40 protein-coding genes and 1 pseudogene are annotated in these 40,476 nt (G+C 68.0%); 20 read left to right on the top strand and 21 right to left on the bottom strand.

The features are described from left to right. From PO768_RS11505 to PO768_RS11495, 3 genes are all read left to right on the top strand, one after another. A partial coding sequence (locus tag PO768_RS11505; protein ID WP_272646176.1) for a CHAD domain-containing protein occupies window positions 1-533 on the top strand: 533 nt, incomplete at its 5' end. Window positions 534-538: 5 nt separating this feature from the next. Then, window positions 539-1,447, top strand: coding sequence for a LysR family transcriptional regulator (locus PO768_RS11500; RefSeq protein WP_137942843.1), 909 nt, complete (start codon window positions 539-541; stop codon window positions 1,445-1,447). Between the two features lie 214 nt (window positions 1,448-1,661). Next, window positions 1,662-2,123, top strand: a complete 462-nt coding sequence (locus PO768_RS11495) for a hypothetical protein (RefSeq protein ID WP_272646175.1) — start codon at window positions 1,662-1,664, stop codon at window positions 2,121-2,123. A 32-nt stretch (window positions 2,124-2,155) separates the two neighbouring features. Here PO768_RS11495 and PO768_RS11490 read toward each other — a convergent pair whose 3' ends face one another. From PO768_RS11490 to PO768_RS11430, 13 genes are all read right to left on the bottom strand, one after another. After that, window positions 2,156-2,482 (bottom strand): antibiotic biosynthesis monooxygenase family protein, encoded by a 327-nt coding sequence (locus tag PO768_RS11490; RefSeq protein ID WP_269838331.1) that lies wholly within the window; start codon window positions 2,480-2,482, stop codon window positions 2,156-2,158. Between the two features lie 61 nt (window positions 2,483-2,543). Further along, window positions 2,544-2,960, bottom strand: coding sequence for a DUF3224 domain-containing protein (locus PO768_RS11485; protein WP_272646174.1), 417 nt, complete (start codon window positions 2,958-2,960; stop codon window positions 2,544-2,546). Window positions 2,961-3,018: 58 nt separating this feature from the next. Then, a complete protein-coding gene (locus tag PO768_RS11480) occupies window positions 3,019-3,990 on the bottom strand; it encodes an alpha/beta hydrolase (protein ID WP_272646173.1) in 972 nt (323 codons plus the stop codon). A gap of 1 nt (window position 3,991) precedes the next feature. Further along, window positions 3,992-5,695: a flotillin family protein gene (locus PO768_RS11475; protein WP_272646172.1), complete on the bottom strand. Its 1,704-nt coding sequence runs from the start codon at window positions 5,693-5,695 to the stop codon at window positions 3,992-3,994. A gap of 37 nt (window positions 5,696-5,732) precedes the next feature. Then, the gene (locus PO768_RS11470; protein ID WP_272646171.1) at window positions 5,733-6,365 is read right to left on the bottom strand and encodes a YqiJ family protein; all 633 of its coding nucleotides are present in this window, start codon (window positions 6,363-6,365) and stop codon (window positions 5,733-5,735) included. 5 nt (window positions 6,366-6,370) lie between these two features. Then, a complete protein-coding gene (locus PO768_RS11465; RefSeq protein WP_272646170.1) occupies window positions 6,371-7,045 on the bottom strand; it encodes a PspA/IM30 family protein in 675 nt (224 codons plus the stop codon). Further along, window positions 7,038-7,550 carry a hypothetical protein gene (locus tag PO768_RS11460; RefSeq protein WP_272646169.1) on the bottom strand — a complete coding sequence of 171 codons (513 nt, stop codon included), beginning with the start codon at window positions 7,548-7,550 and terminating at the stop codon, window positions 7,038-7,040. Before PO768_RS11460 ends, PO768_RS11465 begins: the two co-directional genes overlap by 8 nt. Window positions 7,551-7,717: 167 nt before the next feature. Further along, window positions 7,718-10,438: a M16 family metallopeptidase gene (locus tag PO768_RS11455; RefSeq protein WP_272646168.1), complete on the bottom strand. Its 2,721-nt coding sequence runs from the start codon at window positions 10,436-10,438 to the stop codon at window positions 7,718-7,720. Window positions 10,439-10,518: 80 nt separating this feature from the next. Next, window positions 10,519-11,247: a DUF4386 domain-containing protein gene (locus PO768_RS11450; protein WP_272646167.1), complete on the bottom strand. Its 729-nt coding sequence runs from the start codon at window positions 11,245-11,247 to the stop codon at window positions 10,519-10,521. Between the two features lie 46 nt (window positions 11,248-11,293). Then, the gene (locus tag PO768_RS11445; protein ID WP_272646166.1) at window positions 11,294-11,644 is read right to left on the bottom strand and encodes a hypothetical protein; all 351 of its coding nucleotides are present in this window, start codon (window positions 11,642-11,644) and stop codon (window positions 11,294-11,296) included. A gap of 59 nt (window positions 11,645-11,703) precedes the next feature. Then, window positions 11,704-12,126, bottom strand: coding sequence for a hypothetical protein (locus PO768_RS11440; protein WP_272646165.1), 423 nt, complete (start codon window positions 12,124-12,126; stop codon window positions 11,704-11,706). A gap of 212 nt (window positions 12,127-12,338) precedes the next feature. Continuing rightward, window positions 12,339-13,343, bottom strand: a complete 1,005-nt coding sequence (locus tag PO768_RS11435) for a tripartite tricarboxylate transporter substrate binding protein (RefSeq protein WP_272646164.1) — start codon at window positions 13,341-13,343, stop codon at window positions 12,339-12,341. Then, entirely contained in the window at window positions 13,336-14,250 is a 915-nt protein-coding gene (locus PO768_RS11430) for a LysR family transcriptional regulator (protein ID WP_272646163.1), read from the bottom strand. Before PO768_RS11430 ends, PO768_RS11435 begins: the two co-directional genes overlap by 8 nt. A gap of 127 nt (window positions 14,251-14,377) precedes the next feature. Here PO768_RS11430 and PO768_RS11425 point away from each other — a divergent pair, with 127 nt between their 5' ends. The 7 genes from PO768_RS11425 (at window position 14,378) to PO768_RS11395 (ending at window position 22,799) form a co-directional block, all read left to right on the top strand. Then, the gene (locus PO768_RS11425; RefSeq protein WP_272646162.1) at window positions 14,378-15,448 is read left to right on the top strand and encodes a porin; all 1,071 of its coding nucleotides are present in this window, start codon (window positions 14,378-14,380) and stop codon (window positions 15,446-15,448) included. A gap of 18 nt (window positions 15,449-15,466) precedes the next feature. After that, complete coding sequence (locus tag PO768_RS11420; RefSeq protein WP_272646161.1) at window positions 15,467-16,687, top strand: PEP-CTERM sorting domain-containing protein; 1,221 nt, start codon at window positions 15,467-15,469, stop codon at window positions 16,685-16,687. Continuing rightward, complete coding sequence (locus tag PO768_RS11415; RefSeq protein WP_272646160.1) at window positions 16,681-18,012, top strand: hypothetical protein; 1,332 nt, start codon at window positions 16,681-16,683, stop codon at window positions 18,010-18,012. Before PO768_RS11420 ends, PO768_RS11415 begins: the two co-directional genes overlap by 7 nt. Before the next feature lie 186 nt (window positions 18,013-18,198). After that, complete coding sequence (locus PO768_RS11410) at window positions 18,199-19,341, top strand: TRAP transporter substrate-binding protein (protein WP_272646159.1); 1,143 nt, start codon at window positions 18,199-18,201, stop codon at window positions 19,339-19,341. A 71-nt stretch (window positions 19,342-19,412) separates the two neighbouring features. Further along, entirely contained in the window at window positions 19,413-20,033 is a 621-nt protein-coding gene (locus PO768_RS11405; protein ID WP_272646158.1) for a TRAP transporter small permease subunit, read from the top strand. Then, window positions 20,030-21,976, top strand: coding sequence for a TRAP transporter large permease (locus tag PO768_RS11400; protein WP_272646157.1), 1,947 nt, complete (start codon window positions 20,030-20,032; stop codon window positions 21,974-21,976). The genes PO768_RS11405 and PO768_RS11400 overlap by 4 nt, the downstream gene beginning before the upstream one ends. A 43-nt stretch (window positions 21,977-22,019) precedes the next feature. After that, window positions 22,020-22,799: a DUF2189 domain-containing protein gene (locus PO768_RS11395; RefSeq protein WP_272646156.1), complete on the top strand. Its 780-nt coding sequence runs from the start codon at window positions 22,020-22,022 to the stop codon at window positions 22,797-22,799. 9 nt (window positions 22,800-22,808) lie between these two features. Here the strand turns inward: PO768_RS11395 and PO768_RS11390 are convergent, their stop codons facing one another. From PO768_RS11390 to PO768_RS11380, 3 genes are all read right to left on the bottom strand, one after another. Next, complete coding sequence (locus PO768_RS11390; protein WP_272646155.1) at window positions 22,809-24,338, bottom strand: methyl-accepting chemotaxis protein; 1,530 nt, start codon at window positions 24,336-24,338, stop codon at window positions 22,809-22,811. Between the two features lie 292 nt (window positions 24,339-24,630). Next, window positions 24,631-25,065 (bottom strand): DUF2846 domain-containing protein, encoded by a 435-nt coding sequence (locus PO768_RS11385; protein ID WP_272646154.1) that lies wholly within the window; start codon window positions 25,063-25,065, stop codon window positions 24,631-24,633. 134 nt (window positions 25,066-25,199) lie between these two features. Then, complete coding sequence (locus PO768_RS11380; RefSeq protein ID WP_272646153.1) at window positions 25,200-25,346, bottom strand: hypothetical protein; 147 nt, start codon at window positions 25,344-25,346, stop codon at window positions 25,200-25,202. A gap of 158 nt (window positions 25,347-25,504) precedes the next feature. Here PO768_RS11380 and PO768_RS11375 point away from each other — a divergent pair, with 158 nt between their 5' ends. The 3 genes from PO768_RS11375 (at window position 25,505) to PO768_RS11365 (ending at window position 27,978) form a co-directional block, all read left to right on the top strand. Continuing rightward, the gene (locus tag PO768_RS11375; protein ID WP_272646152.1) at window positions 25,505-25,840 is read left to right on the top strand and encodes a PadR family transcriptional regulator; all 336 of its coding nucleotides are present in this window, start codon (window positions 25,505-25,507) and stop codon (window positions 25,838-25,840) included. Between the two features lie 23 nt (window positions 25,841-25,863). After that, complete coding sequence (locus PO768_RS11370) at window positions 25,864-26,985, top strand: hypothetical protein (RefSeq protein ID WP_272646151.1); 1,122 nt, start codon at window positions 25,864-25,866, stop codon at window positions 26,983-26,985. Window positions 26,986-27,084: 99 nt separating this feature from the next. Continuing rightward, complete coding sequence (locus PO768_RS11365) at window positions 27,085-27,978, top strand: alpha/beta hydrolase-fold protein (protein WP_272646150.1); 894 nt, start codon at window positions 27,085-27,087, stop codon at window positions 27,976-27,978. 109 nt (window positions 27,979-28,087) lie between these two features. On the opposite strand, the gene PO768_RS11360 is transcribed toward PO768_RS11365, so the two are convergent. Further along, window positions 28,088-31,648: an indolepyruvate ferredoxin oxidoreductase family protein gene (locus tag PO768_RS11360; RefSeq protein WP_272646149.1), complete on the bottom strand. Its 3,561-nt coding sequence runs from the start codon at window positions 31,646-31,648 to the stop codon at window positions 28,088-28,090. A gap of 222 nt (window positions 31,649-31,870) precedes the next feature. Here PO768_RS11360 and PO768_RS11355 point away from each other — a divergent pair, with 222 nt between their 5' ends. Genes PO768_RS11355 through PO768_RS11345 form a run of 3 tightly spaced genes read left to right on the top strand, consistent with a single transcriptional unit; the run spans window position 31,871 to window position 34,462 of the window. Further along, window positions 31,871-32,419 (top strand): Lrp/AsnC family transcriptional regulator, encoded by a 549-nt coding sequence (locus tag PO768_RS11355; RefSeq protein WP_137942938.1) that lies wholly within the window; start codon window positions 31,871-31,873, stop codon window positions 32,417-32,419. Window positions 32,420-32,435: 16 nt separating this feature from the next. Further along, window positions 32,436-33,533 carry a GGDEF domain-containing protein gene (locus PO768_RS11350; RefSeq protein ID WP_137942864.1) on the top strand — a complete coding sequence of 366 codons (1,098 nt, stop codon included), beginning with the start codon at window positions 32,436-32,438 and terminating at the stop codon, window positions 33,531-33,533. Between the two features lie 29 nt (window positions 33,534-33,562). Then, a complete protein-coding gene (locus PO768_RS11345) occupies window positions 33,563-34,462 on the top strand; it encodes an EamA family transporter (RefSeq protein ID WP_272646177.1) in 900 nt (299 codons plus the stop codon). Here PO768_RS11345 and PO768_RS11340 read toward each other — a convergent pair. Continuing rightward, window positions 34,417-35,025 carry a flavin reductase family protein gene (locus PO768_RS11340; RefSeq protein WP_137942866.1) on the bottom strand — a complete coding sequence of 203 codons (609 nt, stop codon included), beginning with the start codon at window positions 35,023-35,025 and terminating at the stop codon, window positions 34,417-34,419. The genes PO768_RS11345 and PO768_RS11340 overlap by 46 nt on opposite strands. A 38-nt stretch (window positions 35,026-35,063) precedes the next feature. Here PO768_RS11340 and PO768_RS11335 point away from each other — a divergent pair, with 38 nt between their 5' ends. Beyond that, entirely contained in the window at window positions 35,064-35,876 is an 813-nt protein-coding gene (locus tag PO768_RS11335) for a class I SAM-dependent methyltransferase (protein ID WP_272646148.1), read from the top strand. A gap of 12 nt (window positions 35,877-35,888) precedes the next feature. Here the strand turns inward: PO768_RS11335 and PO768_RS11330 are convergent, their stop codons facing one another. Beyond that, the gene (locus PO768_RS11330; protein WP_272646147.1) at window positions 35,889-36,197 is read right to left on the bottom strand and encodes an EthD family reductase; all 309 of its coding nucleotides are present in this window, start codon (window positions 36,195-36,197) and stop codon (window positions 35,889-35,891) included. A gap of 46 nt (window positions 36,198-36,243) precedes the next feature. On the opposite strand from PO768_RS11330, the gene PO768_RS11325 reads away from it, so the two are divergent. The 3 genes from PO768_RS11325 (at window position 36,244) to PO768_RS11315 (ending at window position 38,856) form a co-directional block, all read left to right on the top strand. Beyond that, window positions 36,244-36,909: a hypothetical protein gene (locus PO768_RS11325; RefSeq protein WP_269838320.1), complete on the top strand. Its 666-nt coding sequence runs from the start codon at window positions 36,244-36,246 to the stop codon at window positions 36,907-36,909. A 69-nt stretch (window positions 36,910-36,978) separates the two neighbouring features. Continuing rightward, complete coding sequence (locus PO768_RS11320) at window positions 36,979-38,226, top strand: glycoside hydrolase family 18 protein (protein ID WP_272646146.1); 1,248 nt, start codon at window positions 36,979-36,981, stop codon at window positions 38,224-38,226. 45 nt (window positions 38,227-38,271) lie between these two features. Next, a complete protein-coding gene (locus PO768_RS11315) occupies window positions 38,272-38,856 on the top strand; it encodes an NAD(P)H-dependent oxidoreductase (RefSeq protein WP_272646145.1) in 585 nt (194 codons plus the stop codon). Here the strand turns inward: PO768_RS11315 and PO768_RS11310 are convergent. Together PO768_RS11310 and PO768_RS11305 are read right to left on the bottom strand one after the other, a co-directional pair. Beyond that, window positions 38,842-39,399: a GNAT family N-acetyltransferase gene (locus tag PO768_RS11310; protein ID WP_272646144.1), complete on the bottom strand. Its 558-nt coding sequence runs from the start codon at window positions 39,397-39,399 to the stop codon at window positions 38,842-38,844. The two genes, PO768_RS11315 and PO768_RS11310, sit on opposite strands and share 15 nt — an antisense overlap. 17 nt (window positions 39,400-39,416) lie before the next feature. Beyond that, a pseudogene (locus PO768_RS11305) lies at window positions 39,417-40,476 on the bottom strand (gluconolaconase); the annotation flags it as partial.

The following is a 40,476-nucleotide window of genomic DNA, read 5'->3' as shown; positions in this document are numbered from 1 at the left end:
CGGCGGCGCTGCGGGCGCACTGGCCGGAGGCGGCGCCGGCGCTCGCGAGTTCTTCCGCGCCCGCCGAAAGTCCGGCCCTGCTCGTGCGCGGCCGGGACGGCCAGAGGCTGCTGCTGAGCCTGATGGGCCGGATTGCCGAGCTGGCCGCCGCGCCCGAAGGCGAGGCCAAGCTGAGGCCGGTGCTGCGCCGCCGTCTGCAGCGCTGGAGCGAGGCGGTGCGTGCCGATGCGAAACGCTTTGCCGCTTTGGACGAGGCGCAGCGTCACCGCCTGCGCAAGCGCATCAAGCGCCTGCGCTACGGGCTGGAGTTCAGCGCCGGCCTGTTCGAGTCCAAGGAGCTGAAGCGCTGGTCACGCGGTCTGGCCGCCGCGCAGGAGGCACTGGGCGAACTCAACGACTTGGCGCTGGCCTTGCGGCAAGGTGCCGGCGATGACGACCGGAGCTTCTTCGCGCTGGGCTGGTTGCAGGCCCGCCATGATCAGCGCCTGCGCGAGCTAGCCTCGCTGATGCGCAAGCTGGCGAAGCAGGGCTGAGGGCGATGGACCGCTTGCAGGCCATGCAGGTCTTTGTCGAGGTGGTGGACCGCGGCAGCCTGACGGCGGCCGCCGAGGCGCTGGACATCTCGCGGGCCATGGCCTCGCGCCATTTGGAGGCGCTGGAGCAATGGCTGGGCGCGCGGCTGATGCAGCGCAGCACCCGGCGCCTGAGCCTGACCGATGCCGGGCTGGAGGCGCTGCCGCGCTGCCGCCAGATGGTTGAGCTGGCCGAGGAGGCGCGCGAGGTGGCCGGTGCGCGCCACCAAAGCGTCAGCGGCCGGCTGCGCATCACCGCCAGCATGTCCTTCGCCCAGCAGCACCTGGCCCCGGCGGTGGCGGTGTTCCTGCAGCAGCATCCGCAGACCCAGATCGAACTGCTGGCCTCCGAGCATGCGGTCAATCTGGTCGAGGACCGCATCGACTTGGCGCTGCGCATTACCAACCAGCTTGACCCGGCCCTGATCGCGCGGCGCCTTAGCGTGTGCCGCTCGGTGGTCTGCGCAGCGCCGGCCTATCTGGCGCGGCGCGGCACACCGGCGGAGCCGGCCGAGCTGGCCCAGCACGATGTCGCCGGCCATGCCCGCTTTGGCAGCGACGAGTGGCGCCTGCAGCGCGGCGCCGAGCGCGTCAGCCTGGCGCTGCCGCCGCCGCGCTTGCGCGCCAACGAGGCCATGGTCTTGCTGCAGGCGGTGCTGGCCGGCGCTGGCATCGGCCTGCTGCCCACCTATCTGGCCGGCCCGCTGCTGGCCAGCGGCGCGCTGCAGCGCCTGTTGCCCGGCTGGGAGCCTGACGAGCTGGGCATCCACGCGGTCTACACCAGCCGCCGCCACCAGCCGCTGCTGCTGCGGACCTTTGTCGATTTCCTGGCCGGGCAATTCGATGCCCAGCGGCCTTACTGGGATCAGCCCTGAGGGCTCAGGGCGAGGCGCAGGCCTCGATAGGCGCCGAGGCCTGCTGTGCTGCACGAAGACCGCCGCCTCCTCGCGCCCTTGGGTGGCGCAGGATTTCGGTACTGCTTCACGCCCATCCCCCCTCGTGGCGATTGACCGAGGAGCCACCCCACAACTTCAATCAAGGAGGCCGCTCAAGTCGACCACCAGCCTTTCACCAACCACCCCTCCCGCCATGACGACAACCCCGCTTGTTCTGCACGCATCGGTCTTGGTCGCTGCCGCGCTGCTGCCCCTGGCCGATGCCTGGAGCCAGAGCGTCTACAAGTGCACGGTCGACGGCAAGGCGAGCTACCAGACCCTGCCTTGCGCCGGTCAGGGCCAGCCCTTGACCATTGCGCCCGGACCGACCGAACAGGACCAGAAGGAAGCGAAGGCGCGAGCCGATGCCGAGAAGGCTCGCCTGGGCAGCTTCGGCGATGCGTCGACGCGGGGCGGGCAGTGGCAGCCGGTGGGCCAGCAGGCCGACTGCGCCCAGCTCAACAAGGCGCGCGGCGACGCCTTCGGGCAACGCAATGCGGCCGTGCGGAGCAGTCGCCAGAGCAATATCGACAACTCCGGCGCCGTGGGGCGCAGCCATGACCGCATCATCGCCATCGAGAGTCGGATGATGCAAGGCGGTTGCCGCCCCAACTGATGGATTCGTCGGGTCAGCGCGCGGACGGCTGGCTACAAAGACGCGCTCGGCAGCAGGCCGGTCAGTTTGGCGTCGCCATAGCAGCGCAGCACCTGCGAGATCACCACCTGGTAGCCGGCCAGCCACTGCGCCTGCGCGGCCTTGGCCTCCAGATGGCTGGGGTGTTGCATCAGCTGCTGCAAGGCCTCCAGCGTCTCCCAGTAATAGACATTGGAGACCAGACCGGTGTCGGCATTGCTCCAGCTCTCCTCGCCGAGATAGCCGGGGATGGTCTTGGCATGGGCCGCGATCTGCTGGTCCAGACGATGAAAGGCCTCGTCGAACTGCTGGGTCGCGAAGATGAAGGTGGAGGAGTACATCGAGATCCTGCGCCGCCGGTCGTGGGGAAAGGAGCGCGATTATGTGGCCTGCGGGCCGCGCTCAGGGCAGGCGGTAGCTCAGCTCGTAATGGTGGACGCCGCCTTCGATGCGCAGCCGCAGCTCGCCGCTGATGCCGGCCAGCTCGCCCAGGCCCGAACCGGGCACGATGGCGATGCGCAGGTCCTGCCGCTCACCGCTCATCAGGCCCAGATGGGCCAGCGCGAAACTGCCGGCGCGGCCATCCAGCGTGCCGCTGAAGGACTCCAGCGCGGTATAGGCCGCTTCGCCCGCCTGCGGCTGGCCGGCCGCCAGCATCTCGCCCAGCGCCTGGCCCTGCAGCCCGCCCTCGTACTGCTTGTCCAGCGAGCGGCGCGACAGGGGTGCCGCGCCGGGCGGTGCGTTCATCGCTTCGGGCGGGCCGATCTTGACTTTGAATTGGCCGAGGGCGAGTTGGGCCGGGGCGGCGGGTTGGCTCATGTGGGGACTCCGAGAAAGCGCCTGCTGCGGCATTGTTGAATGGCAACGCTGGCTTGTATCAGACGGCGTCCGTCAGGAAAAGCGCCAAGGGCTTGAGCAGTTCCGGCGCCAGCGGCATGGAGGGGTCGCTATAGGAGGCCCTCTGTCTAGATGGATCAGCCGGCACCGCCTTCAGCACATGATTCATGCCCTCGATCAGATGCAGCGCGCTGCCGGGCCGGGCGGCGGCCAGTCGCTTGGCGTCGTCGACCGCGACCTGGATGTCGGTCGTGCCCTGGACCACTGCCACCGGGATGGTCAGCCTGGCGATCTCGCGCGCCGGGTCGACGCGGAACCAGCTGATCAGATAGGGCTGGACCGAAGGCCGGTACAGCGCGGCCAGCGGTGGTGGCACGTCGGCAACCGTGTCGCCGCGCTGCAAGGCCTGCAGGATCTGTTCATTGCGTTCGATCAGCGCTGACGGCAGCTTGCCTTCCAGCTGAGCGCGCAAGGCCTCGGCCGCCGGCCGACCGGGGCCTGCCAGCGAGACATAGGCCTTGGCCTTGCCGCGCTGCGCGGCCAGCAGGCCCAGGGTAGCGCCCTCGCTGTGGCCGATGATGGCCACGCCCGAGAAGCGTGTGTCGCGGGCCAGCAATTCAACCCAGGCGGTCGCGTCATCAGCGTAGTGCTCGAAGCGAAGCTCGGCCTCGGTCGTCATCGCCGCAGCGCTCGCCCCGACGCCACGCTTGTCGTAGCGCAGGCTGGCAATGCCGGCCTGGGCCAGACCCTGGGCCAGCAGCTTCAGGCTGTCGTTCCTGCCAGGCAGACCGGCACTGTTGCCGTCGCGGTCGGTCGGCCCGGAGCCTGCAATGATCAGCGCGACCAGAGGCTTGTGGGCTTGGGCCGGGCGCAGCAGGCTGCCATGCAGGCGCTGTGCACCGCGCTCTAGGGTCAGGTCTTGCTCCAACAGCTCGATAGGTGCTGCACGGGTCGCTATGGCGCCGAGCAGCGCTGGTGCGGCCAGCAAGCCCAGGCAGTGGCGCCGCTGCATCTCAGGCACCCTGCGGCGCTGCCGGCAACGCGGGCGCCTGCGGCTGCAGCATCCCGGCCAGGCTTTGCGCCATGCCGGTGATGCCCTCGTTATTGAGTCCGGCGTCCTTCATCACCGCGTCGACGATGGGCTTGGCGATCTGGTACTGCAGGGCCGAGTTCATGACCTGCTCGGGGAAGGTGGCGCCATTGGCGCTGCCGACTTCGTTGGCTGCACCCGGCATGCCCCCGTTCATGCCATTGACCTGGAAGATCCGGATCGAGTCGATCTTCTCCATCGGCCGCACCGCCTGCTCGATCACCGCCGGCAGCTGCTGCAGCAAGAGGGTGCGCACCTGCAGATCGATCTGCGCGGCCGACAGGGTGTTCAGTGCCTCGTTGATGGCGCGGCGGCCTTCGGCCTCGGCGATGGCGGCGGCCTGCTTGGCCTTGGCCTCGATGGTGATGGCTTCGGCGCGGTCCAGCGCGGCCTCCTTCTCGGCCGAGGCCGAGACCTTGACCGCAATGGCCAGCTGTTCGGCTTCCTTGCTGGCCTCGATCAGCTGGATGCTGCGCTCGCGCTCGGCCACCGCGACCTGGCGGGCGGTGTTGACGCCTTCCTCGGCCTTGACCGCGTCGGCGCGCGCCTGGTTGGCCAGCGCATCGGCGACCGACTGCTCGGTGCTCTTGTTGGCGATGGCGATCTGCATCTCCTGGCGCGCGATCTCGACCTGCTTCTTCTGCTCGGCGCGCAGCATCTCGGTCTTGCGCTCCAGCTCGATCTCGCGGGTTTGCACGACCAGATTCTTCTCGATCTCGGCACTCTTGATCTCACGCTCGGCCTCGATCTTCTTCTGGCCCACCTGGCGCTCGGCTTCGATCTTGGCGGCTTCGGCCTCACGGCTGCGCTCGGCCTGCTGAGTGGCGATCTGGGCCATCTGCTCGGCGCGGGCGGTCTCGACCTGGCGCTGCTGGGTCAGCGTGGCGAACTCCTGGTCCTGCTCGATGGTCAGCTTCTGGCGCTGCGCTTCCAGGTTCTTGGTGCGCACCTGCATCTCGGTTTCCTGCTCGACATCGTTGCGCTGCTTGCGGCGCGCCTCGGTCTGCTCGGTCAGCCGGGTCAGACCCTCGGCGTCGAAGGCATTGTTGGGGTTGAAGAACTGCTTGTCGGTCTGGTCCAGGCTGGTCAGCGAGACGGACTCCAGCTCCAGGCCGTTCTTCTCCAGATCCTCGGCCACCGCGTTCTGCACCGCCTGCACGAAGTCGCGGCGCTTGTCCTGCAGCTCCTGGATGGTCATGGTCGCTGCGGTGGCGCGCAGCGCGTCGACGAACTTGTCCTCGACCAGGCTTTTCAGCGCCTCCGGGGCCAGGGTGCGGGTGCCCAGGGTCTGGGCCGCCGTGCTGACGGCCTCGGCGGTCTGCTGCACGCGCACGAAGAAGGCGGCCGTCACATCCACACGCATGCGGTCCTTGGTGATCAGGCTTTCGCGCTCGCGGCGCATCACCTCGAGCTTGAGCGTGTTCATGTTCACCAGCACGCGCTCATGGAAGACCGGCAGCACGATGGCGCCACCGTCCATGATGACTTTCTGGCCACCCAGGCCGGTGCGCACAAAGGCGGTCTCCTTGGTGGAGCGCTTGTACAGGCGCGCAAACACAATGCCTATGGTCAGCAGACCCAGCAGCGCGACGCCGGCAATCATGCCCATCTCGATCAGGTTGTCCATCTTCTTTCCCTTCCTCCTTGAATGAATGCGTTTGTGTTCAGCGCTCGACCAGGCCTGGATGCGGGTTGCGTATCACCCGGTAGATCGCGCCGCTCTTGCTGACCAGCAGCACCTGGGCGCCTTCCTCGAAGACCTCGTCGGCCAGATCGGGCTCGACCAGCAGATAGTGGTTGCGGCCATGCTCGTCGCGCACCCGGGCCTGGGCCGCCAGGCCCTGCCGGGCATGGCCGGCATAGACGGTGCCGACGCGTCCCAGCAGGGTCTGCGCGCTGACTGCCGTGCTCTCGTCGCGCGGGATGATGTGGGCCACCAGCGCACCCAGGCCGCGCACCGTGGCCAGGCCGGCCGGCACGGCGGCCAGCCCGGCGAGCCAGGCCGGCAGGTAGTGGCCGACCAGGCCACGGCAGACCAGCTGCAGGCTGTAGCCGAACAGCGCATAGCCGGTCAGGAACAGCAGCAGCAAGACCAGCGAGGGCACCCGACCCAGATGCAGCCAGCCCAGCACCCGGTCCAGCGCGCTCTCGTGGCCGGCCTCGGGCAGCCAGTCGTCCAGCCAGTTGCTGGGGCTCAGCGAGATCATCATGCCCAGGCCTTCGAGCAGCGCGATGCCGACGATCAGCGCGAAGGCGATGCCGAAGGGCAGGTTCTCGGGCGTCGTGAACAGGCTCATGACGCTCAGCTGCCTTGTTTGAGCTGGGCCAGGCGGGCCTCGATCTGGGTCTGGCGCACCAGGTCCTCCAGCGACTGCAGCTGGCCGGCCTGCTCCAGCTGCACGGCGCGTGCCGGGCCGGCGAGGCCGGTCTGGCGCTCGTAGACCCGATCGAAGGCGCCGGTGGCGCCGGCGATGCGGGCCTCGATAGCGCCGGCCGGCTTGTTGACGCCGGCCGCTGGCGCTGCGCTGCTGCCGGCACGGCTCTGGCGGAACTGGCCCAGCGCCGCCTCCATCTCGCGCCGCTTGGCCAGCAGGGCGTCGACATAGCCGCGATGCTCGCCTTCCTGGCGGGCCAGCTCGGCAAGGCTTCTCTCCAGCAGCGGCAGCTGGGTCTCGATATCGAGCTGGCGGCCGACGGCGGCACGCGCCAGTTCCTCGCGCTGCTGGCCCAGTGCCAACTCGATCTGGCCCCTCAGCGCCTCATGCTGCTTGTTCAGCTCGGCATGGCGCTGCTGGGCCAGGTGGCGGTTGGCGGCATGCACGCCCAGCTCGTGGCGCACCTCGCCGACGACGCCGTCCAGCTCGCGCAGCGCCTGCTCCATCATCGCCTCGGGCGCGCGGTCCTCGATGCGGTCGAGCAGGGCATGCACGCCGCCGGCCATCACGCGACCGACGCGGTTCTTCAGAGTCTCAGCCATGGTGTTGGGCTCCTTTCAAGAGAGTGATGGCCTGGGCCAGTTGCAAAGTGGTGGGCAGATGCTTGTGCACCACCTGGGGATCGAAGGCGCTGGCCTCGGCCGTCGTGGCCTGGCGCAGCAGGGACTCGGTCAGCGCGAAGCTGCGGCGCAGCAGCGCGTCCTCCAGCTGGGCGGCTGCGGCCGGGTTGTCCGGCTGGGCGCTGATCAAGAGGGCCATCGTGTGGCAGCTGTGGTCCAGCACCTGCTGCAGCACCTCGGAATGGCGGCCCTCGGCCAGCTCCAGCCGCGCCAGCGAGTCGCGCAGCCGCGCCACCAGATCGCGGCACCAGGACAGCGCGGCCACATGGTCAAAGGCGCCGTCATGCTGGCGCTTGAGCTGGCCCAGCAGCACGCGCAGCTTGTCGCTGTTGGTGGTGGCGCCGTCCACCTGCAGCTGGGCCAGCCACAGATACAGATCGCTGGGAATCCGGGCCGACAGCGGCTCCATGCTGGTGCTGGCACTCATGAACTGCCTCTCGGGTTGATGCGTTGAAATCAAATGTATTCGTTTGAATTCGATGCATCCATCACCCCGAAGGGGGAGACGCGGAACACGATTGCGGCACCTCGGCCCGCAAAACGAAAAAACGGCCCTTAGGCCGTTTTTTCGTGAGGCGTTGTCTCGCCTGCGGCTTACTTGAAGTCGCCCGCGAACACGATCTGGAAGTCTTCCAGCTTGAAGTACTTGCGCAGCGCCGCGTTGACCTGGTCCAGGTTCAGCGCGGTGATGGCGTCGTCGACCTGCTGGCTCTTGGCCATGGTGCGGCCCAGATAGAGGTTGCCGGCCAGCGCGCGGGTCAGGCCGGGGTCCTGGGCGCGGCCCAGGCGGCGCTGCGAGAGCATGGCTTTCTTGGCGCTTTCAAGCTCGGCGGCGCTGAAGCCGTCCTTCAAGGCGCGCGCCACTTCCTCGCGCAGCGCGGTCTCGACCTTGGTGCGGTTGCTCGGCGCGAAGATGGCGCCGATATTCCAGGGCGAGGTCAGATCGATCTGGCTCCAGGCCAGGAAGGACCAGACGCCGTAGCTCAGGCCGTCCTTCTCGCGGATGCGGGTCCACAGCCGCGAATCCTGGCCGCCACCGAACAGATAGTTGGCCACCGAGACCGCCGCGTAGTCGGCGTGGTCGTCGTTCAGCGCTAGCGGCATGCGGGCGGCCAGCACGGCGTTTTGCTTGTCGGGCGTGGCCAGCAGCTGCAGCTTGCCGGGCGCGCCGGCGCTGGGCGTCGCGATGCGCTGGTAGGGCGCGGCAGCCTTCCAGTCGCCCAGGGCCTTGGCCAGCGCCGTCTTCAGCGCTGCGGCATCGAAGTCGCCGACCGCGCTGAACTGGGCCTGGGCCGCGCCGTAGAAGCGCTGGTGGAACTCGCGCAGCTGCTCGATCTTGACGGCCTTGGTGTCGGCCTCGATCTCGTCGAAGCTGCGGCTGTGGCGCACATCGCCGCGCGGGTAGGGGTTGATGGCCAGGGCCAGCGCGTTCTCGGCCACCGCCTCGGGCTCGGCGCGCTGCGCCTGCAGGCCCGACAGGGCCTGGGCACGCACCTCCTCCAGCGCTTCCGGTGCCAGCGCCGGGCGGCGCAGCATCTCGGCGATCAGCGCGGCGGCCTCGACCGCATGCTCGCGCTTGGTGACCCAGGCGATGCTGACCGAATCGGCCGCCGGCATCACGCGCAGCTCCACCTTCAGCGCGTCGAGCCGGTCGCGCAGCTGCTGGCGGCTCAGGGTCTGCGTGCCCTTGTCGAGCAGGGCGCCGGTGGCCTCGGCCACCGGGCGCAGGCCCTTCAGGCTGTCGGCGTCGCCCCAGCGCAGCGTGATGCTGGCATTGACGGTGCCGCCGCGCGTGGGCTTGGGTAGCAGGGCCAGCTTCATGCCGTTGGCGAGCTGGTGGGTCTGGGTCAGCTTGTCGATATTGGCCGGGGTCGCATCGAAAGCGGCCACGGCGGCTTCGGCGGCAGCCGGCTTGAAGGCCTTCATCTCGGCGGCCACATCGACCTTGGCCGGGGCCGGTGCGCGCAGCGGCTTGTCGGTCGGGATGTAGTGGGCCAGCGTGCGGTTGGCCTGGATCAGGCGCTCGTTGGCCACCCGCTGCACATCGGCCAGCTGGGCGGCCTTGATGCGGTCGCGCAGCAGGAAGAACAGGCGCCAGTCACCCTGGCTGATGGTTTCGGACAAGGCGGTGCCGACCTGCTCGGGATCGGCAAACTGCTGCTCCCAGCGGTTCAGCCAGCGCTGCTGGGCGCGCTTGAGTTCGTCGGCGCTGATCGGCGTCTTGCCCAGGCCTTCGACGACGGCCAGCATCTCGCGGCTGAGCGCGTCCAGATCGGCGCCCGGGGCCAGGTCGGCGCCAATCATCGTGAAACCCGGCTCGGCCAGCGGCGCGCTGAAGGCGCTGACCGAGGCGGCGGTCTTGCTGCTCTCGACCAGCTGCTTGTGCAGGCGGCCGGCCGGCGGCTCGGTCAGGATCAGGTTCAGCAGCTCGACGGCCGCATAGTCCGGGTGCGGGCCGGGCGGCACATGGTAGGCCACGTTGGCGCTGGCGACGCCGCCGTTGCGGCGCACTATCACCATGCGTTCTCCGTCCTGCACCGGGTCCAGGGTGTAGAGCTTGGGCAGCTGGCGCTTGGGTGCAGGGATCTTGCCGAAGCTGGCCTGCACCCAGGCCAGCACCTGGGCCGGCTCGAACTTGCCGGAGACGATCAGGGTGGCGTTGTCGGGCTGGTAATAGGTACGGTAGAAGCCCTGCAGGCGCGGGATGTCGACGTTCTCGATATCGGCGCGCGCGCCTATGGTGCTCTTGCCATAGTTGTGCCAGGTGTACATCGCGCCCATCAGACGCTCGTAGACGATGTAGCCGGGGTTGTTCTCGCCCATCTCCATCTCGTTGCGCACCACGGTCATCTCGGTGTCCAGGTCCTTGCGGGCGATGAAGCTGTTGACCATCGCATCGGCCTGCCAATCCAGATACCACTTCAGGTTGTCGTTGTTGGCGGCAAAGCTGGCGAAGTAGTTGGTGCGGTCCAGCCAGGTCGAGCCGTTGGCGCGCAGGCCCCGCTTGCTGAACTCGGCCCAGGGCGCGCGGTTCTTCGGCGTGCCCTTGAAGATCAGATGCTCGAGCAGATGGGCCATGCCGGTCTCGCCATAGTTCTCATGCTTGGAGCCGACCCGGTAGGTCACATTGACCGTGGTGCTGGGCTTGGAGTTGTCCGGCGCCAGCAGCACCTGCATGCCATTGGCCAGCCGGTACTCGGCAATGCCTTCGACCGTGGTGACGGCCGCGAGCGGCTTGGTCGCCGCCTGGGCGCCGGCCGTGCCGAAACAAAGAGCCAGGCAGAGCGCCAGACCGAGGGGGCGAACAAGAGTCATGGTGACAAATCCGGTGGATGCAGTTTTGGCGGAAGAGAGAGTAGCAGCCCGTAGCGGGGGTGCCAGAAGTATGGGTGGCCTCAGGCGAGCGCGTCGGCGCGCCGCCGCGCCCATTGCCGCAGGTCCACGCCCTTGACGATCAGCCACAGCGCCAGCGCCAGCTCGCCGACGAAGGCCGGCAGCAGGATGGCGGGAAACATCGCCGCCGCGAGCTTGGGCGCCAGCAGCAGCGCAAAGCTGTTGAGCAGATAGCTGAGGCCCGCGAGCAGCAGCAAGAGGCCCAGGGGCTTGGGCAGGAAGCCGCTGCGGGCGATCAGCCAGCCGCGCAGCAAGCAGGCAATGCCGAAGAAGATCAGGCCGATGCCAAAGCCGTAGCCATGCAGATTGATGGCCAGCGCCGTCAGTGCCTGCAGCTGTGCTGCGCTGAAGGCCTGGCCGATGCCACTGCCCTCCAGCAGCAGGACAGGCAGCAGCAGATTGAGCTTGTTGGCGGCGAGCACGGCGGTCTGGATCAGGTTGAACCAGGTGGCGAGCAGGGCCAGTGGCTTGCTGACCGGCCGCAGCAGGTAGTAGAGCGCCAGGATCACCGGCAGATCGAGCACATGCATCAGCAGATCGCCGGCGATGCCGGCCCGCCACAGCAGCGGCTCGGCGGCGATGCGCGCCGCAGTAGCCGCCGCGTCACCGGCCACGACCAGGCTGCCGCGCACGACCGCCTCACCGAACAGCCCGAGGGCGATGATGGCCAGATACAAGAGGCCGGCGATGCGCAGATAGGGCTGCGGCGAGCGTTCGAGGGATGGGGTCATGGGCAGATTCTGCAGTCTTCGAGCCCGACCGCAGGGCCTGCGCCCGTCACCACGTCATGGCCCAATCGATGCTCACATGGGGCCGGAGCTGCAGCTCGCAGAACTTGACCTGCAGGTCGTTGTAACCGACGCGCAGCAGCTCCCGGGTCGACGTGGTTTCGATCCGCCAGTCGACGGCCAGCACCGATTGAACCCGCAGGCGGCGCACATCACCCTGCCACCATTCGAACGAGAACTCGGCCTCGTCCGGCGCCAGGGTCGCGATGATGCGGTCCTGGCCGCGTGTGGTCTCGAAGCGGACGCCGTAGTACCAGCCCTCGGGATGTACCCAATCGGGCTCGGTCTCGAAGAAGACCACGTAGTCGAGCAATTCGGGTCGGGCGGGAGGGCTATCCATGATCAGGGTTCAACAGTCGATCTGCGGCGCCTGTTCGAAGGCAGCCATTGGCGAGCCGGCTAAGCGCCGAGCGTGGCCATCCGGGCGATGAACCAGATGGCGACCGAAGTGACCAGGGTCGAGATGACCGCCACGACAGCCGAGTGTGCAAACGTGAGCCCCAAAGCCATCCGGAATCCGAGTACGTAAGCACCGTACTGCAGCGCCAGCAACACCAGGCCGCTGCCGCTGTTGAGCAGTTCCCGGGGAGCGCCGACCATGAAGCTGACGGCTGTGAATGCCGCGATGGCGGTAAAGAACAAGGACAGGACAATCGCCTTGAATGCTTCGGTCAGCGACACGCTGACCCTCGACACCACCGAGCTCGTGGCCTGAACGGCCAGCGATGCCAAAAGCAGGGACCCGGAAAAAACCAAGGCGCCCTTGAGTGGCGCCACCACGAACAAAGCCAGAAAGAAGAGAACGACCAAGAGGTACGCCATATGCCCGCTTCGGTGCTTGCCGCAAGGCAAGGTTGACCAGGTCGGCAGTTTAGGGTCGCCTGCATGGGCTTTGTCTCCTACCAAAGGGGGGAGCTATGTTCCGAGGCTTCCCCGCGTCCGGTGATCCGCTTCACGCGGCCGGATGCCTAGAGCGTGCTACCGTCCCACGCCGCCCAGCCCCATCGACACCGCCCGGCCGCGCTCGCGCTCTATCAGCAGCTCGAAGTCCCGCGCGCTGCCGCCGCCCGGCAGATTGCTGCTGGCGGCCAGGCGCTGCTGCAGCTCGGGCTCGGCGAGCACCTCGTTGAGCAGCTCGTTGAGTCGCTGCAGCCGCTGCGATGGCAGGCCCTGCGGCGCGAAGANAGATTGCTGCTGGCGGCCAGGCGCTGCTGCAGCTCGGGCTCGGCGAGCACCTCGTTGAGCAGCTCGTTGAGTCGCTGCAGCCGCTGCGATGGCAGGCCCTGCGGCGCGAAGATGCCGAAGGTGGAGACCAGATTGGCCGTGGGGTAGCCCAGCTCGGCCAAGGTCGGCACCTCGGGCAGCGCGGCCAGGCGCTGCGGCGCGCCGACCGCGATGGCTTTGAGCCGGCCCTGGCGCACATACTGCAATTGCTGGGGCGCGACATTCGAGGACAGCATCTCGAACTGCCCGCTCAGCGCGTCATTGAGCTGCTGGCCGCCGCCCTTGTAGGGCACATGGGTGATGTCGACGCCGGCGGCCAGCTTCAGCTGCTCCAGCACCAGATGGCCTATCGTGGCCTGGCCCGAGCTGGCCCAGCGCACGCGACCCGGCTGGCTGCGCGCCAGGGCCAGCAGCTCGGCCAGGCTGTCGGGCTTGAAGCCGGCGTGGGCCAGCAGCAGCACCGGCGTGTCCATCACCCGCATCACCGGCGCGAAGTCGCGCTGCGCGTCGTAGGCCGGCTTGCCCAGCAGCGGCGCGATCACCAGCGGGCTGATGGCCGAATAGCACAGCGTGTGGCCGTCGGGCGCGGCGCGCGCCAGCGCCTCCATCGCGGCCACACCGCCGGCGCCGGCGCGGTTCTCCACCAGCACCGGCACCTTGAGTCGCTGGCTCATGCCTTGAGCCAACAGCCGCGCGGTCTCGTCGCTGACGCCGCCGGGCGGATAGGCCACCAGCAACCGGATCGCCCGCTCCGGCCAGGCACTGGCGGGCAGGGCGGCCAGCAGCAGGGCCAGCAGCACAGCCAGCCTACACATGCTCTTGCGCGATCTCGCGCGCCAGGTTCAGGAAGCTGGCCATGGTTCCGAGCTGATCCGCCCGACGGTAGACCAGGGTCAGCGGGGCTTGCAGCGCGGCGTTCTTCGGCAAGGGCCGGTAGACGATGGAATGGGCATGGGCGCCGCGCATTGAGGCCGGCACGATGGAGATGCCGGCGCCGGCCGCGACCAGGTTCAGATTGGTCATCATGCGCTCGACCTCGGCGGCGATGCGCGGCTGCACGCCGGAGCGCTCGCACAGGCTCAGCAGATTGGCATAGAGGCCGGCCGCGCCGGGGCGGCGCACCAGGATCAGCGCCTCGCCATGCAACTCGGCCAGCGGCACCGCAGTATGGCGGTTGCGGGCCGTGCCGGCCAGTCGGTGGTCCAGCGGCACAGCCAGCAGGGCCGGCTCGCTGAGGAGGGTTTCGAACACCAGCTCCTCGGGCTGCGTCACCGGCACGCGCACAAAGGCGCAGTGCAGCCGCGCCTTCGCGACCGCCTCGATCAGCGCGGCCGCGTTGTCCTCGCTGAGCGTCAGGGCGATGCCCGGGTGGCGGCTGCGGCAGGCGCGTAGCACCGCCGGTGTGTAGGCATGGGCGGCGGCCGAGCTGGTGAAGCCCACCGACAGCAGGCCCTGCTGGCCGCTGGCCAGGCGCTCCATGCGCTCGCGCATCTCGCCGAAGTCCTGCAGCAGCCGCTTGGCATCAATCAGCAGCAGCCGCCCGCCGTCGGTCAAGCTCACGCCTTTGGGATGGCGCTGCAGCAGCGGCAGGCCCAGTTGCTGCTCCAGCGCCTTGATCTGCTGGCTCAGCGGCGGCTGCTGGATGCCCAGCAGCGCGGCGGCACGCGTCATATGGCCTGTTTCGGCCACGGTGACGAAGTAGCGGAGCTGGCGCAAGTCCATATGCAAAAGGTCTTGAGATCGTGTTGTCAGTATATTTGACGCTAGGTAATGTGGGGCCTAAGGTGTCGTTCATGGCCTGCTGTCGTGCGCTCAGCGGCCATGCATAACAACACTTTGGAGACAAGACTTGACACTGCACCGCCTTCTCGCGGGGATCGCGTTCGCGCCCGCCATTCTTTTCCTCAGCCCGGCCGCTCAGGCCCAGGTCACGGTGTTCGGCCTGCTGGACCTGGGCCTCCGCCGGCTCAGCGCCAGCGGCGCCGAGAGCCAGTCCCTGGTCAACGGCGATGGCAACACCTCCAGCCGCATCGGCTTTCGCGGCAGCGAGGACCTGGGTGGCGGGCTGAAGGCCAACTTCTGGATCGAGTCGGCCATCAATGTCGACAACGGCACCAGCGGCGCTACCAGCACCAATAACAAGGACTCGGTCAGCGGTGGGCTGACCTGGGGCCGGCGCTCTACCGTGGGCCTGCAAGGGAGCTGGGGCGAGTTGCGCCTGGGCCGCGACTATGTGCCCAGCTTCGGCAATCTGACCACCGCAATGCACCCCTTCGGCACCAATGGCGTGGGCAGCTCGGGCCTGCTGTTCTACCCGGTCAACAGTGGCGGCACGACGGTGCGCACCAGCGTGCGCGCGTCCAACTCGATCGGCTACCACCTGCCGGCCAATGCCGCCGGCCTCTATGGCGCATTGATGATCGCCAGCGGCGAGCAGCCCGGCGGCACGGCCACCGCCAAGGACGGCAATCACCAGGGCCTGCGCCTGGGCTGGCGCAGCGGCGGCTGGAACATGGCGGCGGCCACCGGCAGGACCCGCTATGCCAGCGGCGACTACCGGCAGAGCAATATCGGCCTGAACTACAAGCTCGGCGCGGCCAAGCTGATGGCGCTATGGGGCGAGAACAGGGTCGGCGTGACCCGCACCCGCGCGCTGATGCTGGGCACGCAATGGGACGTCAGCGCCCAGGGCGAGTTGCGCATCGCCTACACGACGCTGAAGGCCAGCCGCGTCGCCAGCGATGCGACGCATCTGGCCATCGGCTCTGTGCACGCGCTGTCCCAGCGCAGCGCGCTGTCTGCGACGGCCGCCCGCATCGACCACAAGGGCGCAGGCAGGCGCTTCCATGTCGGTCTGGCGCCGACCACCCCCGGTGGCAGCAGTTCCGGCCTGGACCTGGGTCTGCGTCACAGCTTCTGAGCCAAGGAGACCGTCATCATGAAGAGACTCCCCGTCATCTTGCTGGCCCTGCTGGGCGCCGGCAGCCTGCAGGCCGAACCGATCAGCGTGCTGTTCGTCGGCAACAGCTACACATTTGGCCGGGTCGATCCGGTGATGAGCTACAACAGCGCGAACGTGCGGGACCTGACCGCCGCGATGGCGCTGGCCAACCCGACCGGCAGCAACAGCTTCGAGCCCCATCCCTGGGGCGGGGTGGCCGGCATCTTCAAGCAGTTCACCGTGCAGGCCGGGCTCGACTATGACGTGGCCCTGTCGACCCGCAATGCCGCCTCGCTGCGCGGCCACTTCCTGAACAGCAATCCGGCCGGCTGGGACCTGCGCGGCAATATCGCCTCGCAGAGCTGGAGCAAGCTGGTGCTGCAGGAGCAGAGCGACGAGGCCCTGCCCAAGCAGGCCGGGCTGGCCTCCAATCCGGCCTACTTCAACACCTACGTGGACCTGATCGAGGACTACGCGCACCAGGGCCATGCGCTGTCTTACCGTGAGCGTGATCTGATCGGTGGCAGCAATGCCGAATGCGCGGCCATCACCGGCGCCAGCGCCGGCACCTGCGGCACCCTGCGCAACATTCCCGCCAACACGAACGCCAGCGCGGCTACCGAGCTCTATCTGTACCAGACCTGGGCGCGGCCCAATCTGGTCAACGCGCCGTTCACGACCGTCACCGATCCGATCACCGGGGCGGTCAGCTTCACCAGCACGCCGGCCACCTCCTTCTACGGCTCGCTGGGCGCGATGGCCGCAGACCTGCGCGCCGCCTATCAGACGGCGGCGACCTTGGCCGGCGCCGACGGCAGCGGCGGCATCACCGCGATCGCGCCGGTCGGCGACAGCTTTATGCGCGCGATCACCAGCGGCATCGCGACACCCGATATGTATGCGGCCGATGCCGCCAGCGACGGCCTGATCGACCTCTGGTTCGACGACGGCACCCATGCCAGCACCTACGGCTCCTATCTGGGCGCGCTGACCCTGTTCGGCAGCCTGACCGGCCTGGATCCGGCCTCGCTGGGCGCGGCCGAGATCGCGGCGGCCGACCTGGGCATCAGCAGCGCCGACGCGCTGCGGCTGCAGCGCGTGGCCAGCGAGCAACTGGGCTTCACGACGCCGGTGCCCGAGCCCGCCAGCTATGCGCTGCTGCTGGCCGGCCTCCTGCTGCTGGGCTTGCGCGCGAAAAGGAGCTCGACACCATGCTGATGATCCAAAGACTGGCGCTGGCCCTGATCCTGGCGCTGCTGGCGGCCTGTGCCCACCAGACCCCGCCCGTGGCCGAGACCGCGCCGCAGCCCCGAGCCTGCCCAGCTGGCCTCGGCGCCGAGATCCGCTGCCTGGGCGGGCAAGACAGTGCCGGCGCCTTCTATCTGATTGCCATGCCCGGCGATTGGAACGGCCGATTGCTGCTGCATGCCCATGGCGGCCCCTTCCTCGGCGCGCCGACGATGAAGCGGGTCGAGGAGGACTTGCAGCGTTGGTCCATCATGCCGCGCGCCGGCTATGCCTGGGCGGCGTCCAGCTTCCGCCAGGGTGGCGTCGCGGTGACGGCGGCGGCCGAGGACACCGAGCGCCTGCGCGGCATCTTTGTCCGGCATATGGCCAAGCCGAAGCTGACGATATTGCACGGCCAGTCTTGGGGTGCCGGCGTCGCAGCCAGGGGGGCCGAGCTGTTCACCGCCGGCAAGCCCTATGACGCGGTGCTGCTGACCAACGGCCTGCTGGCCGGCGGCACGCGCTCCTACGATTTCCGGCTCGATCTGCGCGTGGTCTACCAATACCTGTGCAACAACCATCCGCGCCCCGACGAGCCGCAATACCCGCTGTGGATGGGGCTGCCGGCCGGCGCCTCGCTGACCACGGCCGAGCTGGCGCAGCGCACCAGGGACTGCCTGGGCCTGGGCCGGCCGGCCGCCGAGCGCAGCGCCGAGCAGGCCCACCGGCTCAAGACCATTGTCGACGTGATACGTATCCCCGAGCGTAGCGTGCAAAGCCATCTGAACTGGGCCACCTTTCACTTCCAGGACATCGCCACCAAGCGCACGGGCGGCGGCAATGTGTTCGGCAATATCGGCGCGGTCTATCGCGGCTCTTCCGATGACCAGGCCCTGAACGCCGGTGTGCTGCGCTACGCCGCCGACCCGGCCGCCGTGGCCCGTTTCGGCGCCGATGCCGATCCTCGGGGCCGCATCCCGGTGCCGGTGCTGACGCTTCACGGCATCAACGATCCGACCGTCTTCGTCGAGCTGGAATCGGTCTGGGCCGACACCATGGCCAGTGCCGGCCGTGCCGATGGCCTGGTGCAGACCTTCACGGCCGACAGCGATCACAGCTACCTCAGCGACGCCAGCTATGTGGCCGCGCTCGACGCGCTGCAGGCCTGGGTCGAGCAGGGCCGCAAGCCGATGCCGGCTGCGGTGGCCGAAGCTTGTCGCCTGGCCCAGGCCCGCTTCCCGTCGAGCTGCCGTTTCCAGCCCGACTACCGGCCGGCTGCGCTGGAAAGCCGGGTGCCAGCACGGCGCCGGCCTTGACAGCGAGGTGTTCAGAAAATGTCCATATGAGTCGGGGGTCTCACGGGTTTGACCCACTTGCCCGCTCACGGTAAGGCTTTGATATTCAAGCCAGCGCGGCCAGCCTCCGACACAAGAGGCGGTGGCGCGGCGTTGGGGCGGCTGCCCAGGCGCGAGATCTTGACTTCAAAAACCTAGGAGACCGAGATGAGCGTAGAACCCAAAGACCAGGCCCCGGCCGCACGCCGGCGCTTCCTGAAAAAAGCCGCCACCGGCACGGCCGCCGCCGGTGCGCTGGCCGCGCCGATGATCGCGACGGCCCAGACCACCAGCCTGCGCTTTCAGTCGACCTGGCCCTCGAAGGACATCTTCCACGAGTACGCCCAGGACTTCGCGAAGAAGGTCAACGACATGGCCGGCGGGCGCCTGAAGATCGAGGTGCTGCCGGCCGGTTCGGTGGTGCCGGCCTTCCAACTGCTCGACGCCGTGGCCAAAGGCACGCTGGACGGCGGCCATGGCGTGGTGGCCTATCACTACGGCAAGAACTCGGCGTTGGCGCTGTGGGGCTCCGGGCCTTCGTTCGGCATGGACCCGAATATGCTGCTGGCCTGGCATAACTACGGCGGCGGCAAGGCCCTGCTGGAAGAGATCTATGCCTCGCTGAACCTGGACGTGGCCTCCTATCTCTACGGCCCCATGCCCACCCAGCCCTTTGGCTGGTTCAAGAAGCCGATCGCCAAGGCGGCCGATATGAAGGGCGTCAAGTTCCGCACCGTCGGCCTGGCGGTGGATATGTACACCGATATGGGTGCGGCGGTGAACCCGCTGCCCGGCGGCGAGATCGTGCCGGCGCTGGACCGCGGCCTGATCGACGGTGCCGAGTTCAACAACGCCAGCTCTGATAAGTTGCTGGGCTTCCCCGATGTGGTCAAGAACTGCATGCTGCAGAGCTTTCACCAGAGCGGCGAGCAGTTCGAGATCCTGTTCAACAAGACCAAGCTGAATGCACTGCCGGCCGAGCTGAAGGCCATCGTCGACTATGCGGTGCAGGCGGCCAGCGCCGATATGAGCTGGAAGGCCATCGAGCGCAACTCCAAGGACTACGAGGAGCTGAAGAAGGCCGGGGTCAAGTTCTACAAGACGCCCGACGCCATCCTGCGTGCCCAGCTGACCGCCTGGGACAAGATCATGGCGAAGAAGGGCGGCGAGAACGCGATGTTCAAGAAGATCCTGGACAGCCAGCGCGCCTTCGCGGCGCGGGCCGGCCAGTGGCAGGGCGACTACACGGTGGACTTCAAGATGGCCTACAACCATTACTTCGGGCGCAAGGCCCCGGCGAAAAAGGCCTGAACGGCCGGCGCCGAATGAAAGGGGGCGCTGGGCCCCCTTTTTCATGAGATCCGCGTTGGGAAGGATTCGTGATGCAGAACCTGCTGCTGGCGGTGGACCGATTCTCCACCTGGATAGGCAAGGCCTTCGCGTGGTCGGTCGTGCTGCTGACCTTGCTGATCAGCTGGGAGGTGTTCTCCCGCTATGTGCTGAACAAGCCGCATGCCTGGGTGCTGGACGCGCAGATCATGCTCTATGGCACGCTGTTCATGACGGCCGGCGCCTATACGCTGAGCAAGAACGGCCATGTGCGCGGCGATGTGCTCTACGGCTTCTTCCGCCCGCGCACCCAGGCCGCCATCGATCTGCTGCTCTATCTGCTGTTCTTCCTGCCGGGCATCGTCGCACTGACCTGGGCCGGCTGGCAGTATGCCCAGGAGTCGCTGGCGATCCGCGAGCAGACCTTCTCGGCCGACGCGCTGCCGCTCTACCCCTTCAAGTTCGTGATCCCGCTGGCCGGCGGCGTGCTGCTGCTGCAAGGCCTGGTCGAGATCGTGCGCTGCCTGCTGTGCCTGCGCGACGGCCAATGGCCCAGGCGCGATGAGGACGTCGAGGAGGTCGATGTAGAGAAGCTCAAGGAGATGGTGCATGTGAAGGATGCCGACATCGAGGCCCTGGATCAGTACGCCGCCAAGAAAGGCGGTGCGGCATGAAACTGCGCAAGGAACTCTGGTTCGGCTTCATCCTGATGGGACTGATCATCGCGGCCGCGCTGGGCATGCTGATCGCCGTGCCCAAGATCAGCAACGGCCATATCGGCCTGCTGATGCTGTCTCTGGTCGTCGTTGCCATCATGCTGGGCTTCCCCACCGCCTTCACGCTGATGGGCATGGGCATGGTGTTCACCTGGATCGCCTACGAGGAGAACACCACCAAGACCCTGGATCTGATGGTGCAGTCGGCCTACAAGGTGATGGCCAATGATGTGCTGATCTCGATACCGCTGTTCGTCTTCATGGGCTATCTGGTCGAGCGGGCCAATCTGATCGAGAAGCTGTTCCGCAGCCTGCATCTGGCGCTGGCGCGGGTGCCGGGCTCGCTGGCGGTGGCCACCCTGGTGACCTGCGCGGTGTTCGCCACCGCGACCGGTATCGTCGGCGCCGTCGTCACGCTGATGGGCTTGCTGGCCCTGCCGCAGATGCTCAAGGGCGGCTACGACGTGCGCCTGTCGGCCGGCGCGATCACGGCCGGCGGCTGCCTGGGCATCCTGATCCCGCCCTCGGTGCTGCTGATCGTCTACGGCGCCACCGCCGGGGTCTCGGTGGTGCAGCTCTATGCCGGCGCCTTCTTCCCTGGCCTGATGCTGGCGGGGCTCTACATCGTCTACGTCATCATCCTGGCCAAGCTCAAGCCGGCGATGGCGCCTCCCTTGACGGCCGAGCAGCGCTTCGTGCCGCTGCCGCCCGAGCTGCTGAAGGTCGGCGCCACTCAGGCCCGGCGTGCCCTGCCGCTGCTGATCAATGCGCTGAAGGGCTCGCGCAACCATGGCGTGCCGACGGGCTATCTGCTCAAGCAGCTGGGCATCGCGCTGGCGCCGGCCCTGCTTTTTGTGGTCGTGGCCTTGAGCAGCTATGACAGCGTGACCACCATGACGCCTCAGGAGGCGCCGGACAGCGCCCTGGTCGAGATGGGCGCGGGGGGCAGCGCCGGCGGCGAGCCGGCCGAGCAGGGGCTTTCGGAGCCTGGCGAGGGCCTGTCCGAGCCGCCTGCCGAGGCCGACGGCGTGCCGCCGACCGAGGGCGAGGAACTCAAGGAAATGGGGGCCGAGCCGCCTGCTGAGGCGGCGGCCAGCGAGGCGCCGGCCACGCCTCCCGAACTGCTCGAACCGGGCACGCGGCGACCGGCACCGACCGGCTACTGGATCGGCCTGGCGGTCGGTGGGGCGGCCCTGCTGGTCTTCTACGCCATCCTCAGCTTCGCGCGCCTTGAGATCTTCAAGATGCTGCTGACCAGCTTCTTTCCGCTGCTGGTGCTGATCATGTCGGTGCTGGGCTCCATCGTGTTCGGCCTGGCCACGCCCACCGAGGCGGCGGCGGTCGGCGCGTTGGGCGGCTTTCTGCTGGCCGCAGCCTATAGGCAACTGACCTTTACCGTCGTCAAGGAGAGCGTGTTCCTGACCGCCAAGACCAGCGCGATGGTGTGCTGGCTGTTTGTCGGCTCGGCCATTTTCTCGGCGGCCTTCGCGCTGCTGGGCGGGCAGGAACTGGTGGAGCGCTGGGTGCTGAGCATGGACCTGACCCAGACCCAGTTCCTGGTGCTCAGCCAGGTCATCATCTTCATCCTCGGCTGGCCGCTGGAATGGACCGAGATCATCGTGATCTTCATGCCCATCTTCATCCCGCTGCTGGACAACTTCGGTGTCGATCCGCTGTTCTTCGGCCTGCTGGTGGCGCTGAATCTGCAGACCGCCTTCCTGAGCCCGCCGGTGGCGATGAGTGCCTTCTACCTGAAGGGCGTGGCGCCCAAACATGTGACCCTGAACCAGATCTTTGCCGGCATGCTGCCCTTTATGGGCATCCAGGTGGTGGCCATCGTGCTGCTTTATATCTGGCCGCAGATCGGCATGTGGCTGCCGCAAGTGCTGTACGGACGCTGACAGGAGGACTAGCATCGGCGGGCCGTCTGCACAGGAGTTCATCATGAGTCAGCTGCTTGCCGAGTCCGAGTCCTCCGAATCCATCGCTATGCCGCGCGTGCGCCAGGTCGGCATCGACCGGCCCTGGGTCTGGCTGCGCCGCGGCGGCGCCGACCTGCTGCGCACGCCGGCGCAGAGCCTGGGCACCGGCGCCCTGGTCGCGGCCATAGGCCTGGCGCTGGGCGGGGCCGGCTGGCAGGCCTCCTATATGGCGCCGGCCCTGCTGGGCGGCTTCCTGCTGGTAGCGCCCTTCCTGGCCATCGTGCTGTATGCGCTGTCGCGCCAGCTGGAGCAGGGCGGGGTGGTGGACGGCGTCCAGGCATGGCGGGCCTGGCGGGCCAACGCCGGCTCGATTGCGCTGTTCGGCCTGATGCTGGCCCTGGCCTATATCGTCTGGGAGCGGCTGGCGGCCATCGTGTTCGCGCTGTTTTATGAGGGGCAGCCGCTGCAGCTGTCGCGCTGGCCGCTGGAGCTGATGTCGGGCCAGTACACCATGCTGCTGCTGGCCTTTGTCTGTGTCGGCGCGGCGCTGGCGGCCCTGGTGTTCGCGCTGGGCGTGGTCAGCGCGCCGCTGCTGATCGACCGCCCGGTGGACGCGATCACCGCGATGCTGACCAGCCTGCAATGCTGCCGCGTCAACGGCGCCGCGATGCTGCTCTGGGCCGCGCTGATCGCCGGGCTGACGGCGCTGGGTTTTGTCACCCTAATGCTGGGCCTGGTCGTCATCTTCCCGCTGCTGGCCCACGCCAGCTGGCATGCTTACCGCGACCTGGTCGAGCCCTGAAAAAACCGCTCAGGCGGGCTGTGCCTCCAGCCTGAAGGCCTCGACCAGGCCGGCCAGCTGAGCGGCCTGGGTCTGCATGCTGGCAGCGGCCGCCGCACTCTGCTCGACCAGGGCAGAGTTCTGCTGGGTCATCGTGTCCAGATGGGCGACGGCCTGGTTGACCTGGCCGATGGCCTGGCTTTGCTCGCGGCTGGTGGCGCTGACCTCGCCCAGCACATCGGCGACCCGGCGCACGCTGCCGACCACCTCACTCATCGTGCTGCCGGCCTGGTTGACCAGCGATGAGCCGGCATCAACCTCCGATACGCTGGCGCCGATCAGGCCCTTGATCTCCTTGGCCGCCTCGGCGCTGCGCTGCGCCAGCGAGCGCACCTCGGACGCGACCACCGCAAAGCCACGGCCCTGCTCGCCGGCGCGAGCCGCCTCGACGGCCGCATTCAGCGCCAGGATATTGGTTTGGAAGGCGATGCCGTCGATCACGCCGATGATGTCACCGATACGGCCCGAGCTGCTCTGGATGCGGCCCATGCTGGCTACCACCTGACCCACCACATCGCCGCCGCTCTGTGCCACCTGGGCCGCGCTCAGCGCCAGCTGATTGGCGGTGGCGGCCGAGTCGGAAGAGTGGCGCACGGTGGCGGTCAGTTCTTCCATCGTCGAGGCGGTCTGCTGCAGGCTGCTGGCGGCCTCCTCGGTGCGGTGGCTGAGGTCGGCATTGCCCTCGGCGATTTCGCTGGCCGCAGTGCGGATGTTCTCGGCACCGGAGCGCACCGACTGCACGATATCGCGCAGCGACACCACCATGGCGTTGAGCCCGCGCTGCAGATCGCCGATCTCGTCGCTGCGTGCGCCGCTGTCGATTTGCACCGACAGGTCGCCGCTGCCGATGCGCTCGGTGGCATCCAATGCGGCGCGCAGCGGCGGCACGATGGCACGCACCATCAGCCCGGTCGACACCAGCAGCAGCAGCACGACGGCCCCCAGCACGCTGGCGGTGATCGTGATGTCGATGCTGCGCGAGCGCTGGGCCTCGGCGGCCAGCGCGACGGCACGCTGCTGCTGCAGGTCGACAAAGGCTTTCTGCGCATCCAGATAGGTGTTCAGCTCGCCGCGCACCTTGGCGATGCCGGCCTCGCTGGGTTGCTTGGCGGCCTCGTTGCGCGAAGCGATATAGACGCCGCGCGTCTTGGCGATGGCGGCGAGGCTGCTCTTCTCGGCCTCGCTGTCGGCGGCTGCATCGATCTTTTTCTGCAGCTCGGAGATCGCGGCCGAGGTGGCGTCCATCTCGGGTTTGAGCTGGCCGGCCAGCGCCGTGTCCTGGCTCATCAGGCCGGCCATGGTGCGGGCCGCATTGGCCTGGGTCAGGCCGGCCCATTGCAGCGCCATCTCGAGCTTGTCGCGCTGCGCGGTCTGGGCCTGCTGCTCGCTGGCCAGTTCGCTGGAGGTGCGCCAGCTGGAGACCACGGTCACCGCCGTCAGCAGCACGGCGGTCGCGAGCGTGGGGAGCCACAGACGGAAAGAGATGCCCAACTTTTTCATCGCATGTCTCCTGCTGGCCGAGCTCCGGCCTTATGCCGTCGATTGAATGCCGCTGCGCCGCAATAGTCAATGTGGAACAGTCATTGTTTTGGAGCCCAATTCCGAGGCTTGTGCGATGTGCCGACAAAAAGCCCGCAGGCTATGGGCGCTGCGGGCTGCGGATCATGCCGCCGGGGTCAGGCCTTGCGCCACTGCGCCAGCACGCCATGCCGTTTGCCGGCGGCGCGCGTTGCAAGTGTAAAAAAGCCCGCAGCGCGACCGCGCTGCGGGCTTCCGAGCGGAGCTGGATCAGTTACTTGGTCTCGGCCAGCTTCGTTTCGTTGACGCCCTTCTTGCCATCGGCCTCGCTGACGAGGTGCAACTTGGTACGCGCGTACAGCACACCCATCTTCACTTCTTGCCAGATGTAGTAAAGCGCGCCCGGCTTGGCATCGATCTCCACCGTGTCGGTGTTCTCTGCCTTCGAGGTGACCGTGTGCTTGCCCGGCTCTACTTCCTTGCGCAGGAAGGTATTGGCGGCGGTCTGGCCGATGGGCTTGCCGTCGACCTCGACATCCATCTTCACGGCGGCGCCCATCGACTCATTGCGATAGACATAGATGGCGGCCTTGCCGGCCGGGGCGGTAAAGGTCTTGGCGGCAGCATCCTGCTGTGAATTGCCCATATTGACCGACGCGCAGCCGACGAGATTGACGGCGATGGCCGCGACGACGAACAGCTTCTTCATGTGTACTCTCCCTCTTCATTAATGGAATGTGCCGCAGGCTGGTGGCTGCGAGCCGCGGCAGTCTAGTCGAGAACAGCGCCGCTGTATGTGACGCTCATTCCGGCGAAGGGGCGGGGACAATTCGTCGAGAAGGGTCAAGTTTTGCTTTTCGATATCAAGGCTTTGCTCAGTTCCTGATATTGAGATTGGATCTGCATGGCTCCATAGGCCTTCTCCAGCCGCTTGACGGTGAAATGCCCGCGAGCCACGTCTTGATAGAAGTCCGTGAACAGAGCATTCAACGTTGCGCCTGAAACGGCACCGATGACGGGTACGGCCTGGGTACGGGATGCTCAAGAGCAAGACCTGACCCTGCGGCGGTGCGCAGTCCGCTGACCGCCGCGCTTCTTGATGCTTGCAATCACTTGACGTGATAACTCTACATATATAGAGTTGTTGCATGACTCGCACCCGCGCACTCTCCGCCCAGGCCCTTGCGGTGCTGGACATCCTGGCCAACGCCGCTGGCGAATGGCGACACGGCTATGACATCGCAGCGCTGGCAGGCATCAAGTCCGGCACCCTTTACCCCCTGTTGATGCGGCTGGAAGCCCAGGGCCAGCTGGAAGCGGCCTGGCAGGAGTCACCGACGTCGGGGCGGCCGCCGCGCCATGTCTACCGCTTGACCGAGGCCGGCCACGCCCTGGTCGCCTCGCTCGGCGACGCACTGGCGCAGGCCCGCGCCCTGAGAGCGGGCGCAGGCCTCACGCCCGGCCTGGCCGGCAGGTCGTCATGAAAGGCCTGGCGCCCATACGGCGCTTGTCTGCCGTCCTGATCCGGGTGTTGATGCAGGGGGTGGTCTGGCTCCTGCCCGCCGCGCAGTCGGGCTGGGCAAAGGCCATGCGTGCCGAGGTGGCCGAGATGGCCGATGAGGGCGAGGCGCTGAGCTTTGCCTTCGGCTGTCTGAAGGCTGCGTTGCAACTCGCCTGCGAGCGCGCCGGCCAGCGTGGCCTGCAGCGTGTGCAGCGCGTGCGGGTGATGGGCTTGCAAGCGCCATACCTGGGCCTGCTTGGTGCGAGCGCTGCGGTGCTCCTGGGTTGCGGTTTCATGGTCTGGGCCGATGCGCCGCGCCCAATGGCCTGGATGAACGGGCTCTCCCTGGCGTTTGCCTTGGCCAGCCTGGCGCTGTTGCCGCGTCGCAGCTTGCAGCGGGGGCCTCGCCTGCGTTCGATACTGTGCGCGGCGCTGGGTGCCCTCTTGCTGGCCAGCACGGCCTTGGCGCCAATGTCCGGTGTCATCGGACGTTGGCTGCACCTGGGGCCGGTGCATGTGCAGCCGGTCTGGATACTGCTGCCCTGCCTCCTGCTGCTGTCCCGGCCCCGCCGGGGTGTTGAGCGCTCCAGGGGCGACAGCCTGGGGCTGCTGATGGCCGTGGCGGCGCTGGTCCTGCAGGCCGAGCTGATCTGGTTGATGGTGATGAGTCTGGTGTTGTGGCAACGCGGCTGGCAACACCGGGGTGAGCCTGATGCCCCACTGGCTGTATTGGCGATGTTGGGTGCAGCGGCTGTGGCGCAGATCTGGCAGGTTCCGGCGCACACGCCCTTTGTCGATCAGGTGCTGCAATCAGGCTTCGAGCGGCATGCCGGCCTGGGCCTGCTGCTGGGACTGGGCTCGCTCCTGCTGCTGTTGCCCGCCTTGTTCCATCGCAATGCCAGGGAGCATGGCCTGATCTGGGGTGGCCTGAGCCTGGCTGCCTGGATGGGCTGGGTCTCGACGCCACTGCTGGGCCTGGGTGGCAGTGCCATCCTGGGCTATGTGCTGAGCCTGGCAGCCTTGCCGGGACCGGCTGCAGTGGCAGGTTCCGCCCTCTCTGATGAGCTCGATCTCGAACCCAAGCCCACGGGCCGCGGATCACATCTGCCGAAGACCGGCCTGACCTGATTCACCCTAACAGCTTTGACAGCCCGGAGCCAGCGCGGCCCCGGGGCGGGCTGCTGCATGGGCGGCTGCCTATCCCATTCTCAAACAGGAGATTTGTTCATGAAACCCCGGACCTTGCGCATCCTCGCTGCCGGCCTCGCCCTGAGCACAGGACTGGCCTACCTCGGATGGTCGCGATGGGCTCAGCCGATGGGCGAGCAAGCGCTGCAGTTCACGCCGGCCACGCAGCAATGCGGCAGTGAAGGTCGCCTGCGCTACTGTGTCAACCGCGATCCGGGCGGCGTCAATGGCGACGTCGTCTATCACCTGCATGGCCGCAATCTGGATGAAACGATCTGGAACGACGCGACCTACATGACGGCCATGATCCAGGGCGCCTGGCAGCGGATGGGCCTGCGGCCGCCCACGGTGGTGACCCTGTCCTACGGCCCCGTCTGGTTGTTGACGCCCAAAGGGCAGACTGAGGCCAGCGGACTGCTCGACGACATCACACCGCAGATCGACGCGATCGAGGCGCGCATCGGCCTGCCCCTGCGCCGGATCGTGCTGGGTGAATCCATGGGTGGGCTGAACGCCCTGATTCTGGGCTTGAGTCAGCCCGCCCGCTTTGCCAAGGTGGCAGCGCTGTGCCCCGGGGTCTATGTGGATTCGCCGTTTGCGTCCATTGGCCAATTGAAGGCGGGGGCCGAGCGCACCGGGGCCGATCCCAAAATCATCTTCGGCATCGTGCAACTGGCACGCCACTACCTGGCCGACGAACAGGAGTGGCGCCGGGTGTCACCCCTGGCCTTGATTGAGCGCATGCAAAAGAGTGAGCGCGCTCCCGAGCTCTATCTGTCCAACGGGCTGTACGACCGCTATGGCAACTTCGAGGGCAGCCTGCGCCTCGCCGATCGGGCCCAGGCACTCGGTGTGATCACCGAGTGGCATCCGATCTATGGCGGTCATTGCGCCAGTGATATCGCGTCGCTGGCGCGCTTCCTGGTGCAATGACACGATGGCGCGGGCCTGCAGCGCTCGCGCCAGCACCCAAGGACAAGGCCCGCAGCGTGTTTCCACCTTGCGGGCCTCGCTTCAAGCGCCGTTCGACATCAACGGGACGTCAGGCCTGCTGCTGCCACTGTGCCATCAGCCCATCCCACTTGGTCCGCGCGGCCAGCAAATGGCGATGCTTGACATGGCCGTAGCCTCGGATCTCCTCGGGGATGCGGGCGATGTCGACGGCCAGGCTCAGGCGCTCGACCGTCAGGCCTTTTGCGAGGCTCTCGTCGATGCTGGCGCGGTACGCGGTGATCAAGGCTCGCTCCATCGTGCGCTCCTCGGTGCGGCCGAAGATGTCGAAGGCGGTGCCGCGCAGACCCTTGAGCTTGGCCAGCAGGCCGAAGGCCGGGCGAATCCAGCCGCCCATCTGCTGCTTGATCAGCTCGCCCTTGTCGTTCTTCTTGGCCAAGAGCGGCGGGGCCAGATGGTGAACCAGCTTGTAGTCGCCCTCGAACTGCGCGGCGATCTTGTCGGTGAAGCTCTTGTCGGTATGCAGGCGCGCGACCTCGTACTCGTCCTTGTAGGCCATCAGCTTGAACAGATAGCGGGCCACCGCCTCGCTGAGCCTGGTCGAGGACAGCGGCGCCTCGGCGGCGCGCACCTTGTCGACAAAGGTCCGGTAAGTCTGCGCGTAGGCGGCGTCCTGGTAGCCGGTCAGGAACTCGACGCGCTTGGCGATGATCTCGTCGAGGCCGGGGCGCTTGACGAACTGGATCACCTGGGTCGCAGCGAACAAGGCCTGCACGGCGGCCAGATCCTCGGCGCAGCGGCGGCCCCATTCGAACGCGGCCTTGTTGTTGTCGATCTGCACGCCGTTGAGCTCGATCGCCCGCATCAGCGCGGCATAGGACAGCGGCACCCGGCCCTGCTGCCAGGCATAGCCCAGCATCAACGGGTTGGTGTAGAGCGAATCGCCCAGCAGCTTGACCGAGACCTCCTCGGCATCGAACTTGCCCAGCAGGGCCGGGCCTACCGCCTTGGCCACCGCGCTCTCGCAGGCGGCGCCGGGGAAGCTCCAGTTGGCATCGTTGACCAGGCTGGCGGTTGGCGAGCCATGGGTGTTCAGCGCCACATAGGTGCGGCCCTCGCGCATCACCGCCAGCGTGGTCTTGTTGGCCGCGACGATGGAATCGCAGGCGATCACCAGATCGGCCTCGGCCGTGCCGACCTTCGTACAGTGGATGTCCTCGGCACGGTTGGCGATCTGGATATGGCTCCAGGTGGCGCCACCCTTTTGCGCCAGGCCGGCCGCATCCTGGGTGATCACGCCCTTGCCTTCCAGATGGGCGGCCATGCCCAGCAGCTGGCCTATCGTGATCACGCCGGTGCCGCCGACACCGCCGACGACGATGCCCCAGGCCCGCTCGGGGTTCGGGATCAGCGGCTGCGGCAGGGCCGGCAGGCTGGTGTCGAAGGGGCTGAGTTTGCTGTCCTTCTTCGGCTTCTTCAGCTCGCCGCCTTCGACGGTGACGAAGCTGGGGCAGAAGCCCTTGACGCAGCTGTAGTCTTTGTTGCAGCTGTTCTGGTTGATCTGGCGCTTGCGGCCGAAGTCGGTCTCCAGCGGCTCGACCGACAGGCAGTTCGACTGGATCGAGCAGTCGCCGCAGCCCTCGCAGACCAGCTCGTTGATGACGACGCGCTTGGCCGGGTCGACCAGCTTGCCGCGCTTGCGGCGGCGGCGCTTCTCGGTCGCACAGGTCTGGTCGTAGATGATGACCGAGGTGCCGATGATCTCGCGGAACTGGCGCTGGATCGCGTCCAACTCATCGCGATGATGCACGGTAACGCCGGCCAGCAGCGAGATGCCGTTGTACTTGGCCGGCTCGTCGGTGACGATGCAGAGCTTGGCCACGCCCTCGGCGGTGACGCTCTGCATGATCTGCATCACGCTATGGCCCTCGGGACGCTCGCCGACCTGCTGGCCGCCGGTCATCGCGACCGCGTCGTTGTAGAGGATCTTGTAGGTGATGTTGACGCCCGAGGCGATGCTCTGGCGGATTGCCAGCAGGCCGCTGTGGAAGTAGGTGCCGTCGCCGAGGTTGGCGAAGATGTGCTTCTCGGTCGTGAAGGGTTGCTGTCCCACCCAGGGCACGCCCTCGCCACCCATCTGCGTGAAGGTGGCGGTGTTGCGGCCGGGCATCCAGGACACCATGTAGTGGCAGCCGATGCCGGCCACCGCACGCGAGCCCTCGGGCACGCGCGTCGAGGTGTTGTGCGGGCAGCCCGAGCAGAACCAGGGCGTGCGGTCGGCACCGCCGGCGGTCTTTTCTTCGAGCTTCAGCGAGTTCTCTTTGGCGTCGATGATGGCCACGCGCGCATCCAGGCGCGACTGCACATCGGCGTCGACACCCAGTTTCTTCAGGCGCTTGGCGATCGCGCGGGCGATGATGGCCGGGGTCAGGTCGGCCTGCGGGCGCAGCAGCCAGTTCTGGCTGGGGTTGGGCTGGTTCCACTCGCCGCCGGTGTTGTCACCCTCGATCTCGTCGAACTTGCCCAGCACATTCGGGCGCACATCGGGACGCCAGTTGTACAGCTCCTCCTTGACCTGGTACTCGATCATCTGGCGCTTCTCTTCGACCACCAGGATCTCCTGCAGACCTTGCGCGAAGTCACGCGTGATCGTCGCTTCCAGCGGCCACACCACATTGACCTTGTGCAGCCGGATGCCCAGACGCCGGCAGGTGTCGTCATCCAGACCCAGGTCATGCAGCGCCTGGCGGGTGTCGTTGTAGGCCTTGCCGCTGGCGATGATGCCGAAGCGGTCCTGCGGCGTGCTGATGACGTTGTAGTTCAGCTTGTTGGCGCGGATATAGGCCAGTGCGGCGTACCACTTGTAATCCATCAGCCGCGCTTCCTGCTCCAGCGGCGCATCGGGCCAGCGGATGTGCAGGCCGCCCTCGGGCATCTGGAAGTCTTCCGGCAGGATGATGTTGACGCGGTCCGGGTCGACGCTGATCGAGGCGGACGATTCGACGATCTCCTGGATCGTCTTCAGGCCCGACCACAGGCCCGAGAAACGGCTGAGCGCAAACGCATGCAGGCCCATGTCCAGGATGTCCTGCACGCTGCTCGGGAAGAACACCGGGAAGCCGACCGCCTTGAAGACGTGGTCGCTCTGGTGCGCGGCGGTCGAGCTCTTGGCGATATGGTCGTCGCCGGCCACCGCAATCACGCCGCCATGCTTGGCCGTGCCGGCCATGTTCGCGTGCTTGAACACATCGATGCAGCGGTCAACCCCTGGCCCCTTGCCGTACCAGATGCCGAACACGCCGTCGAACTTGTTCTTCTCGGGGAACAGATCGAGCTGCTGCGTGCCCCAGACGGCGGTGGCGCCCAGCTCCTCGTTGACGCCCGGCTGGAACACGATGTTCTGCTTGGCCAGATGCTTCTTGGCCTGCATCAGCATCTGGTCGTAGCCGCCCAGCGGCGAGCCGCGGTAGCCGGAGATGAAGCCGGCGGTGTTGAGGCCGACCATCGCATCGCGGGTGCGCTGCAGCATCGGCAGCCGTACCAGGGCCTGCACACCGCTCATGAAGGCGCGCCCATGGTCGAGCGCGTATTTGTCGTCCAGCGAGACCTTTTCTAGGGCGCGCAAGATGTGTTCGGGTAGCGGTGCGTTCATTGGCTTCGGTCTCCTGTGGGGCGACAAGCAGCGCCGGCCACTTGTGGCGGCCGCGCTGATCGTGAGTATGGGTCTTTTGAGGCCCGCCGCGCAGTGTAGGGAAAGCGGCCCGCGTGGTGCTTTCTCATTGGCGCGCAAAATCGGCCCCTGGAGCAATAATCTTGCTCAGATCTACATTGAGGATTTGGTTTGGCTTCCAGAAAGCCCTTATCAGGGCAAACCATTAGAAACAACTCCGAGGCCGACGGCGATGCGGAGCCGGGCGAGGGCCTGGACCGTTATCACATCGCCATCCTGGTGGAGCTGCAGCGCGACGCGCGCCTCTCGAACGCCGAGCTGGCCGCGCGCATCGGCCTGTCGGCCGCACCAACCTGGCGGCGCGTGCGCTGGCTGGAGGACCGGGGCTATATCACCGGCTACCGCGCCGAGATTGATCGCCGCAAGGTCGGCCTGGGCGTGCTGGCCTTTGTGCGGGTGGATACCGAGCGCAGCGCCGGCAGCGTCACCCGCGAGCTGGAGGCCGCGATCCGCGCCCTGCCGGAGGTCGTGGCCTGCCACTACATCTCGGGCGCCGGCACCTTCGAGCTGCAGGTGATGGCCACCGATCTGGACGCTTTCTCGCGCTTTTCGATCGACACCTTGCTGAACCTGCCCAATGTGAAGGACATCCACACCAGCTTCTCGCTGGGCGAGGTCAAGGCCGGCGCGGCGATGCCGCTGACGCATTTGCAATCCTTGAGCAATCGTGCCACTGGAAAGACGGGCGCTTGAGTTAGGCTCGCCGCCCATGCACGAACGCTTGGCTGACTGGCTGCTGACGACCGACCCCGCCCAGCGGCTGCGGCTGGGCCAGGCCGGGCTCGCACTGTTGCTGATGGGTTTGAGCGTGCTGGTGATGCAGTACGCGGTCTGGGTCGCGAAGGCGCCGGTGGCGCCGGTGCTCTGGTGGACACTGCTGTCGCTGGGCGGGCTGATCGGCTTCTACCTGCTTATCCGCAGCGGCTGGTCGAGTCGCCTGCCGGACCCCTCGCTGACGGTGCCGCAGATGCTGTACGCGATCAGCAGTGCGGCCGCCGGCTATGCGCTGGCTGGCCCGGTGCGCGGCGCGATCTTCCCGATCCTGGCCGTGATCCTGATGTTCGGCATGTTCCAGCTGCGCGCGCGCAGCGCGCTGTGGGTCAGCCTCTATGCCTTGCTGCTGCTGGGCCTGGTGATGCTGGTGATGGCGATGCGGCGGCCCGAGGTCTACCGGCCGGCGGTCGAGTTCGGCCATTTTCTGATGCTGGCCTTCATGCTGCCCAGTGTGTCGCTGCTGGCCGGGCGGCTCAGCCAGATCCGCCGGCGCCTGGCGGTGCAGAAGCAGGAGCTGCAGCTGGCGCTGGAGAAGATCCAGACCATGGCCACCCGCGACGAGCTGACCGGCCTGCTGAACCGCCGCCGCATGCAGGAGCTGCTGGAGCAGGAGGTCTTGCGCAGCCGTCGCTCGGGCCGGGGTTTCTGCCTAGCCCTGCTGGACCTCGACCACTTCAAGCGCATCAACGACGGCCATGGCCACAGCGCCGGCGACACCGTGCTGCGCGCCTTCGCGCCGGCCGCGCTGGCGGCGATACGCGGCGCCGATGTGCTGGCGCGCTGGGGTGGCGAGGAATTCGTGCTGCTGCTGACCGACACCGCGCTGCCGGCCGCCCGCGCCGGCGCCGAGCGCCTGCGCCTGCAGGTCGAGAGCCTGCTGATCCCGGTCGGCGCCCAGGCCCTGGGCATCACCGTGTCGATCGGCCTGACCGAATATCGCGGCAGCGAGACGCTGGCCCAGCTGCTGGAGCGGGCCGACCTGCTGCTCTATGAGGCCAAGGCGCAGGGCCGCAACCGGGTCGAGGTGGGCTAGGGTAGGCTGCGGCCATGACTCATGCCGCGATGCCCATCCGCCACTTCCTGCTTGCGCTGGCCGTTGTCGCCATCTGGGGCAGCAACTTCGTCGTCATCAAGCTGGGCCTGAACGCCTTGCCGCCGCTGCTGTTCGCGGCGCTGCGCTTTTTCTTTGCGGTGCTGCCGGCGATCTTTTTCCTGCCGCGGCCCCAGGTCGGCTGGCGCAATCTGGCGGCCTACGGTCTCCTGATCGGGGTCGGCCAGTTCGGCGTGCTCTATCTGGCGATGCGCGCCCAGATCTCGCCGGGCCTGGCCTCGCTGGTGGTGCAGACCCAGGTCTTCTTCACGCTGCTGCTGGCGATGCGCCTGGCCAAGGAGCGGGTGCAGGGCTATCAATGGCTGGGCCTGGCGCTGGCGGCCGGCGGCATCGCGGTGATCGCCTCGCACACCGATGGCAGCACCACGGTGCTGGGCGTGCTGATGGTGCTGGCCGCGGCCTTCAGCTGGGCCTGCGGCAATCTCGTCGGCAAGCGCGCCGGCCGCGTCAATATGCTGGCCTATATGGTCTGGACCAGCTTGTTCGCGGTGCCGCCGCTGATCCTGCTGTCCCTGCTGGTCGAAGGCCCGGCCTCGATCGCGCAGGGGTTGCAGCAGGCGGGCTGGGGCACCTGGGCCGCCGTGCTGTGGCAGTCGGTCGGCAACACCTTGTTCGGCTACGGCGTCTGGGGTTGGCTGCTGGCGCGGCATGCGGCCGCCACCATCGTGCCCATGGCCTTGCTGGTGCCGGTCTTCGGCATCGGCAGCGCGGCCCTGTTGCTGGGCGAGCCGCTGCCGCCGTGGAAACTGGGCGCGGCCGCCCTGGTGATGAGCGGGCTGGCGCTGAACCTGCTGTGGCCCTCGCTCTACGCCGGCCTGCGCATCTTGAAGCGCTCGCCCAGCTCGAAGTAGTCGGCCGGGCCGCCGCCGCGCAGGATGGGGCGGGCGGCGGCGGTGTCGTAGATACCGTCCACCAGCAGCTGCTCGGCGATATGCACGCCCACCACCTCACCCAGGGTCAGCCAGGTATCGACCGCCGCGCCGGCCGCGCTCTGCAGCCGTATCAGCTGGCTCAGCCGGCACTCGAAGGACACCAGCGCCGCCGCCACACGCGGCACGCCAACGATGCGCGACGGCGCCGTCGCCAGCCCGGCCAGCGCGAACTCGTCGACCTCGGGCGGCACGGCCGCGCAGCTGGCGTTCATCTGCTCGGCCAGATCGCGCGTCGCGAGGTTCCACACGAACTCGCCGGTGGCCTCGATATTGCGCACCGTGTCCTTCCAGCCGGTGCTGGCGAAGCCGATGATGGGCGGCGTGTAGTTGAAGGCATTGAAGAAGCTGTAGGGCGCCAGGTTCAGCACGCCGGCCGCGTCGCGCGACGAGATCCAGCCGATCGGGCGCGGGCCGACGATGGCGTTGAAGGGGTCATGCGGCAGGCCATGGCCCAGCCGGGGTTCGTAGAAGTGTTCGCTCATATCGGTATCGTGAGGGTGGCGGGCTATGCTACGCGCTCATGACACAAGCTCATGATCAACAAGACACGGGCGCCGCGCTGCGCGGTCTGTATGCGGCCAGCGGCGGCGTCGGCGCGGTGTTCGACGCCAAGGTGGCCGACTACCAGGCCTCGCGGCCCGACTATCCGCCGGCCCTGTTCGACACGCTGGCCCGCGAGCTGGCACCGCGCCGTGTCGCCGATGTCGGCGCCGGCACCGGGCTCTTGACCCAGGGCCTGCTGGCACGCGGCTGGCAGGTGCTGGCGGTGGAGCCGAATGCGGCGATGCGCGCGGCCTGCGATGCGCGGCTGGGCGCGCTAGCCGGCTACCGCAGCGCCGAGGGCCGGGCCGAGGCGATACCGGCTGCCGCTGCCAGCCTGGACCTGATCACCGCCGCCCAGGCCTTCCACTGGTTCGAGCCCGAGGCCGCCCGGGCCGAGGCCTTGCGGGTGCTGAGCCCCGCCGGCCAGGTGGCGCTGGTCTGGAACGACCGCCGGCGCGAGCAGCCGCTGCACCTGGCGCTGGATGAGGAGGTGTTCGAGCGCCATGGCGGCGAGGGTCGGCTGCGCCTGCTGGCACACGAGGACCGCGGCCAGGTCGGACGCTTCTTCGCTGGCACCGCGCCGCGCGAATGGCAGTGGCCGCATGAGCATGGGCTGGACGAGGCCGGCCTGATCAGCCTGGTGTTCTCGCGCTCCTATATGCCCCGGCCCGACAGCGAGCCGGGTCGGGTCGTCACAGCGACGGTGCGTCAAATCTTTGCCCGCTTTGCGCGGGACGGCCGGGTGGCGGTGCCTTATACGACGGTGCTGATGCTGGGCCGGCCCGGCTGACCCGGCGCCGGCTCAGACCTCCTTGCTGTCGAAGATCAGGAGGTCCACGCCGGCCTGCGCGAAGTTGGCCAGGTCGGCGGCGGTGGCCTGGCCTTGCGGCGAGGCCATCGCGGCCTGGAGGGCCGCCAGCGAATCGAAGCTCAGGATGGCCGCCAGGTGCAGCGGCGACTCGCCCTGCGGCGTCATCACGGGCCCGCTGCTGACCTCGTAGCGGCGCAAGCCCGCGATGGTCTTGGCCAGCGGCACATGGGTGGCGTGGTAGTGGGCGTCGAAGGCGGCCGCATCGGCCGGCTTCTTGTAGAGCGCAACAAGCTTTGCCATGGACTTCTCCATACCCGGCCGTGACGGCCTTCGCTATGCTAGCCCCATGATTGATCAACGACGCCTGATGCTGCGGGGCTGCGGCCTCTTGCTGCTGGCCCCGGTCCTGGGCCGGGCGGCCGAGGGGCCGCGCCAGAACCTGCTGGTCGAGCTGCGCTGGGCCGAGTCCAGTGTCAGCGGCGCGGCGGTGGCCGGCGTGCGCCAGGGCGGCGTGGTGGTGGGCACGGCCGGCTCGGTCTCGCCCCGGCCGGGGCTGACGCTGTCGACCCGGCGCCAGGAGGCCGAGGGCAGCCAGATCCAGCGCGTGCTGGTGCTCAATGGCTACCAGGCCAGCGTGCTGCTCAGCGAGACCGAGCTGCTGCAATGGCTGGACTATGGGGTCGAGCTGCGCGGCGGTGGGAGGGAGCGCCCGCGCATCCATGCCCAGACCCACAGCCTGCCCATCGAGCGCCAGCGCGGTTTTGTGCTGACCCCGTCCTGGCCGGGCGGCAAGCAGCCGGTGCGGGTCGAGCTGCGTGCCTTGGGTGCCGGCCAGCAGAGCGGGGCGCAGAGCGAACTGCTGTCGACCGTTCTGGTGGCGATGGGCGACTGGCTGACGGTGGCGCGCAGCGGCGCTGCGACCCGCCAGCCCCAGGCCGGCGTGATCAGCAGCAGCGATGCCGAGGGCCAGAGCAGCCGTGAGCTGCAGCTGCGCGTCACGCTGGCGCCTTAATTGGTATTAAATTGGCATCATATTGGTGTTAGTCTCGGGGCTGCGAATCCCTGATGGAGACACCGAGCGATGCGTTCCCTGCTGCTGGCCACCGGCCTGTTCCTGAGCACCACACTGGCCCAAGCCGAGCCGCCGCTGTTCGGCGCCGGGCCGCTGGCGGTGGAGCGCGGCAGCGATGCCAAGGTGGTCGGCGCCTATGTGCCGAACTGGGAGCCGGTGGCCGTCGTCGATGCCATCAAGCCCGGCAGCCTGAGCCATCTGCTCTACGCCTTTCTGCGCATCTGCGGCCCGGGTCAGCTGGCGCAGGATGCGAGCAAGTGCGAGGGCAAGCAGGCTTTCGAGCTGGCCACCGGCAAGGTCGACAGCGAGTTCGATGCCGCCTTCCTGCGTCTGAAGGCCCGCCAGCCTCACATCAAGGTCGTCGCCTCGGTGGGCGGCTGGGGCGGCTCCGATCCCTTCTTCCATCTGGCCAACGACGCGGCGCGGCGCGCGGTGTTTGCTGCCTCGGCCATCGCCTTCCTGCGCGCGCACCCGGGCTTTGACGGCATCGACATCGACTGGGAGCACCCCGGCGGCAATGGCGCGGTCAACGGCGTGCAGCTCGGCAGCCCGGCCGATGGCCAGGGCTATGCCGATCTGATGAGCGAGCTGCGCCGCGCGCTCGATGCGCTGACGGCCGAGACCGGCCGGCCCTATCTGCTGACGACCGCGATCAACACCACCAGCGCCATCGTCGAGCGCATCAATTTCAAGCAGGCCCAGACCTCGCTGGATCTGGTCTTCATGATGACTTACGACTTCTACGGCGCCTGGTCGGCCGTGGCCGGCAACCACACGACGCTGCGCAGCAGCGCCCCCGAGGCCGACGACAGCCTGCAGCGCTCGGTGCGCAATATGGTGGCGGCCGGCGTGCCGGCGGCCAAGCTGGTGGCCGGCGTGGCCATGTACGGGCGCGGCTTCGCCGGTGTGGCAAGACCCGTCACCGGCGCGGCCAAGAAGGCCGCCTTCCCCGGCGCCGACGGCGCCGTGGTCTACCGCGAGATCGCCCAGCGCTACCTCGGCCCCAAGGGTCAGGGCTTGCGCGGTTTCAAGGCCCGCTTCGACCCGGTGACCGAGGCCTGGAATCTGCACCACCCCCAGCGGCAGCTCTTCATCGGCTACGACGACCCGCGCGCGGTGCGGGCCAAGGGCCGCTATGCGCTCGAGGCGGGCCTGGCCGGCCTGTTCGCCTGGGAGTTGAGCCAGGACAATGGCGACATCCTCAATGCAAGGAACGCCGGGGTCGGCCACCGGCTGCTGCCCCACGCCAAACCCTGACCCACATCAAGCCCGGCGGAGGCCGGCGGGCTCAGCATGCGCAGCATGAGCCGCCTCCTGATCATCCAGGGCCATCCCGACGGCAGCGCCCCGCATCTATGCCATGCGCTGGCCGATGCCTATGCGGCCGGTGCGCTCGATGCCGGCCATGAGCTGCGCCGTGTCGAGGTGGCGCGGCTGGACTTCCCGCTGCTGCGCAGCCAGGCCGAATGGCAGCAGGGCGCGCTGCCGGCCGGCCTGCAAGAGGCCCAGGATGCGATCGCCTGGTGCCAGCATCTGCTGATCGTGTTTCCGCTCTGGCTGGGCGATATGCCGGCGCTGCTGAAGGGCTTTCTGGAGCAGGTGGCGCGGCCGGGCTTTGCCTTCCACAGCGAGGGCAACAATATGCTGGCCAAGAAGGGCCTCGCCGGCCGCTCCGCCCGTGTGCTCGTGACCATGGGCATGCCGGCCGCGCTGTACCGCTACTACTTCCGCGCCCACAGCCTCAAATCGCTGGAGCGCAACATCCTCGGCTTTGTCGGCATCGCACCGGTACACGAGACCCTGATCGGCAGCGTCGAGGGTCTCAGCGAGGCCGCGCGTAAGAAGTGGCTGGCGCGGCTGCGCAAGCTGGGTTCAGAGGCGGCCTAGCCCATCCTCGCGCGTCAGCCGGTACAGGCAATGCCGGCGCAGCGCATGGCCCTCGGGCAGGGCGGGGTGGTCGAAATCCTCGGCGCTGTCGCTGCGCATGCCCAGTCGCTCCATCACCGCACGGGAGCGCAGATTGGTCAGCGCGGTGAAGGACACGATCTCGGCCAGGCCCAGCTGTTCGAAGCCTGCCGCCAGTGCCGCCCGCGCGCCTTCGGTGGCCAGGCCCTGGCCCCAGTGCGCACGCGCCAGCCGCCAGCCGATCTCCACGCAGGGCGAGAAGGGCAGCTGGCGGCGCGGCACGCTCAGGCCGATGAAGCCGATGAAGGCAGCGCTGTCGCGCAGTTCCACCGCCCAGTTGCTCCAGCCCCGCTCGGCGAACTGGGCCGTCCAGAGATCGATGCTGGCATCGCTCTGCTCACGGCTTTGCAGCGCGGGGAAGAACTCCATCACCTCCGGGTCGGCATTCAGCGCGGCAAAGGGCGCGCGGTCGCTGTCGCGCCAGGGGCGCAGCAGCAGACGGGCGGTGTTCAGGGTCAGCGGCATGGGGTGTTTGTACGCCATCAGCGCGGCGGCGGCGCTGCCTGCTGCAGCCTGAGCTCCCGAGTCGCCTCATTGCCCGCCCAGTCGCGCGCCAGCACCCGCAGCCGGTAACGGCCCGGCGCCGGCAGGGTCAGCCGGCCCTCGGCCAGGCGCCCCTGGTCGACCCGGTTCATCAGCTGGTAGCGAAAGCGGGTGCTGGCCTGGCCATGCACCGTGACGCCGCTGCCGGCGGCATAGGCGAGCTGGGTCATGCGGTCCTCGTCGACATCGCCCTGGGGCAGTTGCTCGAAACCGATCTGCCGGCGCGGCGGCTCGAAGCCCGGCAGCGGCCGGCCCGCCTCGTCGAGCAGCTGGTAGGCCAGGCTTTGCAGGCCCAGGCGGCGGCTCGGCTTGTTGCCGTCGACCTGGTCCCAGGCCTCGACCACCACGCTGAGGCCGGACGGGTCGGCAGGCAGCAGCAGATCGCCGCCCACGCGCGCGTTCAGCGGGCCGCCGGTCGCATCGAAGAGCTCGACCGAGACGATGTGCGGCGGCTGCCGGTCGCTGAAGTCCTTGAAGCCCAGGGCCAGCGCATTGCCCTGGTGGCCGGGCGCGCCCAGGCTCAGATGCACATGGGCCATGCCGTTGAGCGTGCCCAGCACCTCACCGGCTTCAAAGCGGGTGCCGCGCCGCAGCCGCATGCGCTCGGGCCGGCCCTGCTCGTCGCGCAGCGGCACGAAGCGCTGCGGATCGAGCGGCCGCCCGTCGGCGCGGCGGCCGACCCGCAGATGGACATAGGCCAGCGGCCCCAGCGCCAGCCCCTCGCCCAGCTCGCCATAGCCCCAGCTGGCCAGCGGGCTCGTGACCTTGGCGTCGGCGATCGCCAGCACCTCGGCGCCGACCGGGCCGGCGATGTCCAGCCCGCCATGCAGATGGTGGCGCGGCTCCATCGTGCGCTCGCCCTTGTTGCTCCTGCCGCCGCGCACCTCGCCCAGCACTCCGACCACCTCGTGCGGGCCCTGCTGCGGCTTGAGCGGCCAGCGCCCGGCCGTCTGCGGCAGCGGCTGCTGCGCCGACGGCCCCAGCTCGCCCAGCGCCGCC

The organism is Paucibacter sp. XJ19-41, assembly GCF_028462495.1.
GTDB lineage: Bacteria > Pseudomonadota > Gammaproteobacteria > Burkholderiales > Burkholderiaceae_C > Roseateles_E.
The sequence above is the reverse complement of the archived record's forward strand: the minus strand, read 5'-3'. Positions and strand labels throughout refer to the sequence as shown.

Excerpts from the sequence above, each read along its gene's own strand:
- PO768_RS11500 (WP_137942843.1), top strand. The coding sequence starts at position 539 with ATGGACCGCTTGCAGGCCATGCAGGTCTTTGTCGAGGTGGTGGACCGC.
- PO768_RS11495 (WP_272646175.1), top strand. The coding sequence starts at position 1,662 with ATGACGACAACCCCGCTTGTTCTGCACGCATCGGTCTTGGTCGCTGCC.
- PO768_RS11490 (WP_269838331.1), bottom strand. The coding sequence starts at position 2,482 with ATGTACTCCTCCACCTTCATCTTCGCGACCCAGCAGTTCGACGAGGCC.
- PO768_RS11485 (WP_272646174.1), bottom strand. The coding sequence starts at position 2,960 with ATGAGCCAACCCGCCGCCCCGGCCCAACTCGCCCTCGGCCAATTCAAA.
- PO768_RS11480 (WP_272646173.1), bottom strand. The coding sequence starts at position 3,990 with ATGCAGCGGCGCCACTGCCTGGGCTTGCTGGCCGCACCAGCGCTGCTC.
- PO768_RS11475 (WP_272646172.1), bottom strand. The coding sequence starts at position 5,695 with ATGGACAACCTGATCGAGATGGGCATGATTGCCGGCGTCGCGCTGCTG.
- PO768_RS11470 (WP_272646171.1), bottom strand. The coding sequence starts at position 6,365 with ATGAGCCTGTTCACGACGCCCGAGAACCTGCCCTTCGGCATCGCCTTC.
- PO768_RS11465 (WP_272646170.1), bottom strand. The coding sequence starts at position 7,045 with ATGGCTGAGACTCTGAAGAACCGCGTCGGTCGCGTGATGGCCGGCGGC.
- PO768_RS11460 (WP_272646169.1), bottom strand. The coding sequence starts at position 7,550 with ATGAGTGCCAGCACCAGCATGGAGCCGCTGTCGGCCCGGATTCCCAGC.
- PO768_RS11455 (WP_272646168.1), bottom strand. The coding sequence starts at position 10,438 with ATGACTCTTGTTCGCCCCCTCGGTCTGGCGCTCTGCCTGGCTCTTTGT.
- PO768_RS11450 (WP_272646167.1), bottom strand. The coding sequence starts at position 11,247 with ATGACCCCATCCCTCGAACGCTCGCCGCAGCCCTATCTGCGCATCGCC.
- PO768_RS11445 (WP_272646166.1), bottom strand. The coding sequence starts at position 11,644 with ATGGATAGCCCTCCCGCCCGACCCGAATTGCTCGACTACGTGGTCTTC.
- PO768_RS11440 (WP_272646165.1), bottom strand. The coding sequence starts at position 12,126 with ATGGCGTACCTCTTGGTCGTTCTCTTCTTTCTGGCTTTGTTCGTGGTG.
- PO768_RS11430 (WP_272646163.1), bottom strand. The coding sequence starts at position 14,250 with ATGGACTTGCGCCAGCTCCGCTACTTCGTCACCGTGGCCGAAACAGGC.
- PO768_RS11420 (WP_272646161.1), top strand. The coding sequence starts at position 15,467 with ATGAAGAGACTCCCCGTCATCTTGCTGGCCCTGCTGGGCGCCGGCAGC.
- PO768_RS11415 (WP_272646160.1), top strand. The coding sequence starts at position 16,681 with ATGCTGATGATCCAAAGACTGGCGCTGGCCCTGATCCTGGCGCTGCTG.
- PO768_RS11410 (WP_272646159.1), top strand. The coding sequence starts at position 18,199 with ATGAGCGTAGAACCCAAAGACCAGGCCCCGGCCGCACGCCGGCGCTTC.
- PO768_RS11405 (WP_272646158.1), top strand. The coding sequence starts at position 19,413 with ATGCAGAACCTGCTGCTGGCGGTGGACCGATTCTCCACCTGGATAGGC.
- PO768_RS11400 (WP_272646157.1), top strand. The coding sequence starts at position 20,030 with ATGAAACTGCGCAAGGAACTCTGGTTCGGCTTCATCCTGATGGGACTG.
- PO768_RS11395 (WP_272646156.1), top strand. The coding sequence starts at position 22,020 with ATGAGTCAGCTGCTTGCCGAGTCCGAGTCCTCCGAATCCATCGCTATG.
- PO768_RS11390 (WP_272646155.1), bottom strand. The coding sequence starts at position 24,338 with ATGAAAAAGTTGGGCATCTCTTTCCGTCTGTGGCTCCCCACGCTCGCG.
- PO768_RS11385 (WP_272646154.1), bottom strand. The coding sequence starts at position 25,065 with ATGAAGAAGCTGTTCGTCGTCGCGGCCATCGCCGTCAATCTCGTCGGC.
- PO768_RS11375 (WP_272646152.1), top strand. The coding sequence starts at position 25,505 with ATGACTCGCACCCGCGCACTCTCCGCCCAGGCCCTTGCGGTGCTGGAC.
- PO768_RS11365 (WP_272646150.1), top strand. The coding sequence starts at position 27,085 with ATGAAACCCCGGACCTTGCGCATCCTCGCTGCCGGCCTCGCCCTGAGC.
- PO768_RS11360 (WP_272646149.1), bottom strand. The coding sequence starts at position 31,648 with ATGAACGCACCGCTACCCGAACACATCTTGCGCGCCCTAGAAAAGGTC.
- PO768_RS11350 (WP_137942864.1), top strand. The coding sequence starts at position 32,436 with ATGCACGAACGCTTGGCTGACTGGCTGCTGACGACCGACCCCGCCCAG.
- PO768_RS11345 (WP_272646177.1), top strand. The coding sequence starts at position 33,563 with ATGCCCATCCGCCACTTCCTGCTTGCGCTGGCCGTTGTCGCCATCTGG.
- PO768_RS11340 (WP_137942866.1), bottom strand. The coding sequence starts at position 35,025 with ATGAGCGAACACTTCTACGAACCCCGGCTGGGCCATGGCCTGCCGCAT.
- PO768_RS11335 (WP_272646148.1), top strand. The coding sequence starts at position 35,064 with ATGACACAAGCTCATGATCAACAAGACACGGGCGCCGCGCTGCGCGGT.
- PO768_RS11330 (WP_272646147.1), bottom strand. The coding sequence starts at position 36,197 with ATGGCAAAGCTTGTTGCGCTCTACAAGAAGCCGGCCGATGCGGCCGCC.
- PO768_RS11325 (WP_269838320.1), top strand. The coding sequence starts at position 36,244 with ATGATTGATCAACGACGCCTGATGCTGCGGGGCTGCGGCCTCTTGCTG.
- PO768_RS11320 (WP_272646146.1), top strand. The coding sequence starts at position 36,979 with ATGCGTTCCCTGCTGCTGGCCACCGGCCTGTTCCTGAGCACCACACTG.
- PO768_RS11315 (WP_272646145.1), top strand. The coding sequence starts at position 38,272 with ATGAGCCGCCTCCTGATCATCCAGGGCCATCCCGACGGCAGCGCCCCG.
- PO768_RS11310 (WP_272646144.1), bottom strand. The coding sequence starts at position 39,399 with ATGCCGCTGACCCTGAACACCGCCCGTCTGCTGCTGCGCCCCTGGCGC.